We start from the raw sequence: 55,377 nt of genomic DNA on the forward strand, positions 1-55,377 counted from the left end.
CTTCTCGCGGTCGCGCATCACGATGATGCGGTGGCTCAGGCGCAGCACCTCTTCCAGCTCGGCGCTGATGTAGACGACGCTCATGCCGTTCTCGGCGAGGCTCACGACGAGCTTTTGGATCTCGGCCTTCGCGCCGATGTCGATGCCGCGGGTGGGCTCGTCCAGGATCAGCAGGCGCGGGGCGACGGCCAGCCACCTGGCCAGCAGCACCTTCTGCTGGTTGCCGCCGGAGAGGTTGCGCACGATGGCATCCGCGTCCGGGGTGCGGATGTTCAAGGCCTGGATGTAGCTGTCGGCCAGTTCCTGCTGGCGTTTCTTCGGGATCGGTCGGAACCAGCCGCGGTCGGCCTGCAGCGCGAGGATGATGTTGTCGCGCACCGTCAGTTCGTCCACGATCCCTTCGCTGCGGCGGTTCTCGCTGGAGTACGCGATGCGCGCGGACAGCGCCTGACGCGGCGTGCGCAGCCGCCGCGCGTCGCCGCGCACCGTGAGCTCCCCGGTGTCGGCACGGTCGACGCCGCCGAGGAGCCGCGCGATCTCGGTGCGCCCGGAGCCGAGCAGGCCGGCGAAGCCGACGACCTCGCCCTCGTGGATCTCCAGGTCCAGCGGTGCGACGGCGCCCTTGCGGCCGAGACCCCGCGCGCGCAGGAACACCGTCGCGTCGCCCGGTCCGGCATCCTCCCTCACCCGCTGCTCCAGGTCTTCCAGGGTCGCGATCTCCTTGCCGATCATCTTCTGCACGAGATCGATGCGCAGCAGGTCGGGCGTCAAGTACTCGCCGACGAGACGTCCGTTGCGCAGCACCGTGAGCCGGTCGGCGATCTCGTAGACCTGGTCGAGGAAGTGCGAGACGAACAGGATCGCCACACCGCTTTCCTTCAGGGAGCGGATGATGCGGAACAGCTCCGCGACCTCGTCGGCGTCCAGGCTCGAGGTGGGTTCGTCGAGCACGAGCACCCGGGCGTCGACGTTGATGGCACGGGCGATGGCGATGAGCTGCTGGATGGCCAGCGAATGCGAGCCGAGCAGCGACCCGGCATCGATGGCCAGGCCCAGGCCCTCGAGCACCTCGGCGGCCTGCGCTTTCATGCGCCGGACGTCGATCGACCCGAATCGGCGCGGTTCGCGGCCGAGCATGATGTTCTCCGCGACCGACAGGTTCGGCAGCAGATTGACCTCCTGGTACACCGTGGAGATGCCGGCATCCTGCGCCTGCGCGGTGGTGCGGAACAGCACCTCGTCGCCGGCGAGCCGGATCGAGCCGGAGTCGATCTGGTAGACGCCGGTCAGCGCCTTGATGAGGGTCGATTTGCCGGCGCCGTTCTCGCCCATGAGCGAATGGACTTCGCCCGGGAACATGCGGAAGGAGACACCGTCCAGCGCGCGGACTCCCGGGAAGGAGATCGTGATGTCGGTCATCTCCACGATCGGGTCGGGGTGGCCGGCCGGTGGAGCGGGGCGGGTGGGCTCGGTCATGTGCGTGTTCTCCGTCGAACGTGCCGGCGTCGGTCAGGGCGTGGGGCGAGGGGCGGGTGCCCGGCGGCATCCGCCCCTCGTCCTTCCGATCAGTACTGGCGGTCGGGCAGCGCCTCGATCGCCTGCTCCTGGGTGAAGGTCGTCTCCTCCGTGATGATGCGCTTCTCGACCTCGCCGCCCTCGTTGAGGGTGGTGATGATGTCGACGAGCTGCTGGCCCAGCAGCGGCGAGCATTCCACGATGAAGTTGATCTTGCCGTCGGCGAGCGCCTGCATGCCGTCCTTGACGGCATCCACCGTGACGATCTTGATGTCCTCGCCGGGCACCATGCCCGCCGCCTCGATCGCCTCGATCGCGCCCAGACCCATGTCGTCGTTGTGCGCATAGACGAGGTCGATGTCGGGGTTGGACTTGAGCATCGCCTCCATCACCTGCTTGCCGCCGGCGCGGGTGAAGTCGCCGGTCTGGCTGGCGATGACGGTGAGGTTCGGGTTCTCCGAGATCACCTCGGCGAACCCTTCGGCACGGTCCAGCGCCGGTGCGGCACCGGTCGTGCCCTCCAGCTGCACGATGTTGACCGGCTCGGTGGTGTCGGCGTACTCCTCCAGCACCCACTGCCCCGCCTTCTCACCCTCGACGATGAAGTCGGATCCGAGGAACGACACGTACAGCGACTCGTCCTGCGAGTCGACGGCGCGGTCGGTGAGCACGACGGGGATGCCGGCGGCCTTGGCCTCGTTGAGCACCGCGTCCCAGCCGGTCTCGACGACGGGCGAGAAGGCGATGTAGTCGACGCCCTGCTGGATGTAGGAGCGGATCGCCTTGATCTGGTTCTCCTGCTTCTGCTGCGCGTCGGAGAACTTCAGCTCGATGCCGGCCTCCTCGAACGCGGACTGGATGTCTTTCGTGTTGGCCGTGCGCCACCCGGATTCGGCACCGACCTGGGCGAAGCCGACGACGAGATCCTCGACGGCCTTGGGGCCTTCGGTTTCGCCGCCTCCGGCTCCGCCGCCGCCGCTGGCACAGCCCGCGAGACCGAGCAGCAGCCCCGCTGCCGCCGCGATCGAGATGAGCTTCTTCTTCATTGAACAAACCTCCCTGTTCCCCCCTCGGCGCGGCTGTGCGCCTTGGTGCATGGGCGACCCGGCTGGGATCGTGGCCATGATGTTAGCGCTCACTGTTAGCGCTCACAAGAGGTTTGGTGAGGAGTTCTGGGCGGCCGGGATCTGCCCCGGCCACCCGATCGCGGCGGCTATGCGATCGCGGTGCGGCGGGTGAGATCCGGATGCCGCGGCGGCACGAGCCACGACACGATCGCGATCGCCAGCGGCAGACCGACGGCCAGCAGCGTGAGCCAGCCCCACGGCAGGTCGGTGAGCTGCGGAGGGTTGTAGTTGTTCTGGCTGGCGAGCACGACGCCCCACACCGGCAGGATGCCGGCGATCGCACCCGTCACGGTGCCCAGCCCGGTGATCACCAGCGCCTGCCACAGCGCGATGCCGCGGCGCAGACGCCTGCTGCCACCCACGGCGGCGAGGGTCGCGTCGTCAGGACGGCGCTCGACCCGCGCGAGGCCGAGAGCGACCGCACTCGCGGCGACCACGAGCGTGCTCGTGGCGCCGAGGATGAGCCACAGCCAGCTGGCGGGTGCGGGCGGGCCGCTCTCCAAGTGGGGCCACAGATAGACGTCGCCGTCTGTCCGCGACGCGGCCTCGGTGCCGGCGCGCAGCCGGTCCATCGCGGTCACGGACAGCGGCTCGTCGTACGCGGCAACGAGGGTGAAACCGCCGTACCCGACGCCGAGGCGCTCGGCCGTCTGCGGCGCGATGACCACGCCCCACGGCAACGCCACGGGCGCACGCAGATCGACGACCTCGAGCGAGCGGCCCTCGCGCGACTCCCCTATGGTGGCATCCCAGGCACCGTCGATCTGCTTCACGGTCACCGTGCCCACCTCGACACGGCCGTCGTCGGTGAGGAACCGGGGGTCGGTGACGATGGCCGCGCCGGCGCGGAAGGCCGCGCGGGCGGAGCTTGGCACGGCAAGCCCGAGCGCTGCCTCGAGGTCGGCGTCGTCGACCACGGCCAGGGCGTGGTGGTGTTGAAGGGCCGCAGCACCGGCCGGGAGGCAGTCCATGTTTCCCGGCGCAGCATCCGCGCAGTCGACGTAGTCCTGCAGCGCCGGGGCGACCACCGTGGCTTCGGGATTCTGCAACCGGCCGGACTCGTCGTACACGCCGGGCCAGCCCTGGGTGCGCACGAGCGCGACCGCTGCCGGGTCGGTGCGGGCGAGTAACGATCGCGCTCGCTCCTCGCCGACGGTGAGCAGCGCATCCCGGTCGTCCCCGTCCCCGTTCCCGAGCGACGCGACGAGGGCGACGCCGCCGACTGGTGCCTGGTAGAACCAGCCACGCTCCGCGGCACCGAAGCCCACCGCGACCCCACCGAGCGCAGCCGACGACAGGAACGCAACGGCGGCGATGGCGGCGAAGGCCGGAACGATGCGGCCCGGATTGGCCGCGGCGTCGCGGGCCGCAATGCGCGGGGCCAGGCCCAGCCGCGACAACACGAGGGCAAGCAATGTCAGCAGCCAGTGACCGGCGAGGATGACGCCCACCTGCAGCAGCAGCGGGCCGGCGATGATGCCGATGATGCCGACGACCCACAGCGGGTGCGGCGTGCCGTCGGCGACGACGGGATCGACCGTGGCGAGCACCGTCCCCGACACCGCAGTGACACCGACGCCCGCCGCGAGCAGGAGCGACCCCCACAGCGGACGATCCGTGCGCACGCGCACCGGGCGCCGCGCGCCGCGCAGCGCAGCGATGACCTCGCCGCGGGTGGCGGCGCGCGCCGGCATCAGCGCGGCGAGCGTGCCGACGATCGCGGCGAACACGACGACACCGACGAGCGCCGGCCACGGGACGTGCAGCCCCCAGAACGCGGCAGCCGAACCGTCGTCGAGCAGGTGCAGGAACAGGATGCCCAGCCCGATGCCGAGTCCGGAGCCGATGACGCCGCCGACCAGACCCAGCACAGTGCCCTGCAGCAGCACGATACGGAACACGTCTCCGCGACCGGCGCCGACGCTCGCGGCGACAGCGAGCGCGCGCTGCTGTCGCCGGGCGCTGACGGAGAACGCGGCACCCGCCAGCAGCACCACGAGGTAGCCGCTGAACGCTGCGGCAGCAGCCACGATCGCCACGATCGACCAGACCGAGGCTGCGGACGAGCCCGGCGCCGCACCGGCCCCCGGGTTGGCGTACAGCTGCCGGTCGAGCACGACGAGGCCTTCGCTGTTGAGCTCTGCCACGTCGTCGGCGGTGGGACTCCACTCCGGGAGGAACCAGCGCGTGGACGTCACGTCCACCTGCAGGGCCCGGAGTGACGCGGTCGCGGGGAGGAAGACGACCTCCGCGGCATCCGCGTCTTGGGCTTGCGTCATGACGCCGCTGATCGTGAAGGATGCCGCAGGCTCGGTGAGCACCAGGTCGTCGCCGACCCGAGCGCCGAGGCGCTCGAGTGCGCCGGGCGAGACCATCGCCTCGTCGGCGGCGCGGGGGGCCTGGCCCTCGCGGATCTCGAAACGTCCCTCGAGGACGGGGTCCCACGCGTCGCCGATGACGGCGGCGAGCGAGCCGGTGCCGCCCGCGGTCTCTGCGGTGACGGCGCCGAAGCCGATCTCGATCGGGTCGAGCCCGGCCGGCAACAGCGGCGCGGCGCTCTCGGGCATCGGCTGCTCCGGCTTCACCGGGATGCCGGTCATGTCCTCACGGTCGAGTTCCCACCATGTGGGCTCGTCGAGGTACTGGCGCAGTGACGGATCGGGGCCGTTCACGATCGCGACCCAGCTATCGGCCTGGCCTAGCTCCGCCGTGAGTGTCTCCTCGGTCGTGGGCACGTGGCTCATGCCGAACACGATGCCGCCGGAAACGAGCGTCATGGGCAGGGCGATGAGGGCCACCACGAGCAGGCTCGAGGCCCACCCGCGGCGCACCTGCCGCGAGGCGAGGCGCAGGTCGGCGCGCAGGCGTGGCCATGGCGAGCGGCGCTCGGTGGGCGATCGCTCGGCGGGTTCGGCGGAGGGCGGCCCCGCGAGGTCGGGTGCCGGGGCGGTGACGGTCATCGGGCGTCGCTCAGCAGCGAGTCGGCGCCGGCGCGGCGGGATTCGTCGACGACCCGGCCATCGCGCAGGAACACGATGCGATCGGCCCACGCCGCGTGGCGCGGCTCGTGAGTCACGAGGATGCCGGCGGCACCGGCATCCACTCGCGAGCGCAGCATCTTCATCACGGCCTCTCCCGTCACCGAGTCGAGGGCACCGGTGGGTTCGTCCGCGAGGATCAACCGGCGGCCGCCGACGACGGCACGGGCGATCGCGACGCGCTGCTGCTGTCCGCCGGAGAGGTCGTCGGGGTAGGCGTCGAGCTTGTCCTCGAGACCGACTGCGGCGAGCGCGTCCTTGCCGGCCCGGCGCGCCACCCGGGCCCGGAAGCCGTCGAGCTCCAGCGGCAGCGTGACGTTCTCCATGGCCGTGAGGGTGGGGATGAGGTTGAAGTCCTGGAAGACGAAGCCCAGCGACTGGCGCCGCAATCGGGCGAGGTCGCGTGGGGATGCCGTGGAGAGGTAGGTGCCCTCGACGATGACCTCGCCGGTGGTCGGCTGCTGCAGGCCGCCGGCGATCGACAGCAGCGTCGACTTGCCCGAACCGGAGGCGCCCATCACGGCAACCAGCTCGCCGCGGGCCACGTCGAGATCGACGCCGGCCAGCGCGCTAACCGCGGTCTCCCCCACGCCGTACTGCTGCGTGACGCCGACCAGGCGCAGCACGGGTTCGGTCATCGGACGACCTCGTGCTTCGTGTCTGCCTCGGTCTCGGCCTGTGCTTTGGCGGGGCGTCCCCGCTTGGGCTTGTCGGTGGACAGCTCCAGCGCCATCGCGTGACGCGGATGCATCGCCAGTCGCTGCTCGGTGTGATCGAGCCAGCGCACCTCGGCCTCGGCGGTGAAGATCATCGAGTCCACCACGAGCGACCAGGCCAGCTCCTCCGGCCCGTTCGGGTCGGCGCCGGCATACTTCGCGCGCTGCAGCTCCTGCAGCTGCATGAGCGATGCCCGGCGCTGGGTCTGGATCACGTCGGCGACATCGACGCCGGGGAGCGTTGCGGCGACGGCGAGCTTGATGGCGAGCTCGTCACGAGTGCCCTGGCCGCGCTCCACCGGCATCCCGAGCCAGGTGCGCACCTCGGCGCGGCCGGCATCCGTGATCTGCCAGTACACGTGCCCCTGCTCGTCGATGTCGCCCTTTTCCACCAGCCCATCGCGCTCGAGGCGGTCGAGGGTGTTGTAGATCTGACCCACGTTCAGCGGCCAGACCGACCCGGTGCGCCGGTCGAACTCCGCGCGCAGCTGGTAGCCGTAGCACGGCCCCTGATCGAGGATCGCCAGCAGGCTCTGTCGTACCGACATCGTGTCTCCCATCAATACATACCGCGTATGTGATTTCTGAGTATATACATACGCAGTATTGGGATGTCTAGCCGGGATCGCGTTACCGTGGAGGAGCGGGAGGTGGCAGATGACGGACGATCCCCGGGTGCAGGCGGCGCGCTATCGCGTGGACAAGCTGCAGCGTGAGTTGGACGGCGAACCGGAGCCGGAGCCGGATGCCGCACCCGAGGCGGACCGCGTGCGCTCCAGTCCCGGCAGCTCGACCGCGACCGACCGTGCCGCATACGTCGAGACCGCCATCCAGCAGGCCATTCGTCGTGGCGAGTTCGACGATCTGCCGGGCGCAGGCAAGCCGCTCGAGGGGCTCGGCGAGCAACACGACCCGAATTGGTGGATCCGCCGAAAGATCCAGACCGAGAAGCTCACCGGGCTCGGGCCGCCGTCGCTGATGCTGCGTACCGAGCACGCGGAGTTCGCCGAGCGGGCCGACGCACTCCACCGCGAACAGGATGTGCGCGAGTACGTCGAGGACTTCAACCGCCGCGTGATCGAAGCCCGCCGGCAGTTGCAGGGCGGGCCACCGGTCGTGACGCCGCTGCGCGACGTGGACGAAGAGGTGGCCGCGTGGCACGAGCGCCGCGTGCGGCGGCACGCCGCGGCATCCGTCGCCGACGCCGACGCTGCGGCGCGCTCCCGACGCCGCTGGTGGCGGCGCGGCTGACGCACCCTCCGCACTGGGTCGTCACGAACGTACCTGCCTCGCCCCCACACGGGGCATTTTTCGACGACCGAGCGCACCGGCATCCACTTCGGTCGTCACGAAGGGCCCTCGCGCGCCCCGGGACGGAACGTTCGTGACGACCGAACCGCGGCGGCGGGGATCCGCCGGTCGGGGGTCATCACTGGGGAAGGTAGCCTTGCGGCCGTGACTTCCCCGGAATCCCCCTACATCGTGGCCACCGACGGCGCCTGCAAAGGCAACCCCGGGCCGACCGGCTGGGCATGGGTCGCCGCCGACGGAAACTGGGCGGCAGGGGCCATCCCGCAGGGTACGAACAACATCGGCGAGCTGATGGGGCTGCTCAAGGCCATCACCGACCACCCCGACGAGCCGAACCTGCACATCCAGGCCGACTCGAAGTACGCCATCGACACCTACGAGTCGTGGATGGACGGCCACCGCCGCCGCGGCTGGAAGACCTCCACCGGCGCCGCCACCAAGAACCGCGAGCTGCTCGAGCAGCTCATCGTCGCCCGCGACGCGCGCCGGGCTGCGGGCCTGCCCGACGTGGTGCTCGAACACGTCCGGGGCCACCGCGGCCACGTGCTCAACGAGTGGGCGGACGAGCGAGCCGTGCGCGCGGCCGAGCACGCCGCGAAGGGCGTGGCCAGCGCTTGGTCCTCGCTCGGCGGGCACGACAAGCTTGACGTCACCGACGCTCCCAAGAAGAAGCGCTGACCGGGCAGGTGCCACCCGCCGCACCTCACCAGGTCGAGACGTACGGCGACACTTCCTGCGCGGCGGCCTTGCGGATGAGCGGCAGTTCGCCGTCAACGGCCTGATCGATGCGGGCGTGCACCGCCGGCGAGCGCAGCGCGTAGCCGTCGAAGTCCGCCGCGCTGGCGTAGACGCCCACCGGCAGTGTCAGCGCCTGGAAGAACCCGACCAGCGGGCGTAGCTGATGCTCGAGCATGAGCGCGTGCCGGTCGCCGCCGCCGGTGGCCGCCACCAGCACCGGAGTGCCGACCAGGGCGTACTGCTCGACGAAGTCGAACAGGTGCTTGAACAGTCCCGTGAACGAACGCCCGGTACACGGTGGTCTTGGTCGGCGCGTGCAGCGATCCGGAGACGCCCACGACGCGCAGCGGCCCCGCGCCGGACGTCATCGGCGCGACCGCTCGGCTGCCCCACCGACGAGTTCGAACCCGAATTCCACCGGCAGCGGCAGCTCCCCCGGGCCGCCCCGGCGCTGCGCCAACACACCCAGCGCCCGGGCGACCGCGGCGTTCAACGGCGCCGCGACTCCGGCCGACCGGGCCGCGAGCGCCACTTCGCCGCTGAGGTAGTCGACCTCGCTCGAGGCACCGCGCGCGAAACTCTGCCACGTCGACCCGCGGCCGGGCTCGTGGCCGGGAACGTCGCCCACCTGCAGCCGTGCGCCGTCCCGCGGCGGCGGCGCGACCGCCAGCCCTGCCGCGGAGAATACGGCGCGCGCCTCGTCGGCCAGCGCCGCCTCGGCATCCTCGGCCTCTTCCCGCGTCGCGTCGAACACGTCGATCACGGTGCGCAGGTTCGCGATGAGCTTGCGGCGCTTGGCCGCAGCGACGTCGGGCTCGACGGATGCCGCGAATCCTGCGGCCGCCAGGGCGAGGCGGTGCCGTTCCTCCTCGGCCGGCAGCGACCGCGGATACCCGCCCAGCCACGCCGCGCCCACGATGGGGTGCGCGGCCGACACGATCACGCCCGGTTCCAGGTGACTGGCGGGGACGCCGACGGACACCCCGATGACGGTGTCGAACCGGCGCAGCGCGATGCGCTCGGCGGCGAGGCCGTTCTGCACCGTGAGGATCGGCAGGTCCGCGACCACCCCGCGGCCGTCGGACAGCGGCACCCAGGCGATCGCGGCGACGGTGCGCTCGGCATCCTGCGCCTTCACCGCCAGCACGATCGTGTCGGCCCCGGTCGGGCGCGCGTCGGTGATCGAGCCGGTCACCTCCAGCGGCACGACCTCTTCACCGTGCGGCCGGCGCACGCGCAGCCCGTCGCGGACGATCGCGGTGTGTGCCGGCTCCCGCGCGACGAGCACGACGGGAACCTGGGCGAGCGTCCACTGCGCGGCCAGCAGCCCCCCGACTGCCCCCGCACCCACGACGATGTAGCGACTCACGGACGCCCGCCCGGCTCGGACCCGAGCGCCACGGGGCGGTCGGGATGGTTGGACCACTGACTCCAGGAGCCCGGGTACAGCTGCGGCGCGAATCCGGCGAGCGTCAGCGCGAGCGCGGTGTGCGCGGCGGTGATGCCGGAGCCGCAGTACACCCCCACCGGCCGGTCGTCGCTGACGCCGAACTGTTCGAAGCGCTCCCGCAGTGCCTCGGGCTCGAGGAAGCGTCCGTCGGCGTCGACGTTGCCGGTCGTGGGCGCGTTGACCGCACCCGGCACGTGACCTGCCCGCGGGTCGAGCGGTTCCGAGTCCCCGCGGTAGCGCTCCGCGGCACGCACGTCCAGCAGTACCCCGCTGTCGGGCAGCCGAGCGGCGTCATCGATGGAAAGACGGGGCAGGAACCCCCTGCCGAGGGTCACGGCGCCGGGCTCCGGCACGACGGTGCCCTCTTCCAGCGGGCGGCCGGAGGCGACCCAGCCGGCGAGAGCGCCATCGAGGATGCGCACGTCGGGGAGGCCCGCGTCGGCGAGCACCCACCACGCCCGCGACGCGGCGAAGGAAGTGAAGTCGTCGTAGATGACCACGGTGTCACCGTCGTTGATGCCCCAGCGCCGCGCAGCCTGGCCGAGCTGCGTCGCCGACGGCAGCGGGTGGCGCCCGTCGGTCGGTTCGCCGTGGGCGGCCAGCTCGCGGCCGAGGTCGACGTACACGGCGCCGGGGATGTGACCCGCGAGATACTCCGGGCGCCCATCGGGGCGGTCCAGCCGCCAGCGCACGTCGAGGATGCGCACCGGGGCGGAACCTGCGATCAGGTCGGCGAGGGCGTCGGGGGTGATGAGGAGGGACATGGTTCTCCCGAGGGGTCGGTCGCCGGCGTCACGAGCAGGCAGGGGCGGTGCCTTCAGGCTAGGAACTTCGCGGCGCCGCGTCACCCCCGTGCGCGGTGTGTGACAACGCCTTTCGTCGTATGACGCCCCGTGTCGGAGTGTCGTCGGATGCCGCGCGGGAAGCAAACGCGCCCCCGGCACGTTGCGTCGGGTGTGGACTACGGACATGACCTGCTCTTCGGCACCTTTCTGACCCCGGCGGCGGCCAACCCGCAGCAGGTCGTGCAGCTGGCTCAGCTGAGCGAGCAGCTGGGTTACGACCTGGCGACCTTCCAGGACCACCCCTACCAGCCGCGGTTCCTCGACACCTGGACGCTGATGTCGTACGTCGCCGCGTCCACCACGACGATCCAGATCGCCCCCAACGTCACGAGCCTGCCGATGCGACCGGCGCCGGTGCTCGCGCGCGCCGCGGCATCCCTCGACCTGCTCTCGGGCGGGCGCCTGAACCTCGGCCTCGGTGCGGGGGCGTTCTGGGACGCGATCGAGGCGATGGGGGTCCCCCGGCTCACCGCCGGTGAATCGGTCGAAGCGCTGGAGGAGGCGATCGACCTCATCCGGGAGCTGTGGGCCGCCGGCGAGCGCGGAGCAGTGCACGGCGGCGAGCACTATCCGGTGCACGGCGCGAAGCGGGGGCCCGCCCCCGCGCACGACGTGCCCATCTGGCTCGGCGCCTACAAGCCGCGGATGCTGCGCCTGACGGGACGTAAGGCCGACGGCTGGCTCCCTTCGCTGGGGTATATGAAGCCGGGCGACATCGCCGCCGGCAACGCCCGCATCGACGACGCGGCATCCGGCGTCGGCCGCCACCCGGGCGAAGTGCGCCGGCTGCTCAACATCTCCGGCGGCGAGAGCGCCGACCAGCTCGTCGAGCTCGCCCTGCAGGACGGCATGTCGGCGTTCATCGTGAGCAGCGACGACCCCGCCCTGCTGCAGCGTTTCGCCGCCGAGACGATCCCCGCCGTGCGCGAGGCCGTCGCCGCCGAACGCGCGCGCGTCGGCGTGGCCGCGCCCGGGCGCAGCGCCGCGGCCATCTCCCGCCGGCGCGAGGGCATCGCCTACGACGACGTGCCCGAGTCGCTCCGCGAGAACGCCGTCGAGCCCGGCGACTTCGGCTACCGTACGGTGCGCTCCACGTACCTGCGCGGCGGGTCCCCGGGCATCGTGCTGCGACCGCGGAATGTCGCGGAAGTGGCGGATGCCGTCGCGTTCGCCCGCCGGCATCGGCACCTCCCCTTCGGCATCCGCAGCGGCGGGCACGGCGTCAGCGGCCGCAGCACCAACGACGGCGGCATCGTCGTGGACCTCGGGGCGCTGTCGCAGATCGAGGTGCTCGACCCCGAGACCCGCCGGGTGCGGATCGGCCCGGGTGTGCGGTGGATGCAGGTCGCCCGCGCGCTCGAACCGCACGGGTGGGCCATCTCCAGCGGCGACTACGGCGGCGTCGGCGTCGGCGGACTCGCCACGGCCGGCGGCATCGGCTTCCTCGCCCGCGAGCACGGGCTGACGATCGACCGGATGGTCGCCGCAGACGTGCTGCTGGCCGACGGCACGGTGGTCCGCACCAGCGCTACCGAGAACCCCGACCTGTTCTGGGCGGTGCGCGGCGCGGGGGCCAACGTCGGCATCGTGGTGGCGTTCGAATTCGAGGCGTCGCCCGTCGGCGACCTCGGCTGGGTGCAGCTCGCCTTCGATGCGAGCGACCTGGCGGGCTTCGTCCGCGGCTTCGGCGCCACGATGCAGGCGGCGCCTCGCGACGTGACGCTGTTCGCGATCCTCACACCGGGACGTGACGGCCAACCGCCGATCGCGCAGGTGTACGGCGTGGTCGACAACCCCGACCCCGACACGATCATCCAGCGGCTGCAGCCGTTCGCGCAGCTGGGGCCCCTGGTGGGGCAGTCGGTGCAGCTGTCGACGTACGCCACGGTGATGGCCAACGCCGCAGATGCCGTGCACGACGGGCAGGGCGAACCCCGCTTCCGCTCCGGATTGCTGCGCGACCTCGACGCCGCCGCCGACGCGATCGCTGCGCTGGTGGCCTCCGGTGCGAGCCCGTGGTTCCAGATCCGCTCGGTGGGCGGGGCGGTGGCCGACGTGCCGGCGGATGCCACGGCGTACGCGCACCGCGATGCCGCGTTCTCGGTCACCGCGATCGGACGCGGCACGACGTTCGATCACCTGTGGGATGCCGTGGCCGCCCACTTCGACGGGCTGTACCTCAGCTTCGAGTCGCGCACCGACCCGGCCCTCATCGAGCAGGCGTTCCCGCCCACCACCCTCGCGCGGTTGCGCGAGGTGAAGCGCCGCTATGACCCCGAGGTGCTGTTCCGCGACAACTTCAGCGTCGCCTGACCCCGCGCCGCGCGGGTCAGGCCGGCGCGACCGGGTCGCCGAGCGACAGCATGAGCCGGTTGGCCCAGTTGAAGAACGCCGCCCCGTGGACGACGTCGGCGATCGCGAGGTCGTCCAGCCCCGCCGCGCGCAGCCGCCGCACGTGATCGGGTGAGAACTGCGACGGGGTGCGGGTGAGCGCGACGGCCGCCGCGACGATGGCGTTCCACCGCTCGTCCAGGTCCGCAGTGACGCCGGTGTCCAGCAGCCGCTGCACGTCGTCATGACGCTTGGAGTGGTGCGCGGCGAACCGGGAGTGCACCGACGCGCAGAACACGCACCCGTTCAGCCGCGACGCGGCGGTCGCGGCGAGCTCGCGCTCGGCCCGCGGCAGGCCGCCGTCGGTGTTGTAGAAGATGTCCTTGTCCACGCGGGTGCGCGCGCCCAGGATCTCCGGGTCGCGCACCAGCAGCCGGAAGTAGTCGCTCGACGCCCGGCCGCGGTCCACGAGCCCGTCGTAGTCCCGCTCGTCGAGGTCGTCGACCGCCTTCGGCTCCAGGTGCGGCGTCCAGCCGACCTGGTCCTGCGTGAAACGCTCCGGCACGGTCGTGGTCGGTGTCGTGGTGCTCATGCTGCGGCCTCCTCGGCGATGGTCTGCAGGCCAGCGACGACCCGCTGCTGGAGCGACAGGAACGCCACCAGCTGAGACAGCGTCACGATGCCGTCCACGGACCACCCCGCCTCGGTCAGGGCAGCGAGTGCGGCGGCATCCGCCTCGCGGGGGCGCAGCACCAGCAGGTGCGCGTGTTCGAGCGCAGTGGCAAGGCGCTCGCCGAGCTCGGCGCGGACGGCGTCGTCCGCCCGATAGCGCAGCCCCTCGGTGTTCTCGTGCTGTAGGCCCGGCTCGGCGTAGCGGCCGAAGGGTCCGGATGCTGCGGCGGCGGATGCCTCGGCGGCCACGATCCCGGCACGGTCGGGGTCGATCGCCGCGGCCCGGTCGCGGTAGAACGCGGCGGTGTCGTCGTCGCCGGTGACACGCGTGACGAACGCCGCCACCAGGGCCCGCTCGGCGAGGGTCACCTCGTCGGCGCTGCGCGGCGCGAACAGGGCGTCGAAGCTCGTCTGGGTCTCGGTGCGCGTGACCGGCCGGCGCCGGCGCAGCGCGTCGAGGGTGGACCCGGGTTCGATGCCGACGATCGCGTCGACGACGTCCGGTGGGGGGGCGGTGCTCATGCGTGGCTCCATTCGAGGGCGGGGGTGGATGCCGCGGCCTGCCAGCCCAGGGCCGGCGCGACGACGGTGGCGAACAGTTCGATCGAGCGCAGCACCAGTTCGTGCGGCGCGTCGACGGAGTGCACCTGGAAGGCGATCTCGTCGGCGCGGGCGAGCACGGGATCGGCGGCGAGCGAGGCGGCAACCTCGTCGGGTGTGCCGATGTGGGTGTCGGTGGCGCGGATGAGCTCGTCCAGGTCGCCATCGGGGATCACCTGGCCCGTGCGGCGCAGCCCCTCGGCGGCCCGGCGCAGGCCCGCCTCGGCGTACCGGCGGGCCTCGTCGCGGTCGTCGGCGACGAACACGGTGCGCGAGGCGGTGACGCGCGGCGTCGCGCCGGCGGGAAGCGCCTGAAGGTACGCGTCGATGATCGGGTCCTGGATCTCGGCGAGGGTCGCGTCGGGCGCATCGGCCGGGCGCGGCTGGGTGCGCGAGAGCAGCAGCCCGTCGCCGCTCACGCCCGCCCGGGTGCCGCCGCCGGCCGAGAACGTGGCCTGCCAGACGCGCTGGGCCAGCGACCCGGCGGCCGGATACAGGGTCGCGCCGCCACCGATGTCGCCACCGGACAGCGCCGCCTGCAGCACCGCCAGCTTGCGCTCGTACTGCAGCGTCTTCTCGTGCGGCTCGATGCCGAACGGCACGAAGGTCGCGGGAGATCCGCCGCTGCCCAGCCCCAGGTCGATGCGCCCACCGGAGAGCAGGTCGACCACGACGGCATCCTCGGCGACGCGCACCGGGTCCTCGAGGGTGAGGGTCACCACGCCGGTGCCGAGCCGGATGGACTCGGTGTGCGCGGCGACATGCGCGAGGAACACGAAGGGTGACGGCAGCCCGCCCTCGGCGGCGCGGAAGTGGTGCTGCGCGACCCAGGCGCGGCCGATCCCGAACCGCTCGGCGTGCTGGATCTGCTGCGTGGCGAGACGGAACCGCTCCGCCGGCGCGGCGTCGTCCAGCAGGCGGGTGAACAGTGCCAGGCGCTTGGTCATGCCGGTACTCCTTCGGTGGGCACGGCTGCCGTTTGCGGCGCGGATCGCCGCGCGCCGCCGGGGATGGCGGCGAGCAGTCGTGCGGTGTCGTCGTGTTGCGGGTCGGTGAAGATCCGCTCGGTGGTGCCCGATTCCACGACCCGTCCCTGCCGCAGCACCGAGACGGTGTCGCTGATGCGGCGGACGACGGCCAGGTCGTGCGAGATGAACAGGTAGGTCACGCCCAGGTCCCGCTGCAGGTCTTCCAGCAGCCGCAGGATCTGCGCCTGCACCGTGACATCCAGCGCCGACACGGCCTCGTCGAGCACGACGACGCGGGGGTTCAGCACGAGTGCGCGGGCGATCGCCACGCGCTGCCGCTGGCCGCCGGAGAGTTCGCGGGGATGCCGCTGCAGCACGGTGGATGCCAGCGCCACCCGGTCGACGATGTCGGCGACCCTCGTGCGGCGCTCGTCGGCCGTACCCAGCCGGTAGTTCACGAGCGGTTCGGCGATGATCGCCGCGACCTGCTGCCGCGGGTCGAGCGAGGCGAACGGGTTCTGGTAGACCATCTGCACGTCGCGCCGGAACGCCGCGGCGCTGGCCCGGTCCCGCCGCGCCACGTCGTGCCCGCCGGCGACGACGGAGCCGGCGGTGGGCCGCTGGAACCCCATCACGATGCGGGCGATGGTGGTCTTGCCGGACCCGGACTCGCCGACGATCGCGTGGGTCGTGCCCGGCGCGACCTGGAACGACACGTCGTCGACGGCGCGGAGGGGTGCGCGCTTGCGGCCGCGCGGGAACTCCTGGGTGAGGGCGGACACGACGATGGCGGGCTCCGCGGATGCCGCTGCATCCGTCCCCGCTGCCGGCACCGACTGCGGCGCGCGCACCGCGATGTCGAACGAGGGCGCGTCGGCGATCAGCTGGCGCGTGTAGGCGCTCTGCGGGTCCTCCAGCACCCGCGTGGTGTCCCCCGCCTCCTGCACCCGGCCGTCCTGCAGCACCACGATGCGGTGGGAGCGGTCGGCGGCGACGGCCAGGTCGTGGGTGACCATGAGCACGGCGGTGCCGTGTTCGCGGCGCAGGTCGTCGATGAGGTCGAGGATCGTCTTCTGCACCGTCACGTCCAGCGCGCTGGTCGCCTCGTCCGCGATGAGCAGGGCCGGCTGCAGCGCGATCGCCGCTGCGATGAGCACGCGCTGCTTCATGCCGCCGGACAGCTCATGCGGGTACTGGCGGGCGCGTACGTCGGGCTCGGGGATGCCGACGCGGTCGAGCAGTTCCAGCACCCGGCGCTTGCGTGCGTCATTGTCCTGCCAGCGGTGCACGCGCAGCACCTCTGCGACGGAGTCGCCGATGCGGGCCACCGGGTTGAGGGAGGAATGCGGGTCCTGCGGGATCCACCCGATGCGGGTGCCCCGCACCGAGCGGAACTGCCGGTCGGTCCAGCCGGTGACATCGAGGTCGCCCAGCAGCACCCGGCCGCCGGTGATGCTGCCGTTGGAAGCCAGCAGGCCGGTCGCGGCCTGCGCCGTGGTGGTCTTGCCCGACCCCGACTCGCCCACCAGCGCCAGCACTTCGCCGGGGGCGATCGTGAAGTCAACGCCGCGGACGGCGTGGGCCCGGGCACGGCCCACTTCGTAGGCGACCTCGAGGCCGGCGACGGTCAGTACGTCCTGCGACATCAGCGACGTCCCTTCTCGGCGGCGACGGCGCTCAGCCGGTTGGCGCTGAGCACGACGATGACCACCACAACGCCCGGGAGGGTCGTGAGCCACCACGCGGTGGCGATGTAGTTGCGGCCCTCCGCGATCATCAGCCCCCACTCCGGGATGGGCGGCGGGGCGCCGTAGCCGAGGAACCCGAGCGCCGAGATCGCCAGGATCGCAGCGCCGAAGTTGAGGGCGGCGAGCGCGAGCACCGGGGTGAGCGAATTGGGCAGGATGTGGCGGCGCAGCACCGCCCAGAACCGGCCGCCGCTGGCATAGGCGGCCTCGACGTAGTCCGTGCCCCGCACCCACAGCACCTCGGAGCGGGTGAGGCGGGCGAAGCTCGCGATCGCCCCGATGCCCACGGCGATCGCGGCCTGCACCGTGCCGAAGCCCAGGATGATGATGAGGCTCAGCGCCAGCAGCAGCCCCGGGATGGCCAGCAGCACGTCGACGATCCGCATGATGACGTCGTCGACGATCCCGCCGACGGTGCCCGCGACGACCCCGAGGAACGTGCCTGCCACCAGTCCCACCGTGACGGCGACGAGGGCGCCGGAGAGCGACTGCACCGCGCCGTGGACGACGCGGGCGTACATGTCGCGCCCGGTGGCATCCGTGCCGAACGGATGCAGCGCGCTGGGCGCCTGCAGCGCGGCGGCGGCATCCCCTGCGAACGGGTCCAGCGGCGTGAACAGCCAGGGCACGATCGCCCAGGCGACGACGACGATCAGCACGAGCCACGACCCGATCTCGGTCGGGCGCACGCGCCGCACCCGCGCGCGCCACCCGGCGCGGCGGGGTGCGGCGGCGGTGGGCGGGTCGAGGCGGGCGGCGGCCTGCTCATCGACGATCTCGGTGCCGATCCCCACGAGGGTCTGCGCGCTCATGCGGTGGCTCCTTCCTTCACGCGGCTGGCCAGCCGCGGATCCAGCAGCGGGTACAGCAGGTCGACGATGAGGTTCACGACGACGAACGCGGCCGCCGCGAGCACGACGATCGCCAGCAGCACCGGGGTGTCCTGGTTTGTGACCGACTGCTCGGTGATGCGGCCGATGCCGGGCCGGGCGAAGACGGTCTCGGTGAGCACCGCGCCGCCGATCAGGTCGCCCAGCAGCAGCCCCGCCATCGTGAGCGTGGGCAGGATCGCGTTCTTGGCGACGTTGCGCCGGAGGATCCACGACGGCGACGCGCCGCGCGCCCGCACGACGGTCACGAACGGCTGCGCGGCGACGTCGTCGATGCTGCGCACCAGGATCTGCGCCAGCGGGGCGGACAGCGGCACCGCCAGGGTGATGACGGGGAGGATCAGTCCTTCGATGGGGCCCGGCGCAATGACCGACACCCAGCCCAGCTGGAAGCTCACGACCTGCACGAGCATGATGCCGAACCAGAACGTGGGGATGGAGACCATGAGCGGCGGCAGCGACCGCAGCGCGTCGCGGATCCAGCCGAACCGCGGCACGCTGGACAGGAACGCGATGCCCGCCGCGATCAGCACGGCCACGACCAGGGCGATGCCGCCGAGGATCAGCGTGTGCGGGACCGCCTCGCCCAGCAGTTGCCGCACCGGGGTGCCGGTCTGCAGCGAGTAGCCGAAGTCGCCGGCGACAAAGCCGAGCAGGGTGTGCACGTACTGCGCGTACAGCGGGGTATCCACGCCGAAGCGCTCCCGCACGTCGGCGATCTGCTGCGGAGAGAGCCCCAACTCGGGGTTTTCGTACTTGATCATGAGCGCGTCACCGGGGAGCGCCTGCAGCAGCAGGAACGCCCCGGTGAACGCGACCAGCAAGACGACGACCGCCTGCCCGGCCCTGCGGACGAGGTACCTCATCAGTCGCTGAGCCAGACTTCGTAGAAGCTCGGGCGGGCGACGGATTCGAAGGTGACGCCCTGCACATTCGTGGCGGTGCCGTACACCTGCGGCTCCTCGAACAGCGGGATGACGTAGGCCTGCTCGGCGAGGTACTGCTGCACCGCCTGGCTGTCGGCGATGCGCGCGTCGGCATCCGGCTCGGATGCCACCGCCTGCAGCAGCTCCTCGAGCTTCGGGTCGCCGATGCTCTGGTCGTCGTAGTCCAGGTTCAGCAGCGCGTTGCGGTTCTGCGAGAAGAACTGGCTCTTGATGACATCGAGATCCGCGCGGGCGACCATCGAGTGGTTGATCTGCACCTGGTCCGCATCGCGGATCGCCTCGGCGGCGGTCCCGGCATCCGCCTTGAGGATCTGCAGATCCACGCCGAGCTTCTTCAGCTGCTGGCTGATGAGGGTGAGCGCCTCGAACGAGCGCGGCTGCGGTCCTGCTTCGTTGACCACGAGGGTGAGCTGTTCGCCGTCCTTCTCGCGGATCCCGTCGGACCCGACGGTCCAGCCGGCTTCGTCGAGCAGTTGCTCGGCTTTGTCGGGGTCGTAGGCGAACGCCTCGGCGGTGTCGACGTAGCCGAGCGCGCCCTGACTGAGCACCGACGTGGCCAGCGGGTACTTCTCGGAGTAGATCGTGTCGACCACCTCCTGGCGGTCGACGCCGGCGGTCAGGGCCTGGCGCACCCGGATGTCGGCGAGGATGCCGTCGCGGAACCGCAGGCTCAGCGCGTTGTTTACACCGTTGGTCTGCGGCGCGTAGATCGTGAACCCGGCCCCCTCCACCTGGGCCTCGTCCTGCGCCTCGACGTAGCGGACGTAGTCGGCCTGGCCTGATAGCAGGGCGCCGATGCGCACGCTGTCTTCGGGGGTGACGTTGATCTGCACGGCGTCGAGGTACGCGCGGCCCTGGTGTGCGCGGTCCGGCGGCGCCCAGTCGTAGTCGTCGCGGGCGGTGAGGGTGAGGGTCGCGCCGATCTCCTCCGCGGTGATCGTGAACGGACCCGACCCGATCACCTCGGCGGAGTTGCCGGGGGCGAACTGCTCGAGGGTGAAGTCGAGGGTGGATTCCGACAGCAGGCCGGAGTTGTTCGTCGACGTCGCCTGCAGGAAGCCGGGGGCGGGGGCGCTGAAGTGGAAGGTGACGGTGTCATCGTCGACCACTTCGCTGCGCTCGTAGTTGTTGATGGCCTCCGAGACGGTGAGGCCGCGTTCGGCGTCGCCCAGGCCGTACAGGTCGAAGTTCTTCGCGACCACCTCGGCGTTCAGGTCGCTGCCGTCGGAGAAGGTCACCCCGTCGCGCAGGTTGAAGGTGTACTCGGTGGCATCGGCGTTCACCTCCCAGTCGGTGGCGATCCAGGGCTTGAGCTCGAGCGTCTCGGGGTCTTGCCACACGAGCCGGTCGAACACGTTGTTGACGATGCCGCCGTTGGGATAGAACCCCGCCGACGGCGGGTAGAGCGTCGTGTGCGGCTGGTGCTCGAGGTACACCAGGGTGCCGCCCTCGACGGGGTCGCCCGCGGCGGCGTTCGTACTGGGGCCGCCGGCCGGGGCGGCGCAGGCGGTGAGCGCGAGCAGAGCCAGTGCCGCGGTGGCCGCGGCGGCGGAACGGTGCGGGAAGGAACGGGACATGGCGGTGCTTTCTCTTCGGTGCGCGCGGCCGATCAGGCGGTGGCCTGCGCGAGGTCGGCGATTTCAGTGGCGGCCGGCGGCAGCCCGAGCCGCTGGCGCGACAAGCGCGAGATCGGCCAGCTCGGCGGCCAGCGCACGGGACCGGGACGACGTGCCGGCATGCACGATCGGCAGGTGGCCCTGCGGCGGCCGGGCGGTGTTGAGGGGACCGGTCACCCGGATGTGCGTGCCGTGGGCGTCGGTGGCGTGCAGCCCGGCGGGGTCGATCAGCCGCGCGGCGTCGCGGCCGGGTTCGGCGTGTGCGCCCGGGTGCCGCCAGCCGGAGGGGTAGGCGCCCAGCGTGCGCACCATGGCCCCGAGGGTGAGGCGGCGGGAGGTGCGGGGCATTGTGTCTCCTGAGGTCGCGGACGGCGGTGCAGCCGACTGGTGGCGGCGTGCGGTCAGCGTAAGGAGGATGCGCCGGCCCCCGAAGGGGCGATCGGGGAATGTGTCGGCCTGTGTCGAGCGGGCAGGCGACGCCGGGTGGAGCGGGGGGCGCCGCGGCCCGTTGTATGGCGAAGTGTGACGCGCTGCCGCGTCAGCGCGGTGGTGTCGCGACCGCGCCGTGGCCGGGGCGGTGGAGGAACCCGGATGCCGCACCGAGTGCACCGCCGACGAGGGTGTCGACGATGCGCTCACCGACGAAGGCGGTGCCCAGCTCCCCCGTCGCCGCGCCCGTCAGCAGCAGCACGAGCGGCGTGATGAACACCAGAGCCAGCCCGTAACTGCGCACCACGAGCAGCTCGACCACGAACTGCAGCAGGGCCAGGACCGCCGCGAGCCACAGGCCTTCGACACCCCACGGCGCGATGAGCAGGAACACTCCGGCGCCGGCGACGGTGCCCAGCATCCGGTGCAGGCCGCGGGCCACGGCGACCCGGCGACCGACCGCCACCCCCACCACGCCGAGCGCCGCACCGACGACCCAGTACGTCCGCTGCGGGTCGACGGCCGCCCCGATGGCGGTGCCCACGATCGTCACGACCGCGGCGCGCAGGAACATCGTGCCGGCGACGCCGGTGAGCACCGGGCGGGGAAGCAGGTGCCGCAGTGGCCGCGCCGAGACGCGGCGCACGCTCGGCCACAGCAGCGGGGTCAGCGCGAGCAGGTAGGCGAAGCCGATGCCGAGCGCCAGGGTGCCCAGGTAGGTCAGCGATTGGGCGGCATCCATCGCGGAGGCGATCTGGCCACTGAGCCCGTAGATCAGCACGAAGAACAGCGGCCCCGGTGCGCCGAGGGCCAAGCCGTACATCGTGGCCGCCGCCAGCAGGGCCACGATGACCAGACCGGCGAGCGAAAGGGCGGGGACGTGTGCGCACGCGACGCCCAGCGCGGCGGCGGCGAGCAGCCCCGCTCCGATGAACGGGAGCACTCGCGCGCGTTCGGCCGGCGGCAGGGCGCTGGCGTGGATGATCACGAAGGCACCGGCGGCTGCGCGGTAGCCCAGTTCCGGTGCGCCCAGCACGGTGAACACCGCGATCGGGGCGACCATGGCGACGGCGGCCTGCAGGGCGAGCGGCCAGCGCGGCGCCGGAGCAGGGGTCAGCCGGAAGAGTCCGGCGACGATGTCGGTCAGCGCGGCGCGCGCACGCGACATGGGTCCTCCGGAGGTGGGCGTGAGCCTTCCACGGTAGTGCGCGGTGATCCGGGCATGCTGAGTGTCGACGTGCGGTGGTAGCGTCCCGGCCATGACCGAGGATGTCCGCACGACGTGGTTGCTCGATTCCGATCCGGCGCTGCGCTGGCAGGTGGAGCGCGACGTGATTCACGACCCGCCCGAGGTGTGGCAGGCCACCCGCGCCCGGGTCCCCCGCGAGGGGTTCGGCGCGCGGCTGCTGGCGCTGCAGGATCCGGATGGGCAGTGGGCGGGTGGATCCTTCTTCCCGCACGATGCCACCGAGGACGAAGACGGGCAGCCGTGGACGGCGACCACCTGGTCCCTCAACGCGCTGCGGGAGTGGGGTGTGGATGCCGCAGCTCTCGGTGATACGGCAGCGCGCCTCGACGCGAACTGCCGGTGGGATTACGACGACCTGCCGTATTGGGGTGGCGAGGTGGACTGCTGCATCAACGCGTACACACTGTCCAACGGCGCGTGGCTGGGAGCCGACGTCCGCGGCGTCGGCCAGTGGTTCCTCGATCATCAGCTCGCCGACGGCGGCTGGAACTGCGAGTGGATCGAGGGGTCGACCAGATCGTCGTTCCACTCGACACTGAACACGCTCAAGGGGCTGCTCTGGTACGAACGCGTCGTCGGCGGCGACGACGAACTGCGCGCGGCGCGGCATGTCGGGCAGGAGTATCTGCTCGAGCGGCGGCTGCTGCGACGGCTGTCGGACGGGGAGCCGGTTGCGCCGTGGGCGACGAAGCTCACCTATCCGTTCCGGTGGCGATTCAACGCCCTCAACGCGCTGGACCACTTCCGCGAGGCCGCGCGGTTCGACGAGGTACCGCCGGACCCGAGGCTGGCCGATGCGGTCGAGGTGGTGCGGGCGGCGCGGCGGGCGGACGGCACGTGGTTGCAAGAGGGGCGGGAGCCCGGCCGGGTGTGGTTCCACGTGGATGTGGAGCCCGGCGAGCCGTCGAAGTGGCTGACGCTCATCGGCACGCGGGTGCTCGACTGGTGGGACGCCGCCGCGCCGCGCTGAGCGCGCGGGCGCGGGCGCGGGCTACCGGGCGCGGGGCGCTTCCTCCCCAGGCGGGGATGTGGTGAGTTATCCACAACCCCTGGTCAGGCGTTGTTTCAGCGCCCTTCAATGTCGGAGGGGGTCGGCAGGATTGGGGTATGAACACCTCCCCGACCACCACCGCCGCACGGACGGCCGTGCTGTCGCATGAGCAGGTGATCTCCGGGCTGGAGGGGGTGCGGCGGCGTCGGGCGGAGGCGGATGCCGACGAGGTGTGGTTCCTCTCACAGGCGGAGGCTGTTGCCCAGGCGCAGACCGCCCGCATCCCGTCCAGTGAGGGTCGGGAGCGGGAGATGCCGTTGCGATCGATGGCCGCGGAAGTCGGCGCGGTGCTGCGCCGCTCCGATCACGGCATGCGCGACCGGATGCACGACGCCACCGTGCTGGTGGACGAGTTCGCTGCCACGTTCACTGCGCTTCGGGAGGATCGCATCGACCGGGTCCACGTCCGGATCATCCAGGATGCCGGCGCCCGCATCACCGACCCGCAGGTGCGGGCCCGGTTCGAACAGGCGGCGCTCGTCGTGGCGGAGCAGGACACCCCGGGACGGGCGAAGCCGACGATCCTGATGCTGGCGCAGCGACTCAACCCGGTGCCGCTGGAAGAGCGGCACAAGGAGGCCGCGGCCGGCCGGCGAGTGTGGGTGCGGGACCTGGACGACGGGATGGCCGAACTCGCGGCGCTGCTGCCGGCGGAGCTGGTCTACGCGATGCGGGACCGGCTGAACCAGCACGCCCGCCAGATCGCGGACGCCCACCGCGCCGCAGTCAAAGCCGCAGCGGAGGCCGAAGCCGAAGTGATCGCCGCGGATGTGATCGCGACCGATACGCGCACCATGGACCAGATCCGCGCCGACGTGCTCACCGACCTGGTCCTCACCGGACACGCCACCGCACCCGCCGCCACCGGGGCGATCCCGGAGGGCACGGCGATCGTCGCGCAGGTCCAGGTCGTGATCCCCGCCCACACGCTCATCGGCATCGGCGACGAACCCGCCGAGCTCGTCGGATACGGACCGATCACCCCCGACACCGCGCGACGGCTCGCCGCGACCGCCGACGTGTGGGAACGACTGTTCACCTCACCCACCACGGGCGCGGTGCAGCAGGTGCTCACTTATCGGCCGACCCGGGAGATGCGCAGACACCTCGACGCCCGCGACGAGCACTGCCGGTTCCTGGGGTGTCGAAGACCGGCCCGCCAGTGCGACCTCGACCACACCCATGACGCCGCGCTGGGTGGGCCGACCTGCCTCACCAATCTCGCGAACCTGTGCCCGGGTCGACATCACCCGGTCAAGCACGGCACCGCGTGGAGCGTGGTGCAGAAAGCCGACGGCATCCTGGAATGGACCAGCCCCACTGGCCGGGTCTACACCGACATCCCCCGACGGGTGCTGGAGTTCATGGCCCTCGCCGCCATCGAAGAACCCGCACCCTTCTGATCAGGCGCCCGGACCGGCAGGCCGACCCCTGTTACCGGTACCATCACCGCATGACACGCACCGTCGTCCCCACCCCGCTGTCCGCCGCCATCGAAGACGCGATCGCGCGGGTGCGTGCCGAGGTCGCGGCGTTGCACGCCGAGTTGGTGCGGTATGGCCTGGTGGTGTGGACGGGTGGGAATGTGTCGGGGCGGGTGCCGGGGGCGGATCTGTTCGTGATCAAGCCGTCGGGGGTGTCGTATGACGAGCTGGGTCCGGAGAACATGATCCTGTGCGACCTGGACGGCACCGTGGTGGCGGGCACGCCGGGCAGTGACCGGTCACCGTCATCGGATACCGCGGCGCATGCGTTCGTGTACCGGAACATGCCGGCGGTGGGTGGGGTGGTGCACACGCATTCGCCGTATGCCACGGCGTGGGCCGCGCGCGGTGAGGCGATTCCGTGTGTCATCACCGCGATGGCGGATGAGTTCGGTGGGGAGGTGCCGGTGGGTCCGTTCGCGATCATCGGGGACGACTCGATCGGCCGGGGCATCGTGGAGACCCTCACCGGGCACCGGTCGCGGGCGGTGTTGATGCAGGGTCACGGGCCGTTCACGATCGGGGCGACGGCGCGGGATGCGGTCAAGGCCGCGGTGATGGTGGAAGACGTCGCCCGCACCGTGCATCTGGCCCGGCAGGGTGGGCAACTTTCCCCGATCCCGCAGGATGCGATCGACCGGCTCTACGACCGGTACCAGAACGTGTACGGCCAGACCACCGACGACCGACGGTAGCCCCACCTGTTTCGGTGTTGACGGCCAGCACTTGGCGTACGACGCTGGAAGCACAGTTCGTCGACTGGACCGCACCCCCGGCGGTGAGTCGAAGTGCTAATCGCCGGGTGGAGCACTGTCAATCCCCTCTCCAGCGAGGGGAACGCCAGTCACGCTCGGAGTGGAGGCACACCCCCTATGGATCCCGCACCGCATCCGCACAGTTCCAATCCGCCGACCGGCCGGATCCGCATCGACCCCCTGGGCCGCGGCGCCTGGCGCCTCTCAGACACCACCGTGGAGGATGCCGGCCTCGCGCTCTTCGCCTACGTCGAGTTCACCGCGGACGGTTTCTACGAGGCGGTCTGGGTTGCCACGCACGCCAAGACCAGCCGGCATTCGACCCTCGAGGACGTCACTCGCATCGCACTGGACATGATGACGGATCAGGTCGAATCGCGGCGGACCAAACCCATCCCGATCGCCCACCGCACGCCGTTCACCACGAACTGACCTGCCGCCACGTGTGAGGCAGCCTCACCAGATCGGTTACCCGCGCCCGACGGGTAACCTTCAAACGTGGGCAAACTCGTTTATGGCAATGGCAGCAGATCCTTCGAGATCGAGGATCGCACTCTTGCGCACCTGCGGGTCGTCTTCATGAACAAGCTGCGCCGCGGGGAGTCGTTCATGTTCCACCACACCGAGCCGCACCTGACCTGCAGCGTTTGGATGGACCCGTCGGTGCCGTTCATCCTCCAATTCCACGGCAGCCGCCAGCCGACGGTGAACCGGGACTGGGTCGAAGCACTCATGCAGGAGGCGAGCAGCGCGAACGGCCTGCGGGTGGTCCCCGAGCCGGCGCCAGGCACCGCGCTCCTCGCCGACGCTGTCGGCTGATCAGGCACGACCAATAGTCCAGCCGCAACCAGTTGTAAAGCCCGAGGCGAGAACCGGCCGCGGTGCCTAGCGTGTGAACCATGGCTGCAGATGACATGACCGACGAGGAGAAGCGCCGCGACCAGCTGCTGGCCGCGCCAGACGCCGTGGAGTCCGACGCCGACCCGCGCATCGACGTCACTCACCGGGACGGCGTCACCAGGATCGACATCCGTGACGACGCGCCGGTGCGCCCCGGCGGGCCGGTGCTGGACGAGATCCCCGACGAGGAATGAGCGGCCGCATTATCGTGCTACAGTTGATAGTCCCCGGTTCGGGGAAGATCCATCGCGTCGACACACTCCAGTGCCGGAGAGCACTACCGATCGGATCCGCCGCATCTGCGGCCCATCGACACGTGCTCCCGCCCGCCTCACTGGCGCGCGACGCCGCTTATGAAAGTTTCTCTACCTTGTCTTCTGTTTCCTGCTGCGACACCGTCGCGCAGCGCCCGCTCGATTGGCGCCAAGCTGATCCCGATGTGTACGTCGCCACCGTAAATGGCGAGTACGCTGGGTTTACCGCACGTGCTGAATCGGGCTTCACCGCCCACGGCCCGCTCGGTCAAGCACTCGGCTTGCACATCACGCTCGAGAGCGCACAGCGCGTCGTCACGGATCTCCGCGACGACGTCAACAACACAAAAACTTCCGCGGCACACCCGCGGCTCACCCGTCCGCGCCGCATTCGTCGGCTCGGCACCATCGGTCGCACTAGCGGCCCGAAAAGTAGAAGGAAAGACACGATGGCCACTGGCACCGTGAAATGGTTCAACTCCGAGAAGGGCTACGGCTTCATCGCACCTGACGATGGGTCCGCCGACCTGTTCGCGCACTACAGCGCGATCGCCGGCAACGGCTTCAAGGAACTGCGCGAGACGCAGAAGGTGGAATACGACGCCGAGCAGGGCCCCAAGGGCATGCAGGCTGCGAACATCCGCGCACTCTGAGTTTCCCCAAAGGCCGGCACGCTTAGGCGTGCCGGCCTTTGTCGTTCATTCCGAAGTCGACGGTGCATTCCCTCCCGCGTATAGACTCCCGCGTAATGTAGGCCTCTAAGCGATCGGCAGCCGCCGTTGGCTCAATGACGGCCCACCCGGTCCCCGATCGAAGAGGTGCAGCTATTTCCGCCACCACAATCGAGTCCACCCTCGGTCCGATCCGCCAGACGTACGCAGGCACCAAGGACTTCCCGCCCATCACCCGGGCCTACACGGATGTGTCCCGCCTGGTGAAGGAACGCGGTCTGCTCGAGCGGACCCGGGGTTTCTACGCCCTCGTGGGGGCGGCCATCCTGGTCGGCTTCGCCGCCTGCATCACGGGATTCTTCCTCCTCGGCGACAGCTGGTTCCAGCTCTTCATCGCGGCTGCCCTCGGCATCCTCTTCACGCAGGTGGCATTCCTTTCGCACGAAGGTGCGCACCGGCAGATCCTCGCATCGGGGCGCGCGAACGACCGCCTCTCCCGGCTCCTCGGCAACGGCGTCGTCGGCATGAGCTACTCCTGGTGGGACACGAAGCACAGTCGCCACCACGCCAACCCCAACCGGGTCGGCAAGGACCCCGACATCGAGATCGACACGATCTCCTTCCTCGATGAGGACGCCGCCTCCGCGCGCGGCATCCGACGCCTGATCACCAAGCGCCAGGGATGGCTGTTCTTCCCGTTGCTGATGTTCGAAGGCCTGAACCTGCACTTCCTTGCCTTCCGCCACGTGTTCGGCCGTCAGCCCGTCAAGGATCGCTGGTTCGAGATCACGCTGCTGCTGGTGCGTCACGCCGTCGTCTACACGCCGCTGTTCATCTTCCTGCCGGTCGGCATGGCACTGGCCTTCATGGGCGTTCAGCTGGCCGTCTTCGGCGTCTACATGGGTGCCTCATTCGCCCCGAACCACAAGGGCATGCCGGTCATCGACAAGGACGCGAAGCTGGACTTCTTCACCAAGCAGGTGCGCACCTCCCGCAACATCCGCGGTGGCTGGTGGGCGACCTGGCTCATGGGCGGTCTGAACTACCAGATCGAGCACCACCTGTTCCCCAACATGCCCCGACCGCACCTCGCCCAAGCCCGCAAGATCGTCATCGAGGCCTGCAAGACGCTCGACGTCCCGTACACCGAGACCAGCCTGCTGCGCTCGTACGCGATCGTCATCGACTACCTCAACCGTGTCGGCCTCGCCGCGCGTGACCCGTTCGACTGCCCAATGGCTTCCACCTACCGTCGGGTGTGACCCGAGCGGCTTGACCGCGGCACCCCCTTGTTCGCAAGGGGGTGCCGCGTTCGTTCGTGCCGGGCGTAGCTTCGCGGCATGAGCGACGTCACCATCTTCGCCCCCTCGCCCATCCTCACTGTCACGGTTGAGGATCACCCCACCGGCAGCGAGATCCACGTGCACGCCGGCGGGCAGGGCGTGTGGCAGGCGCGCATGCTCCTGCGGCTGGGGGCGAGCGTGACGATGTGCTGCGCGCTCACCGGCGAGACCGGCCGCGCAATGCGGCACCTGCTGCAAGACGAGGGCATCACTGTCGTCGCCGTGCTGCGCGAGGGGCGCGGCTCCGCGTACGTACACGACCGCCGCGGCGGTCAGCGCGTGGTGATCACCGCCGAGGAGGGTGATCCGATCGGGCGCCACGAACTCGACGAGCTCTACGGCGCCACGCTCGCGGCAGGCCTGGCGTCGAAGCTGGTGATCCTCAGCGGACCGGCCGGCGACAGCGCGCTGCCTCCCGACACCTACCGGCGCCTGGCCTCCGACCTGCGCGCGGGCGGCTCGGCGGTGCTGATCGACCTTGCCGGGAAGCGTCTGGACGCCGCCGTGACGGGCGGTGTGGACGTCCTGAAGGTGAGCGACGAGGAATTGCTCGCCGACGGGCTCATCAGTGACCGCTCGGTGTCGTCGGTGCGGGCGGCGATGCGGGGGCTCCACGAACGGGGGGCACGGACGGTCATCGTCTCGCGCGCGGCCGAGCCGCTGCTGCTGCTCGACGAACGCGGCGTCGTCGAGGTGAGCACGCCGCACCTGCAGGTCGCGGACACGCGCGGTGCCGGCGACTCGCTCACGGCCGGGGTGGCTGCCGGCATGGCCGCCGGCGAGACCGCGCGCCAGGCGATCACGCTGGGTGCCGCCGCGGGCGCGCTCAACGTCACACGTCATGGCCTCGGCACGGGCGACGCACGCGCCATCGCGACGATCCGTCCGTCCGTCAGGGTGCGCGACGCCACCTACAGCGACGAGGCGCTTCCGGAGCAACCGGTGACGGGAAGGGTCAGCCCCATCGGGTTGGCCGCCCTCGCCGAGCCCGAGGAGCGGCCGTGACACGCGCCCTCCTCACCAACGACGACGGCATCTCAGCGCCCGGACTGCACGCGCTCGCCCGCGCGGCCCGCGCGTCGGGGCTGGACATTGTGATCGCCGCTCCCGCCGTGCAGTCCAGCGGTGCCAGCGCATCGATCATGGCCGAAGACCACGACGGCCGGATCGCGGTGGAACGGCGCACCCTGGTGGGGCTCGAGGATGTCCCGGCGTTCGCCGTGAAAGGCGGGCCCGGCCTCATCGCGCTCATCGCCGCGCACGGCGCCTTCGGCCCCCCGCCCGAGATCGTGCTGTCCGGCGTGAACCACGGCGCCAACGTCGGACGCGCCATCCTGCACTCCGGAACGGTCGGCGCTGCGCTCACCGGTGGCCTCAACGGCGCCCGTGCCGTGGCGGTCTCCCTCGATGTGGGGATGCGACCAAGCGAATTCCACTGGGATGCCGCAGCGGATGCCGCACTCGGGCTGCTGCCCGACCTGCTCCAGCGCCCGCCCGGCACGGTGATCAACGTCAATGCGCCCAACACCGCGAGCAACCGCGGCATCCGGGAGTCCGCCCTCGCGCCGTTCGGAATCGTGCAGACGACGCTCAGCGAGCGCGATGAGCACCACATCCGGCTTGCCGTGGAAGACCTGCCCCACACGCCCGAACCAGGCACCGACGCTGCTCATCTGGCAGACGGCTGGGTCACCGTGACCGGGCTGGACTCCGTGTCACACGTCCCCCTGGGCCTGCGCTGACGCGATCAGTGCAGGAATTCACCCTTCGCACGCTCGAACTGGTCGAGCCGATCGAGCCGTTCGGCGAGCTTGCTGACGAACGCGGCGGTCGTGGCGGCCTGCTCGGGCGTCAGTTCGTCGATCACCTCGACGACGGCGGTGTGATGTGCGGCGTGGGCCTGGTCGACCACGCGCAGGGCATCCGGCGTGGGAACGAGGTAGACCGCGCGGCGATCATGAGGATGCTGCACCCGCTCCACCAGGCCGCGTGTGACCAGTCGCTCCACGACGTTGGTCACGGTGGCGCTGGAGGTCGTGAGCATCACCAGCAGATCTTTCGGGCTGACGTCGCGTTCGTCGCGGTACGCCTGCACGAGATAGCGCAGCGCCGTGAGGTCCAGGCTGGACAGCCCGGCACGCTCCTGCGCCCGGTCGGCCTGGACGTGTTCGGCCCGGCGCAGTCGCAGGATCGCCTCACTCAGTTCGCGGCCCGCCGAAGACTGCGGCGGATCGGCATAGAGGTGCTCAGCTTCGTGACGCACGATGTTCTGGGGCATGATCGCAGTGCCCACCCTTCTACGAGCTCTCGGATGCCACGGCGCCACGTGCCTCGGCGAGGGATGCGAAGACCCCCACCTCGGCGCCGGTGTCGTTGCGGGCACTGTACCCACCCGAGCGCAGCAGCTCCACCGCTCCGAGGTAGCGGCCGCCGGTGTTGGCAACCCAGAACCCCGGCTCAACCCGGAACCAGGCAGCGCCCCCACGGATATCGGCGGAGCGGACTTCGTCGATGATCACGGACATGGCGTCTCCCTCAGTGTAGATCATGACGGCGACCCGTCCAATCGATTAAACACCCGGTGTATTACATACTTAGTTAGATTGACATCCGATGAGTTTTGTCGGTATGAATGACTCACACACATTCGGCGAGCGCTAGGAGCGCCGCCGGCGAACGAAAGGGTCCAGCCATGGGACGTCTTTACTACGGAGCCGACACCACCCCGGCCCAGATCCCCGACCGCCTGCTGGCGCACGTCAAGGTCGTCACGGCCACCAAGCTCCGCCGCAACGAGAGCTTCACCATCTCGTGGCGGCACGCGCAGGGCGAGACCGTCGGCCGGACGACGCTGTGGATGCAGCCCTCGATCCCGCTGCGCTTCGTTTTCGAGACCCCCGAGCCGGAGACGCTGGACCCGGTGCTGCTCAAGGAGCTCGCCGCATCAGCGAACGGCGCCGGCGGCATGATGCTGGTCTGGGAGGACGAGACTGTCGCCGAGCCGGCCCCGTACGCGCCCGTCTCCGCCCAGCGGCACCTCGTCGCGGCGTAGCAAAAACCCTCAGACTCCCGCCACCCGCTCCCCCGCCCGCCACACGGCGGCGGTCAGCGGGACCCCCGGCCGATAGGCCAGGTGGGCGGCCGAGGGCGCGTCGAGCACCTGCAGGTCCGCCCGCCCACCCACGGCGATCAATCCGATCGCGTCGGCGTCATCGGCGACGCCCAGCGCGACGGCGCCGCCCCGCGTCGCCGACCACACCGCCTCCTCGACGGTGAGTCCCATCTGCAGCACGGCGGTCGCAACGCAGAAAGCCATCGAGGTCGTGTACGACGTGCCGGGGTTGCAGTTGGTGGCGATCGCGACCGTGGCACCGGCATCCACCAGGGCCCGCGCCGGGGCCAGCGGCTGCCGCGTCGACAGGTCACACGCCGGTAGCACCGTCGCGACCGTGCTGGATCCCGCGAGCGCCGCGACGTCGGCTGCGGTCAGAGCGTTGCAATGATCGACGCTCACGGCCCCCACCTCCACGGCAAGCCGGACACCGCCGCTGTGACCGAGCTGATTGCCGTGCACCCGCAGCCCGAGCCCGGCGCGCGCGCCGGCCTGCAGCACTTCGCGTGACTGCTCCACGTCGAACGCGCCCTGTTCGCAGAAGACGTCGATGAACTGCACCCACGGCAGCACTGCGTCCAGCATCGGGCCCGTGACCAGGTCGAGGTAGGCCCGCGCGTCCATCCCGTGGGGAACGACGTGCGCCCCCAGGAACGTCACGATGTCCGCCTCGGTCGCGGCGATGCGCGCGGCGAGTGCTTCGGATGCCACCTCGAGCCCGTATCCGGTCTTGGTCTCCAGGTAGGTGGTCCCCTGTCTCAGTGCCTCGGTGCGGAGCCGACGCAGGTTGGCGGTGAGGTCTGCCTCGCTCGCCTCCCTCGTGTCCCTCACGGTGCGTGCGATGCCGCCCGCGACATATGCCTCCCCCGCCATACGGGCTTCGAACTCAGCTGATCGGTCGCCGGCGAAGACGAGGTGGGTATGCGAATCGACCCATCCCGGCAGCACCGCGCGCCCGCCGACTGAGGTGATGGTGTCCACGGCCGGGGCTGCCGCGGCCGCACCCACCCACGCGATGCGGCCGGCGTCGATGACCAGGGCGGCGTCGGTGCGCCGCGGCTCGCCGGCGATGTTGGTCGTCAGCTCGCCGATGTCGGTCACCAGTTCAGCGACCATCTGGTTCCTCCCGAGGGTCGTCGAACGGGGCAAGCGCCGCGGCAAGGAGATCCGCGGGGCCCACGTGTCCACCGGACGGCCTGCACAGCGTACCGGCGCGCGCTCGCACCTGTCCGCCCACGATCACCCGCTGCACATCCGTCGCCGTCGCCGCCAGCACGACCTGCGACGGGTCGGCGCCGACCGTGCGCGCCGAGGTGGCGTCGATCTCGACGAGGTCGCAGTCGGCGCCGACGCGGATGCCGCCGGTGCGGCCGAGTGCGCGGTAGCCGTGCTCGGTGAGCGCGGTGGTCAGCTCGCCGGGGGTGAAGCGGCCGCGGCGCCCAGAGGCGAGTCGCTCCCCCGCCTCGAGGGCGCGTGCCTCCAGGAACGGATCCACGACGGCGTTCTGGTCCGACCCGAGGGCGATGCGCGCACCGGTATCGGCCAGACGCCGCGCTGGGCCGATGCCGTCACCCAGGTCGGCCTCGGTCGTCGGGCACATCACGACCGTGACCTCGGCGCCGCCCAGCATCCCGATGTCGTCCTCGGTCAGATGCGTCGCGTGCACGACGCTCAGCCGCGGCGACAGCGCCCCGGCATCCGCCAGCAGCCTCGTGGGCGTCACCCCGTAGGCGGCGAGGCAGTCGGCGTTCTCCTGCGACTGCTCCGACAGGTGCACGTGCAGCGGCACGTCCGACGGGAGCCCCGCCACGACGGCCGCGATCTCGTCGGGAGGCACGGCGCGCACCGAATGCAGCGCCGCACCCACGACCACCGCGGGGTCGAGCGCATCCCGGAGCGCGTGCCACCGCTCCAGCCACGCCGCCGCGGTGGCGTCGCCGAACCGGCGCTGCACGCCTTCGAGCGGCGTCGCGATGCCACCGGTGAGATAGCAGGTGTCGAGCAGCGTGAGCCGGATGCCGGTGTCGGCGGCGGCATCCGCGAGCGCGCGTTCCATCGCGTGCACCGGCACGTACGGCGTGCCGTCCGGCCGGTGGTGCACGTAGTGGAATTCCGCCACGGCGGTGTAGCCGGCAGCGAGCATCTCGCCGAACACGCCGTGGGCGAGGACGAAGTAGGTGTCGGGTTCGAGGCGGGCGGCGGCGGCGTACATGCGCTCCCGCCAGCGCCAGAAGTCGCCGCCGTCATCGTGGGTGCGCCCGCGCAGCACCCGATGGAACGCGTGCGAATGGGCGTTCCCGGCCCCGGGCATCACCAGCTCCAGCCGCACATCGCCGTCCTGCGGGGGCGTGTCGACCTCGATCCGGGCGATGCGCCCGGCCGGGTCGGCATGAATGCGCACCGATCGCACCGGGGAGCCGCCGATGAGCGCGGTGTCGCAGTGGAAGGTCACAGCAGCCCTCGCAGCGCGTCGCGCAGGGCCTCGACGCCGGCAGAGCAGTCGTCGAGGGTCGCATGCTCGTCCGGGGAGTGCGAGATGCCGCTGGGATTGCGCACGAACAGTATTGCGGTGGGAACGTGCCCGGCCAGGGTCCCCGCATCGTGGCCGGCACCGGTGGCGAGAGCGGGGATGCCGCCGAGACTCGCGGCCAGCCGGTCGCGCAGCGCCGGGTCGAACCGCACCTCACCGCTCCACGACTCCTCGGTGACGGTGGCCGTGCAGCCCTCGGCGATCGCGGCATCCTGCACGTGCACGGTGATCTCGGCTACCAGGTCACGGGCGTCGCCGTCGTCGGCGCTGCGGGCATCGAGCCACACCGTCACGCGGGAGGGGATCACGTTCGTGCCACCGGGGACGGCGTGGAGGCGACCGATCGTCGCTCGGTCGTCGCGGCGTGCGGCGGCATCCCGCACCGCCAGGATGCCGCGGGCGGCGGCGACCATCGGGTCGCGGCGGTCGCTCATCGCGGTGGTCCCGGCGTGGTTGCCCTCCCCCGTCACGTCGATGCGCCAGCGGCCGTGGGCGAGAATGCTCGAGGCGACGGCGAGTGGGGACCCCAGGTCGATCAGCCCGCGTCCCTGCTCGACGTGCAGTTCGATGAAGACGCCGATCCGGGCGAGCGTTTCGTCGTCGCGACCGAGGTGGCGGGCCGGGGTGCCGTGAGCCTCGGCCGCCTCGGCGAACGTGACGCCGTCGGCGTCGACCAGCGCCCGCGCCCGGTCAGCAGCGATCGCACCGGTCATGAGGCGGGAGCCCAGACACGCGACGCCGAAGCGGGAGCCCTCCTCCTCGGCGAACACCACCACCGCACAGGGGCGGGACGGCGCGAAGCCGGAGGCCTGCAGCAGCGCGATCGCATCCAGCGCGCTGACCACCCCCAGCGGCCCGTCGAATTCACCGCCGCCGGGCACGGAGTCCAGGTGGCTGCCGACGACGACCGCGTCGTGGCCGGGGCCTCCCCACCATGCCCAGAGGTTGCCGTTGCGGTCGGATTCGACGGTCAGCCCCAACCGCGCGGCACGCTCGGCGAACCAGGCGCGCAGCTCGAGGTCGGCCGGTTCCCACACATGCCGGGAGTAGCCGCCGCGCCGGGGGTCACGGCCGACGTCGGCGATCTCGTGCAGGCCCGTGAGCCGGCCCGCCGTCACCGCGACTGTCACAGTTCCGCCATCGGCACGCGCAGCCCCCGGTCGCGTGCGACCTCGATGGCCCGGTCGTAGCCGGCATCCACGTGGCGCATGACCCCGGTGCCGGGGTCGTTGATCAGCACCCGTTCGATCTTCTGCGCCGCCAGCGCCGTGCCGTCGGCGACGACCACTTGACCTGCATGGATCGACCGGCCGATGCCGACGCCGCCACCGTGGTGCAGCGACACCCAGGTGGCCCCCGACGCGGTGTTGAGCAGCGCGTTCAGCAGCGGCCAGTCCGCGATGGCATCCGACCCGTCCTTCATCGCCTCGGTCTCCCGGTAGGGCGAGGCGACCGAACCGGAGTCGAGGTGATCACGGCCGATGACGATGGGCGCGCGCAGCTCACCCGAGGCGACCATCTCATTGAACTTCAGGCCCGCGAGGTGGCGTTCTTTATACCCGAGCCAGCAGATGCGGGCGGGGAGGCCTTCGAAGTGCACCTTCTCGGCAGCGCGGGTGATCCAGCGGCGGAGCTTGTCGTCGCGCGGGAACAGTTCCAGGATCGCGCGGTCGGTCGCGGCGATGTCGGCCGGGTCACCTGAGAGCGCCGCCCAGCGGAACGGGCCCTTGCCCTCGGCGAAGAGCGGCCGGATGTAGGCGGGGACGAACCCCGGAAAGTCGAAGGCACGGTCGTACCCACCCAGCTGCGCCTCGGCGCGGATGGAGTTGCCGTAGTCGAACACCTCGGCGCCGGCGTCCTGGAAGGCCACCATCGCCTGCACCTGCGTCGCCATCGAAGCGCGGGATGCCGTGGTGAAGCCCTCCGGATCGGCCGCTGCCCGCTCGTGCCACTGCTCCAGCGCCACCCCCTCGGGCAGATAGCTCAGCGGGTCGTGTGCCGAGGTCTGGTCGGTGACGATGTCCACCGGCACCCCGCGGCGGGCGATCTCGGGAAAGACCGTCGCAGCGTTGCCGACAAGCCCGACCGACAGCGCGCGGCGCTCGGCCTTGGCCGCCAGCACCCGCTGCAGCGCCTCGTCGAGGTCGCCTGTCACCTCGTCGAGGTAGCCGTGGTCCACGCGGCGCTGCAGCCGGGCGGGGTCGACGTCGACGATGAGCACTACGCCGTCGTTCATCGTGACGGCCAGCGGCTGCGCGCCGCCCATGCCGCCGGCGCCGCCGGTGAGGGTGAGCGTTCCGGCGAGAGTACCGCCGAAGCGCTTGTCGGCGACGGCGGCGAACGTCTCATACGTGCCCTGCAGAATGCCCTGCGTGCCGATGTAGATCCAGGAACCGGCCGTCATCTGGCCGTACATCGTGAGACCCTCGGCCTCGAGCCGGCGGAACTCCGGCCACGTCGCCCAGTCACCGACGAGGTTCGAATTGGCGATGAGCACGCGCGGCGCCCACTCGTGGGTGCGGAAGACACCGACGGGTTTACCCGACTGCACCAGCAGCGTCTCGTCGAGTTCCAGGTGGGTCAGCGCCTGCACGATCGCGTCGAACGCCGCCCAGCTGCGCGCGGCCCGCCCGGTGCCGCCGTAGACGACCAGGTCGTCGGGGCGCTCGGCCACGTCGGGGTCGAGGTTGTTCATGAGCATGCGCAGCGGCGCTTCGGTCTGCCAGCCCTTCGCGGTGAGGGAGGTGCCGCGGGCGGCGCGAACGGGACGGGGCAGGTGCTCGGTCACGGGGTTCCTTCCTGGGACGGCTCGCGGGTCACTGCAGGTCGGTCACGACGGCGCCGGCAGCGGCGCGCAGCGCGCCGGTGCGCACAGCATCGACGACGTGCTCGATCTCGGGTGAGAGGTGCCGGTCGCTGCCGGGACCGGCGACGGATTCGCGGATGCGGGCGAGCACGGCGGCGGTGGCCGCAGCGGGCCGCAGCGGAGCGCGCAGATCCAGCGCCCGCGCGGCGGTCATCGCCTCGATCGCCAGCACCCGCGTGAGCCCGTCGATCCCGGTGCGGAGCTTGCGCGCGGCGGCCCACCCCATCGAGACGTGGTCCTCCTGCATCGCCGATGACGGGATGGAATCAACGGATGCCGGGACGGCGAGGCGCCCCAGCTCCGACACGATCCCGGCGGCGGTGTACTGGGCGATCATGAGCCCCGAATCCACCCCCGCGTCGTGGGCGAGGAATGCCGGCAGGCCGTTGCTTCGTGCCGGATCCAGCATGCGGTCGGTTCGGCGCTCGGACATGCTCGCGACGTCGGCGACGACGATCGCGAGGAAGTCCAGCACGTAGCCCACGGGCGCGCCGTGGAAGTTGCCGTTGGACTCCACCCTGCCGTCGACGGTGACGACGGGGTTGTCCACGGCGGCGGCGAGCTCTCGCTCGGCGACGACGCTCGCGTGGTCGAGGGTGTCGCGGGCTGCGCCGTGCACCTGCGGCGCGCAGCGCAGCGAATAGGCATCCTGCACCCGGGTGCACTCCGGCCCCCGGTGGCTGGCGACGATGGCCGACCCCTCCAGCAGAGCGCGCAGGTTCGCCGCCGCGGCACGCTGCCCTTGTTGCGGGCGGAGGGCGGCGAGGTCGTCGGCGAAGGCGGCATCCGTCCCCAGCAGCGCCTCCACGCTCATCGCGGCGGTGATGTCGGCGGTCGTCAGCAGCAGCCGCAGGTCGTCGATCGCCAGCGCCAGCATGCCGAGCATGCCGTCGGTGCCGTTGATGAGGGCAAGGCCCTCCTTCTCGGCCAGCAGCACCGGGGCGATGCCGGCGGCGGCGAGCGCGTCGGCGGCGGGCAGGAGTTCGCCGGCGGCATCGTGGACGGTCCCCTCCCCCATCAGCGTCAGTGCGCAGTGCGCCAGCGGGGCGAGGTCACCCGAGCAGCCGAGCGAGCCGTACTCGCGCACGACGGGGGTGATGCCGGCGTTGAGGATCGCGGCATACGTCTCGGCGGTCTCCAGCCGCACGCCGGTGCGGCCGGTGAGCAGCGTCGACAGGCGCAGCAGCATGAGCGCGCGGATGACCTCCCGCTCGACCTCAGGACCGGACCCGGCGGCGTGGGAGCGCACCAGGCACTGCTGCAGCTGCGTGCGGCGGTCGGCGGCGATGTACGTCGTCGCGAGCGCCCCGAACCCGGTCGAGATGCCGTAGTGCGGCGTCGGGTCGCCGGCGAGCGCGTCGATCGTGCGTCGGCTCGCGGCGACGGCGGCGCGGGCGTCGTCGCCGATCGCGACAGCGGCATCCCGACGCGCCACGGCCACGACATCGGCCAGCGCGACCGCGCCGGTGCCGACGACGACGGGAGCGGAGGTGGCGGATCGCATGGTCTCATCACACGGCATCCGGATGCCGCCGGCACCCGTCCCCGCTGAATATTCGTCCCACCCGTGAGACAGTTGCCGCATGGAAGACCCGGCGGGCCCGGCACCGGCGGCGCGGCACACCCTAGAGATGCTGCGGCACCTGTCCGCGCAACGCGGGCCGGTGACGGCGGCCAGCATCGCTACCGCCCTGTCGCTGCCCCGGTCGACGGTGTACCGGCTGCTCGGTGTCATGGCCGAGTACGGCTTCGTGCTGCACTTTCCGGAGGAGCGGCGCTACGGCATCGGGCTGGCGGCATTCGAGATCAGCTCCGGGTTCTCCCGGCAGGAGCCGCTGACGCGATTGGGCGGGCCCATCCTGGCGGCGCTCGTGGACCGCGTGGGAGAAAGCGGCCATCTCGCCGTGCTGCACGGGCGCGATGTGATCTACCTCATCGAGGAGCGCGCGCCGCGGCGGCCGTCACTGGTGACCGAGGTGGGCGTGCGCCTGCCCAGCCACCTCACCGCGAGCGGCCGGGCACTGCTGGCCACGCTGCCGAAATCGCAGCTGCGCGCCCTGTTCCCCGACCCCAGCGCGTTCACGCAGCGCACCGATCAGCAGATCTCCGGCTACGCCGCGCTGGGCCGGCTGATGGCCCAGGTGCGGGCGCACGGGTACGCCACCGAGCACGGTGACATCACGCCGGGACTCGCATCGATCGCCGTGGCGGTGCGCGATCACACCGGGTGGCCGGCCGCGAGCATCGCCGTGACGTTCGACGCCGCGCTGCCCGAGGAGACGGTTGCGGCGATCCGGCAACAGGTGACCGCCAGCGCCGCCGACCTGTCCCGGCGCATCCACGGGCGCCCGATCAGCGCGACGCGGTCGCGTCCGGCTCAGGCGTCCGCGACGATCACTTCGTAGCCGCGGTCGGCCAGTCTCGCCCGCTGATCGGCGGTGATGCCGGCGTCGGTGATGACGGTGTGGAACAGCCGCTCCGGGCCGATCACGGCGAAGACGCGCTTGTCGAGCTTTCCGGAGTCCACCACCAGCACCGCCCGTGCGGCGCGGCGGGCCATGGCGGCGTTGACGGCGGCCTCGCGCTCGTCGTGGGTCGTGGCGCCGTGGTCGGGATGCAGCGCATTGGCGCCGATGAACGCGATGTCCAGGTTGATGCGGCTGAGGGTCTCCTCGGCGTGGGGACCGACCAGCTCGTAGGAGCGGGGGTGCAGCACCCCGCCGACGACGACGGTCTTGATCTGCGGGCGCACCGCGAGCTGCATGACGATGTTGACGGCGTTGGTGACGACGGTTAGTCCCGGGTCGTCGGCCTGCTCCGAGACGTCGCCGCGGGCCATCAGTTCGTCGGCGATCGCGGTTGCCGTCGTGCCGCCGGACAGCCCCACGATCGCCCCGCGCGGCACGAGCGCGCTCGCAGCACGTGCGATGGCGCGCTTGGCCTCGCGGTGCTGCTGGTTCTTGTACCGCACCGGCAGGTCGTAGGCGACCGAGTGCGACACGGCCCCGCCGCGCGTACGGGCCAGCAGCTGCTGCTCGGCGAGGGCATCAAGGTCGCGTCGCACGGTGGCCGGCGACACGCCGAGCCGGTCGACGACGTCCTCGACCTGCAGTCGGCCGGTCTCGGCGAGGAGGTCCAGGACGGCGCTGAGCCGTTCGGCTCGGTTCATCCGGCGCTCCGGGGTGTTGCGAACAGCTGCAGCAGGCGTGCCGCCTCTTCCACCACGGCAGACCTCCCCGCGTCGATGTACTTTCGGGAGTCTACGACCGTGGGGTGGTCGTCCAGGTGCGCGCGGACGGCACGCGTGAAGAACGCGTTCAGGTGCGTCGACACGTTGATCTTCACCAGCCCCGAGCCGATGCCCGCCACGATCGTGGCATCCGGCACTCCGGACGATCCGTGCAGCACGAGCGGCACCGCCACAGCGTCGCGCAGCCGCGCGATCAGGTCGAGGTCCAGCACGGCGGTGCGCTCGGCCATCGCATGGGAGGAGCCGACCGCCACCGCGAGCGCCCCGACGCCGGTCTGCGCGACGAACACCGCCGCCTCGGCGGGGTCGGTGCGCACGCCCGGCGCGTGCGCGCCGTCCTTGCCGCCGATCTCGCCCAGTTCTGCCTCGACGAGCACTCCTGCCGCGTCGCCGGCGGCGACGACCCGGCGCGTGGTGGCGACGTTGTCGGCGAAGTCCAGCTTGGCGCCGTCGTACATGACCGAGGTGAACCCGAGGTCGATCGCACGCAGGGCCAACTCGGCATCCTCGGCGTGGTCCAGGTGCACGGCCACCGCGGCATCCGATCCCTCGGCCAGCGCGAGGGTCGCCAGAGCCAGCGGTTCGAGCGCCCCGTGATAGCGCAGGCAGTTCTCCGACAGCTGCAGGATGACCGGCAGGCCGGTCTGCTCCGCCGCCCGCACCAGCGCCTCGGCGGTCTCGAGGTGGATCACGTTGAACGCGCCCGTCGCCGTGCCGGCGGCACGCGCCCGGTCGAGGATCGCGTGGGTGGCGGTCAGTGGCATGTCAGCTCCGTGAGGTCGGTGTCGAAGATCACATCGGCGGCGAGCCGCTCGCGCTCGGGCGACACCTCGCCCGCCTGCGGCATGAGGACAGCGGATGCCGACCACGCGACGGCATCGCGTGCCAGCCCGGCCAGCTCGTCGTCGGTCAGGTCGGCGGCGCTGCCGCGCTGGACGAGCGCGGCAGCGACCGCGGCGACGGCGGCGTCGCCGGCGCCGGTCGGGTTGCCGTGCAGCGTCCGGCGCAGTCGCGCCCGCAGCGGCCGGTCGGGGGCGGTGCGGCCCACCAGCAGCATGCCGTCCGCGCCGAGCGAGACGATCACCAGCCCCGCGCCGCGCTCGAGCAGCATCCGCGCCCCCGTCAGCACGTCGGCGCACCCGGTGGTCTCGTGCAGTTCGGCCGCGTTTGGTTTGACGACGTGGGCGCCGGCCTCGGCGGCCGCCATCAGCGCGGGGCCGGTCACATCGGCGATCACGATCGTTCCGGTGGCGACGAGGTCGGCGGCGAGCAGGCCGACGTCCTCGGAACGGATGCCGGCGGGCAGGCTGCCCGACAGCACGACCGCCGCGGCACCCGCGGCGAGGGTGCGCGCCGTGTGCAGCAGCGCCGTGACCTCGTCGGGCGACAGCGCGGCGCCGCGTTCGTTCAGCAGTGTTGCCTCGCCCCGCCCGTCATCGACGACGGCGATGCTGCGACGGGTGGATGCCGCGACCGGGACGAGCCGGTGCGCGAGTCCCGCCGCGCGCAGGTCGAGGGCGAGCGCGTCACCGGTCGCCCCGCCCGCGGTGGCCAGGGCGAGGGTGTCGGTTCCGGTGGCGTGCAGCACCCGGGCGACGTTGATGCCCTTGCCGCCGGCGCGCTCCGCCCCGGCGCCGACCCGGTGGGAGTCGCCGGGGGTCAGGGCGGCGACGTGCCAGGTGCAGTCCAGCGCCGGGTTCGGGGTGACGGTGAGGATCACGTGGTCACGCTCAGCAGGCGGGCGCGCAGGGCCGTGCCGATCAGGCCGGCGTCCTCGCCGAGCGTGGCCGGGACGATCGGCGGGACGCGCTGGAAGCTGAGGATCCCGGCGATCCGCTCGCGCAGCGGGACGAACAGATCGTCGCCGGCCTCGGCGAGCCCGCCGCCGACGACGACGATCCCCGGCGCGAGCACCGTGACGACGCGGGCGATCTCGTGGGCGAGCGCCTCGACCGCTCCCGTCCACACGCGCGTCGCGTCTTCGTCGCCGCGGTGCGCGGCCTGGAGCACGCCGCGGGCGCCGTCGACGTCGTGGCCGGTGGCCCGGCGGTAGCGGCGCGCGATGGCGCCGGCGGAGGCGACGGTCTCGAGGCATCCGACTCCGCCGCACGGGCAGGCCTCACCGTCGACCTCGGACACGACGTGGCCGATCTCGCCCGCGTAGCCGCCGCCCACGAGCGGCACCCCGTCGACGATGATCGTCGAGGCGATCCCGGTGCCGATCACGATGATCATCGCGTCGCGATGCCCGCGGGCCGCGCCCCAGCGGTACTCGGCGAGACCGGCCGCGCGCACGTCGTGCCCGAACGCGACCGGCACCTCCACCGCGGCCTGCGCGAGGTCGCGCAGCGGCGCGTTTCGCCACCCCAGGTTGCTGGAGAAGATGCCGATGCCGGCATCCTCGTCCACGAGTCCCGGCACGCTCAGCCCGGCCGCGACCGGGACCAGCTGCGGGTGGGCGGTGCGGTATGCCGCCGCCAGCACCGCCAGGTGCGCTGCGATCGCACCGGCGGGGTCGGCCGCAGACAGCGGGGTCGGCGTACGGCGCAGGTCGGTCATCTGACCCCCGGCGTCGATGAGCGCGGACTTGGTCGCGGTGCCGCCGACGTCGAAGGAGAGGACGACGGGGCCGTCGCCGAGGGCCGGCGCGGTCATGCGTCGAGGATGACCGCGCGCGTGAGGTTGCGGGGCAGGTCGGGGTTCAGTCCGCGCGCGACGGCCCGGGCCAGAGCCACCCGCTGCGCCCGCACCAGGTCCGCCATCGGGTCCAGTCCGCTCTGCTCGAAACGGGCGCCGGTGCGGGCGACCTCCTCGGCCAGCCCCGCCGGCGCCTCGCCGAACGACCAGGTCACGCGGCCGGGCGCGGCGATCGCGATCGGCCCATGGCGGTAGTCCATGGCCGGGTACGACTCGGTCCACGACTGCGAGGCTTCGCGCATCTTCAGCGCCGCTTCGTGCGTCAGGCCGATCGACCAGCCGGTGCCGATGAACGTGTACTGCTCGGCGTTGACCAGCTCGGCGTCGAGCTCTTCGGCGATCGCGCGCTCCCCATCGGCGATCACAGGCGTGAGGTCCTCGCCCAGCGAGGCGCGGAACAGGGCCAGCGCCGTCGTGGCGAAGCGCGTCTGCACGACGGAGCGCTCGTCGGCGAACGGCATCGTGATCGCGGCATCCACCATGCCCGGCAGGGGCGAGGTGTCGTCGCCGACGACACCGATCAGCTTCGTGCGGCCCTTCATGCGCTCGACGAGCTGGAGCACCTCGGTCGTGGTGCCCGAGCGGGTCAGGGCCACGATCGCGTCATAGTCGCGGTCGGGCATCTCGGATGCCGAGAACGCGTCGGTGATCCCGGCGCCGCTGCGCTCACGCAGGGTGGCGTACGCCTGGGCGATGAACCACGACGTGCCGCAGCCGACCACCGCGACGCGCGCGCCTCGCTCGGGCAGCACGGACTGGCTCGCAGCCAGGTCGGCGGCGCGCGCCCACGTCTGCGGCTGCGTCCGCAGCTCGGTCTCCATGTACGTCAGTTCGCCACTCATCGCCGGCCTGCTTCCCCCGCAGCGCCCTGATCAGAGATTGATCGATTGTGATTGCGCGTGCGGTGTTTCAGTCAGTCTAGTGATCATTCAGAGGCAGAGCATCCGCGACCACATGGCGCGGTGAATCAGTCCGCGGTACGCGGCGGCGCCGCGGAGGCGCGCACGATCAGCTCGGGAGCGACCGGTGTGGTGGTGAGCGGTTCGCGCTCCTCGATCAGTGCGATCACCCGCTCCGCGGCGGTGCGGCCGACCTGCTCGAAGGGCTGGCGCACCGTCGTGAGCGCCGGCGTCGCGAAGGCCGCGAGCGCGATGTCGTCGACACTCACGACCGAGACGTCGCCGGGGACGGAGCGTCCCGCCTCGTGCAGCGCCCGCACCATGCCGAAGGCCATCTCGTCGCTGGAGACGAACACCGCCGTCACGCCGGGGATCACCGCGATCGTGCGGCCGGCGCGGTAGCCCGACTCCGGCGACCAGTCGCCCGGAATCACCGGCGGGGGCGTGATGCCGCGCTCGCGCAGCACCTGCTCCCACTCCTCCCGGCGGGCAACGGACTCTTGCCAGAACTCATCGCCCGACACGTGCCACACCGTCTCATGCCCGAGATCGAGCAGGTGCTCGGTCGCCGCGCGGGCGATCGCACGCTGGTTGATGAGCGCATCGACCCCCTGCCCATCGGCTTGACGGTGACCCACGGTGGGGGTGCGATCGGTGCGACTGCCCAGCGCGTCGGGGAGGAAGCCCACGGGTGCGAGCAGGACGATGCCCTCGGCACCCTGACGCTCGAGCCGGTCGAACGCCTCGACGAACGCCGATGGCGGGGAGTGCTGCGGGACGCTCGCGGAGGTGACGGCGTATCCCTCCTGGGCGGCGACGGCCTCGACGCCGAGCAGGATCGCGCTGGTGGAGTAGCGCGCGGTCGACACCGAGATCACCCCGAGCATGCGGGTGCGCCCCGACGCCAGCGAGGCTGCGGCGGCGTGCAGGCGGTAGCCGGTGGCCTCCACGGCCGCCATCACCCGGTGCGCCGTCTCCGGGCGCACATTGGCCTGCCCCGCGATGACGCGGGAAACGGTCTGGGTGGAGACGCCCGCGACACGCGCGACATCGACCTGGCTGGGGGCTCGATCCCCCGAGGTGCGGCGCGGCATGGACTCATCGTAGTGAGCGCACCACCAGAACATTCCATCGCACCCCGAAATAGGGCAGAATGTCATGAGATGTGAACGCAAACATCGCACCATTCGGACCGAGGGTCCCGTAATCGAAAGGGAGCCCACGGATGGATACGCCCGCAGCGGTCGACCAGCACTCCTCAGTAGCAGCGCTCACATATGTCGACGGCACCCTGCTGCGGCACGGGCGCCCCCATCGCATGCTGGCCGGTGCCGTGCACTACTTCCGCGTGCACCCCGACCAGTGGGAGGACCGGCTGCGTCGGCTCGCAGCCATGGGCGCGAACACGGTGGACACCTACATCCCGTGGAACTTCCACGAACAGGTCGAGGGCGCACGCCGCTTCGACGGCTGGCAGGACATCGAGCGCTACATCCGGCTCGCCGCCGAGGTGGGGCTGGATGTCTACGTGCGACCGAGCCCGTACATCTGCGCGGAGTGGACCAACGGCGGCATCCCGGCCTGGCTGACCGCCCGCACGCGTCACGTGCGCAGCAGCGACCCCGCCTTCCTCGGCCCGATCGAGGCCTGGTACGCCGAGCTGCTCCCCCGCCTCGCACCGCTGCAGGCCGTCAACGGCGGCCCGATCGTGGCGGTGCAGGTCGAGAACGAGTACGGCTCGTTCGGCTCTGACCGCGTCTACATGGAGCACCAGCGCGATCTGCTGCGCGCACACGGCATCGTGGAACTGCTCACCACCGCCGACGGCATCACCCCCGATATGCAGCGGCACGGTTCGGTCGACGGCGCCATGCCGAGCTTCACGTTCGGCACCGGGGTCGACACGGCACAGACGCTCCTGCCGGATGCCACGCCGCTGCTGTGCAGTGAACTGTGGGGCGGCTGGTTCGACCACTGGGGAGAACGCCATCACGTCCGCAGTGCCGCCAGCATGATCGGCACCGTCGACGCACTGCTGGCAGCCGGCGGCTCGGTGAGCCTGTACATGGCCCACGGCGGCACCAACTTCGGCCTGTGGGCCGGAGCCAACTGGGACGGCGTGCTGCAGCCGACCGTCACCAGCTACGACTCCGATGCCCCCATCGCCGAGGATGGCCGCGTGGGCGCCAAGTTCCAGGCCCTGCGCGCCGCCTTCGCCCCGTTCCACGACGAGCCGCTGCCTCCCGTGCCGGCCGAACCGTGGTTCCAGGAGCCGCAGTCGGTGCCGCTGGTGCGCGAGGGATCGCTGGGCGAGACGCTTCGCGCCCTGCCCGCGGGGGAACGCCGCGCCCGGCCCGCGACGTTCGAGGAGCTCGGCGTCGCGGACGGCGTCGTCGTGTACGAGACGCGCGTGCACATCGGGACGGAGACGAGCCTCACGATCAACGGGCTGCACGATCGTGCGATCGTGCTCCTCGACGGTGAGCCGGTCGCTCGGCTCGAGCGGGACGGCCAGACCAGTGTGGTCCTCGACGGCGCGGGAGACCACGACCTGACGCTGATCGTGGAGAGCCTCGGCCGGATCAATTACGGCGCCCACATCGGCGAGCACAAGGGCATCCTCGGCGGCGTGCTGCTCGGCCGGCGCTACCTGCACGGCTGGACGCACCGGATCGTCCCGCTCGACGGCTCGCTCACCGGCATCGGCGACACCACCGCGGCAGCCGGCCTGGCCACCGCGACCGTCCAGCTCGACGAAGCCGCCGACGCGTGGCTCGCCCTCCCCGGCGGCAGCATGGGCCTGGTCTGGCTCAACGGCTTCCTCCTCGGCCGCTACTGGAGCGTCGGCCCGCAGGAGACCCTCTACGCGCCGGCGCCGCTGTGGCGTGCCGGGACCAACGAGGTGCGGGTGCTGGACCTGGAGCAGCTGCCGGTGGAGCTCGAGATCCGCGACGTCGCAACGCTGGGTGAGGCCGAGGAGTTCATCGGCTCCTGAGCGCCGTCCACCTGCACGAAAAGAACCCCCGGCGCCCGCGGCGCCGGGGGTTCTTCGTGGTCCGGGTGTCAGCCCTTGACGGCGCCGGCGGCCAGACCCGAGCGCAGGTACCGCTGCAGCGTGAAGAACAGGATGATCAGCGGCAGCACGCCCAGCAGCGCGCCGAGCATGACGGCACCCTTGTTCGGCGAGAAGTAGCTCATCATGCCGAACAAGCCGAGCGTGACGGGTTTGAGTTCCTGCGAGGACACCATCAGCAGCGGCAGCAGGAAGTTGTTCCAGGTCGCGACGAAGATGAACAGGAAGATCGTCACCATCGCCGGCGCGAGCAGGCGCATGACGATCGTGAAGAAGATCCGCAGCTCCCCCGCCCCGTCGATGCGTGCCGCCTCGAGCAGCTCTGTCGGCACCGATTGGGCGTAGACCATCCCCAGGAACACGCCGAACGGCGAGACGGCGGAGGGGATGATGATCGCCCACGCGGTGTCCACCAGACCGAGGGCGTGGAACTCCAAGTACAGCGGCACGGTCAGCAGCGCCACCGGCATCAGCAGTCCCGCCATGATGACGCCGACGGCGATCTTCTTGCCGGGGAAGGTGAACTTCGCGATGGCGTAGCCGGCCATGACGGCGAAGAGCGTGCCCACGACGCCGGCGGTCACCGAGTAGAAGATCGAGTTGCCCACCCAGCGCCAGAACATCCCCTGGGTCCAGGACATGAGGCTCTCGTAGTTGGCGCCGAGGTTCCACTCCGCGAACCAGAAGCCGAACGACGAGGTGAGGTCGCGGTTGTTCTTCGTCGCCGCGATGACGAGCCAGTACACCGGGCCGAGGAAGTACACCGCGGCCGCGACCAGCGCGATGAGCCCGGCGATCTTGCCCCGCAGCGTCGGCAGCGCGTTCTTCGGGGGCAGGTCGAAGTCGACCTCGCGGGCGCGCCGCTTTCCGATGCGAGTCGCGGTGGTCATGAGTTGTCTCCCTTGCGGCGCTGGAGCAGCGCGTAGATGATCGCCAAGACGCCGGCGATCATGGCCATCAGCAGCGAGTAGGCCGAGGCCATCCCCGTGCCGGAGGGCGAGATCGCACCGAGCAGCGAGTTGTAGGTGAGCATCATCGGCGTGTAGCCCTTGCCCATCCACGGGTTCTGGCTCTCCATGACCGTGGGTTCGTTGAACAGCTGGATCGTGCCGATGATCGACAGCAGCACCGACAGCAGGGCGGCGCCGCGCACCAGCGGAACCTTGATCTTGATCGCGATCTGCCAGCCCGTCGCCCCGTCGATGCGGGCCGCCTCGTAGAGATCGCGCGGGGCCGCCTGGAGCGCGGCGAGGAAGATGAGCATGTTGTACCCGGTGTAGGTCCAGGTCGTCATGTTCGCCATCGACAGCAGGATCGTGCCCGGCGCCATGAAGTCCGTCCCCTCGGGGAGGTACTGCATGAACGGCGACACCTCGGGGGTGTACAGGTACAGCCACATCATCGCGGCGATGACACCGGGGATGGCGTACGGGAGGAAGAATGAAAGGCGGAAGAACGCGGGACGGCGCACGATGAACGCGTCCAGCAGGAGCGCGAGACCGAGGGCGGCGATCGTCATGACCGGAATCTGCACGAGCGCGTAGAGCAGCACGCGCCCCATGCCTGCCCAGAACGTCTCGTTGGCGATCGCGATGGCGAAGTTGTCGAAGCCGACGAACTTCTCCACCAGCTCGCCGCCGCCGTACAGGCCCTCACCGGAGGGAACCTCCCCGAACATCGACGCGCGGATCGAGACGCCGATGGGGATGACGAACACGACGACGAACAGCACCGCGAACGGGGCCAGGAACAGCCAGCCGGTCACCGCCTCCCGCCGTGCGCCGCCGCGTCGGGCTCGGTCCTTTCGCTTCGGCGAGGTCGCGCGCGTCTTGGCAGCTGCGGCGACCACTGTGGGCGGGCTGGTCAGTGTCATGTCATCGTCTTTCAAGTGCAGGAGCCGGCGGAGCGCATGGGTGATCCCTGCGCTCCGCCGGCTCAGCGGGTGTCGGCGGAGCGCGTCAGTCCGCGACCGGCAGGCCCAGGTCCTTCAGCGCCGCGACGGCGTCGTTCTGCCCGGTCGTGAAGACGTCCGCGACCGTGGCCCCACCCGTGGCGACACCGGAGGCGGTCTCGTTCATCGTGGTGAGCGAGGCGAATCCGGGAGCGTAGACGAACTCCGGGTTCATCGCAGCGGATGCCGTGGCCAGCTCTGCCAGCACGTCCTGACCGCCGAACTGACGCAGCATCTTCTCGCTGGTCTCCGGCGTGCCGTTGGCCGCCACGACGAGGCCCTGCGACGCGAGGTCATCGATCTGGGTGTTGAACCAGCCGTTGAACTCCATCGCCTCGGCGGGGTTCTCGCAGCCGGCCATGACAGCCACGCCGGAGCCGCCGTCGGGGCCCGAGATCGCGCCGGCGCCGAAGTCGGGCAGCTGCGCGACGCGCCACTGGCCCTCGGCCGCAGTGCCGTCGAGCGAGTCGAGCATGAAGCCCGCCTCCCACGCTGCGCCGATGTGGCCGATCAGAGCCGTGTCGTTGATGGCCTGCGTGAAGCCTTCGCCCCAGCGCTCGGTCATCAGGGCGTCCTGCCCGTCGACCAGACCCTGCCAGAACGCGGCGACCTTCTGGCTGCCGGGGCCTTCGACTTCGACCGACCAGGAGTCGCCCGAGGTGTCGAACCAGGCGTCACCGGCGGCGGCGGACTGCGCCGCGAGCCAGTTGAGTGCCTCGTCCGGGGTGAACGCGGCGAGGTACTTGCCCGAGTCGGCGGCGATCGCCGCGCTGGCGGAGAGCTCCTCGATCGTGGTCGGCACCTGCAGGCCGAGCGCTTCGAACTCCGCCTCGTTGTAGTAGTAGACCAGGGGGCCGGTGTCCTGCGGCAGGCCGACGACGGCGTCGCCGACGGTCATCATCGCGTATGCGCCGGCGCCGAAATCGCCCTCGTACTTGCCCGCCTCGGCGGCGACGTCCTCGAGCAGACCCTTGACGAACAGCTGCGGCACTTCGGAGTAGCCCAGCTGCGCCAGGCACGGTCCATTGCCGGCCTTGACGTCGGTCTCGAGCTTGAGGATCAGGTCGCTGGCCGCGCCGTCGAACTTCGTGGCGGTGACCTGGATGCCAGGGTTGTCCTGGTTCCAGCGGTCGACGATGTCGGCGACGGCGGTCATGCCCTCGCCGTCGGGCAGGCGGTGGATGTAGGTGATCTCGACCGCGTCGCCCGAGGATTCCTCCGGGCTCGTGCCTGCGCTGCCGCCGCTGCATGCGGCCAGGGCGACCGCGGAGACGGCTGCCAGAGCCGTGACTGCAGCGGTACGACCGCCGCGGAACTTCGTTGTCATGTGTCGCTCTCCTTCGAGGAGGACGCGCCCCCAGGCGCGACCGGTGTGCATCGGCGGTTGATGCGAGATCGTGCGTTCGCCATCTTCGTCGATGAGATGGATGTTTGCGTTCACAATACCGTTTCGCCGCGCCTGAGCAAGTCTCGAACTCATCACGTTGGCGGAATTGCTTACCGCGAACACTACGAACCTCGGCAGAGCCGCGCGCAGCGATCGGCCGGGAGAAACCGCCGGCGCGTGGGGTACTTCAGGCGCCGCGAAGCGACACCGGGCGACAGGCGATCAGCCGCGGACGCCGCCGCGCGGCATGCGGGTCACCGCTCGGGCAGCAACTCCGCGATGAGCACCTCGACCCGGCGGCGGATCTCGTCACGGATCGGGCGGACGGCCTCGATCCCCTGCCCGGCGGGGTCATCGAGCACCCAGTCCTCGTAGCGCTTGCCGGGGAAGATCGGGCAGGCATCCCCGCACCCCATCGTGATCACGACATCGGACTGCTTCACCGCGTCGACGGTGAGCACCTTCGGGGTGTTCCCCGCGATGTCGATCCCCTCCTCGCTCATCGCCGCGACGGCGACCGGATTGATCTGGTCTTTCGGGGCGGAACCGGCCGACAGCACCTCGATGTCGTCTCCGGCGAGTGCGCGCAGGTAGCCGGCGGCCATCTGCGAGCGGCCGGCGTTGTGCACGCAGACGAACAGGACGGCGGGCTTGTCGGGCATGGGGGCTCTCCTCGTAGACCTTCGGTGTCGCAGTACCAGTCAATCGCACCCGGCGCGGGTGCTCCGCCGCTCGATGAGGACGGTGTCCCGCCAGCTGCCGGCGTGCGGCCCGACCGCGGCACGCGCGATCCGCTCGCGACGCCCGACGACACGGAAACCCGCCGCCTCGTGCAGCCGCAGACTGGCGGTGTTCTCGGGGAAGATGCTCGACTGGATGGTCCAGAGCCCGGCGGCGTCGGCGGCATCGACGAACGCGGCCAGCAGCAGCCGGCCGATGCCCTGGCCCCGCGCGCCACGGTCCACGTAGACCGAGTGCTCGATGACGCCGCGGTATGCCTCGCGCGATGAGACCGGGGATGCCGCCGCCCAGCCCAGCACCCGCTCGTCGTCGCCGGTGGACACCAGACGCGGGGAGGTCAGCTTGCCGGCGTCGAACTCGGGCCACGTCGGGGTGCGGGTCTCGAAGGTCGCCTCGCCGTCCTCGATCCCCTGGCGGTAGATCTCCGCCACGGCGGGCCAGTCGGTAGCCGTCATCTCCCGCAAGGTCATCAGCAGCATCCGCCCGCCTGGTCAGTGGAGCACACACCCGTCGCCGGGAGCACGAGCTGCAGCGTCGACGCGGCGGCGGTGTCACCGGCGAGCCAGGAGGTCACCGACCGCACCTGCTCGTAGCCGGTGGCCAGCAGGAAGGTGGGAGCGCGGCCGTAGGACTTCATCCCCACGATGAAGAACCCGGGCTCGGGGTGGGCGAGCTCGCGGAAGCCGTGCGGTGCGACGGTGCCGCAGGAGTGCTCGTTCGGGTCGATCAGCGGCGCCAGGCGCGCGGGCGCCTCGACGACATCGTCGAGGTCGAGCCGGATCTCCCGCAGCATGTCCAGGTCGGGGCGGAAGCCGGTCGCGTTCACCACGACGTCGGTGACGTGGGTGACCAGCTCACCACCCCGGTTGCCGACGAGCACCGCGGCATCGCCGTCGATGCTGCCGCGGACGATCTCGAACCGGTCCACGACGGTGATCTCGCCGCGCGCGACGGCGGCATCGACACGGCCGCCGAGGTGCGCGCGGCCGGGGAGTTCGTCGTCGGGCGAGGACGACACCCGCGCGGCGCTGTCGTTGCGGATGAGCCACGTCACAGCCGTCCCGGGTTCGTCACGGGCCAGCTCGACGAGGCCGAGCAGAGTGTTCGCTGCGGAGTGCCCCGCCCCGACCACGGTGACCCGGCGACCGGCGAACCGGGCACGGTCCCGCCCGAGCACGTCGGGCAGCGCCGCGGTCACGCGGTCGGCGATGGCGCCCATGCCCAGCAGTTCGAGCCCGTCGGAGGACAGCGGATTGGGCGAGGTGTAGGTGCCGGAGGCATCGATCACGGCGCGCGCAGTCAGGTCGGACACGTCGCCCGCCGCGTCGCGGACGCGCAGCACGAACGGCGTCGCGGCGCGCCCGCGGGTGCGAGTGCGGTCCATGCCCTGCCGCGAAACGGCGAGCACCGTCGCACCGGTGCGGAGGCGGGAGGCGATCGGCTCCAGCCGCGCGAGCGGTGCGACGTACTGTTCCACGAGCTCAGCACCGGTCGGCGCTCGGTCCGGTGAGGGCAGCACCCACCCCTGCCGCTCCAGCAGCCGGTGTGCGGCGGGGTCGACCAGGTGCCGCCACGGCGAGAACAGCCGGGTGTGCCCCCACTCCTGCACGCTGGCCGCAATGGTGTCGCCCGCCTCGTAGACGACGAAGTCGATGTCACGTTCGACCAGATGCGCAGCGGCGGCCAGGCCCACCGGCCCAGCACCGATGATCGCGACGGGCAGCGACGCGAGCGCGCCGTCGACCGAGGGACGAGGTGTGAGATCCAGCAGTGTCATCGTGGGCTCCTCAGATATCGATGATCGTCGATATTCAGTTCTATCCTCGATATCGACGGCTGTCAATATCGACTAGTATCGATACATGGCCATCACGCTCGAAGTCACGGATGTCAGCGCCACCGTCTGCTGCACCCCGCTCGTGCGGGAGCCGTTGTCGGCTGCCGAAGCCGAGAAGCTCGCGAAGACGATGAAGGCGCTGGCCGATCCCACCCGGCTGCGGCTGCTGTCGATCGTCGCGGCATCCGAGAACGCCGAAGCGTGCGTGTGCGACCTGATCGAGCCCGTGGGGCTGAGCCAGCCGACGGTGTCGCACCACCTCAAAGTCCTGACCGAGGCGGGGTTCCTCACCCGCAGCCAGCGCGGCACGTGGGCGTACTTCGCGCTCGTCCCCGGCGCGCTGGACCGCGTCTCGCAACTGTTCACCACGACGCCCGCGCCGACTGCGTGACGCGGACGTGACCTCCGACATCGCCCCGGCACGCCTGGGAGTACTCGACCGCCTGCTGCCGGTGTGGATCCTGCTGGCGATGGCCGCCGGGCTGGGGCTGGCGGTGTTCGCTCCCGGGTTCGGGGAGCTGCTGCACGCGGCATCCATCGGCAACGTCAGCGTGCCGATCGCGATCGGCCTGCTCGTGATGATGTACCCGGTATTGGCGAAAGTGCGCTATTCGGATGCCGCCGTGATCGGCCGCGACAAGCGCCTGCTCGTCTCGTCGCTCGCGCTCAACTGGCTGGTCGGCCCGGCGTTGATGTTCGCGCTGGCGTGGCTGCTGCTGCCAGACCTGCCCGAGTACCGCACCGGACTGATCATCGTCGGCCTCGCCCGCTGCATCGCCATGGTGCTCATCTGGAACGATCTGGCGTGCGGCGACCGGGAGGCTGCGGCATTCCTGGTCGCTCTCAACTCCGTCTTCCAGGTGATCGCGTTCGCGGGGCTCGGCTGGTTCTACCTGCAGGTGCTGCCGACGTGGCTCGGCTTGCCCACCACGAGCGCCGACTTCTCCCTGTGGGCGATCGCCCTGAGCGTCCTGGTCTTCCTCGGCGTTCCGCTCATCGCCGGGTACCTGTCCCGCCTCATCGGCGAGCGCCGCCGCGGCCGGGACTGGTACGAGTCGGTGTTCCTGCCCAAGGTCGGTCCATTGGCGCTCGGCGGCCTGCTGTTCACCATCGTCATGCTGTTCGCACTGCAGGGCCGGCAGGTCGTGGATCATCCCCTCGATGTCGCCCGCATCGCGCTTCCGCTGCTGGCATACTTCGCGGGCATGTTCTTCCTCGGCTTCGCCACCGGCAGGGCGATCGGGTTGAGCTACGAGCGCACCACGACGCTGGCCTTCACCGCGGCGGGCAACAACTTCGAGCTCGCCATCGCCGTGGCCATCGGCACCTTCGGAGCCACGAGCGGCCAGGCCCTCGCCGGCATCGTCGGTCCCCTCATCGAAGTGCCCGTCCTGGTGGGACTGGTCTACGTCGCGTTGTGGCTGCGGCCGCGGTTCGACGTCACGACCCGACAGCTTCCTCGTCCCCCGGAATCGGTGTCAGCGCAAGCTCGGTCGTCGGGGTGATGAGCAGGAACGTCGGTCGCGGCTGCCCCTCGCCATGGTTCACCTCGAGCCAGAAGGCGGGCGCTTCACTGCCGATGCGGGTGAGGATTTCCTCGCGGAGGTCCGCGATGTCGCGACCGCTGATCGAGTAGGAGTGGCCGCCGTAGGCGATGTCAATGCGCTTCATCGAACTTGGGAGTCTCTGTGTCGGGGGCGGGCTCGGGCACGACGTACAGCCCGTGCGGAGAGTTGGCGGTGTAGGCCAGGGCGCCCAGCCACGCCGGGTTCAGCGGCACCCGGCGACTGCCGTAGTACTTGTAGACCAGCACGCTTCGCGGGTGCACCCAGATGGTGGTCCGACCGTCGCCGATGCTCGCGTCGTCCTTCCAGCTGAAGTAGAACGACTCCCCGCGGCGCAGCTTGCTGCCGATGACCACCTGCAGGTGGGCGAGCAGCCTGTCTTCGAAGTCGGCCTTGAGCTGACCTTCGAAAATGAACTTGCCCATCGTGGTGATCCCCTCTGCCCCGCTCGCGGAAGCGGCACCCCTGCCGGCCTCTTCTTATCCCAAGTCCGCGGGGAAGGGAAGGCGGTGCGCGAGGAGGGCTTTGCCGGGATAGATACGGAACATGGACAGACTTCATTACGCGGGCAGTTCGATCCTGACCGGCACCGCCATCGCCCATGCGCTGCTCGATTACGCCCAGGCGCTGGCCGGCGCCGGCGACTCGGCGACGGTCGAGGTGCCGACGCTCAATGAAGACGGATCGCGGGGACGCTCAGAAGTACTCATCGGCCCGGCGAGTCAACTGATTTCGGACTCGGAACCGTCGCCGTACGACGAGATCGTCGACGAGGATCTCGTCGCACACCTGCGCGATGTATCCGCTCGGGTGCGCAACGA

General features: G+C 71.0%; 57 protein-coding genes (2 of these 57 cut by a window edge). 19 read left to right on the forward strand and 38 right to left on the reverse strand.

Features of this window, described 5'->3' with window-relative positions:
* The 5 genes from QNO11_RS13480 to QNO11_RS13500 all read right to left on the reverse strand — a co-directional run.
* On the reverse strand, positions 1-1,476 hold the 5' portion of the coding sequence (locus QNO11_RS13480) for a sugar ABC transporter ATP-binding protein (protein ID WP_257507779.1). The gene continues 114 nt to the left of window position 1, outside the view; the window shows 1,476 of its 1,590 coding nt (coding positions 1-1,476); it begins with the start codon at positions 1,474-1,476; its stop codon lies off the left edge, out of view.
* An 89-nt stretch (positions 1,477-1,565) separates the two neighbouring features.
* Complete coding sequence (locus QNO11_RS13485; protein WP_257507778.1) at positions 1,566-2,561, reverse strand: ABC transporter substrate-binding protein; 996 nt, start codon at positions 2,559-2,561, stop codon at positions 1,566-1,568.
* Between the two features lie 167 nt (positions 2,562-2,728).
* The gene (locus tag QNO11_RS13490; protein WP_257507777.1) at positions 2,729-5,602 is read right to left on the reverse strand and encodes an FtsX-like permease family protein; all 2,874 of its coding nucleotides are present in this window, start codon (positions 5,600-5,602) and stop codon (positions 2,729-2,731) included.
* On the reverse strand, positions 5,599-6,318 hold the full coding sequence (locus QNO11_RS13495; protein ID WP_257507776.1) for an ABC transporter ATP-binding protein: 720 nt from the start codon (positions 6,316-6,318) through the stop codon (positions 5,599-5,601). Before QNO11_RS13495 ends, QNO11_RS13490 begins: the two co-directional genes overlap by 4 nt.
* Complete coding sequence (locus tag QNO11_RS13500; protein WP_257507775.1) at positions 6,315-6,944, reverse strand: PadR family transcriptional regulator; 630 nt, start codon at positions 6,942-6,944, stop codon at positions 6,315-6,317. The genes QNO11_RS13495 and QNO11_RS13500 overlap by 4 nt, the downstream gene beginning before the upstream one ends.
* Positions 6,945-7,053: 109 nt before the next feature.
* On the opposite strand from QNO11_RS13500, the gene QNO11_RS13505 reads away from it, so the two are divergent.
* Positions 7,054-7,647 (forward strand): DnaJ family domain-containing protein, encoded by a 594-nt coding sequence (locus tag QNO11_RS13505; RefSeq protein WP_257507774.1) that lies wholly within the window; start codon positions 7,054-7,056, stop codon positions 7,645-7,647.
* Between the two features lie 204 nt (positions 7,648-7,851).
* On the forward strand, positions 7,852-8,385 hold the full coding sequence (locus QNO11_RS13510) for a ribonuclease H family protein (protein WP_257507773.1): 534 nt from the start codon (positions 7,852-7,854) through the stop codon (positions 8,383-8,385).
* Between the two features lie 25 nt (positions 8,386-8,410).
* Here the strand turns inward: QNO11_RS13510 and QNO11_RS13515 are convergent, their stop codons facing one another.
* The 3 genes from QNO11_RS13515 to QNO11_RS13525 form a co-directional block, all read right to left on the reverse strand.
* Positions 8,411-8,716, reverse strand: a complete 306-nt coding sequence (locus QNO11_RS13515) for an NAD(P)H-dependent oxidoreductase (RefSeq protein ID WP_502883239.1) — start codon at positions 8,714-8,716, stop codon at positions 8,411-8,413.
* Between the two features lie 93 nt (positions 8,717-8,809).
* A complete protein-coding gene (locus QNO11_RS13520) occupies positions 8,810-9,814 on the reverse strand; it encodes a ketopantoate reductase family protein (RefSeq protein ID WP_257507772.1) in 1,005 nt (334 codons plus the stop codon).
* On the reverse strand, positions 9,811-10,659 hold the full coding sequence (locus tag QNO11_RS13525) for a sulfurtransferase (RefSeq protein ID WP_257507771.1): 849 nt from the start codon (positions 10,657-10,659) through the stop codon (positions 9,811-9,813). The genes QNO11_RS13520 and QNO11_RS13525 overlap by 4 nt, the downstream gene beginning before the upstream one ends.
* 192 nt (positions 10,660-10,851) lie before the next feature.
* On the opposite strand from QNO11_RS13525, the gene QNO11_RS13530 reads away from it, so the two are divergent.
* Positions 10,852-13,053 carry an LLM class flavin-dependent oxidoreductase gene (locus tag QNO11_RS13530; protein ID WP_257507770.1) on the forward strand — a complete coding sequence of 734 codons (2,202 nt, stop codon included), beginning with the start codon at positions 10,852-10,854 and terminating at the stop codon, positions 13,051-13,053.
* Positions 13,054-13,069: 16 nt separating this feature from the next.
* On the opposite strand, the gene QNO11_RS13535 is transcribed toward QNO11_RS13530, so the two are convergent.
* The 9 genes from QNO11_RS13535 to QNO11_RS13575 all read right to left on the reverse strand — a co-directional run bounded on the left by QNO11_RS13535 (position 13,070) and on the right by QNO11_RS13575 (position 22,109).
* A complete protein-coding gene (locus QNO11_RS13535; protein WP_257507769.1) occupies positions 13,070-13,663 on the reverse strand; it encodes an alkylhydroperoxidase domain protein in 594 nt (197 codons plus the stop codon).
* Positions 13,660-14,265, reverse strand: a complete 606-nt coding sequence (locus QNO11_RS13540; protein ID WP_257507768.1) for a CMD domain protein — start codon at positions 14,263-14,265, stop codon at positions 13,660-13,662. Before QNO11_RS13540 ends, QNO11_RS13535 begins: the two co-directional genes overlap by 4 nt.
* Entirely contained in the window at positions 14,262-15,290 is a 1,029-nt protein-coding gene (locus QNO11_RS13545; RefSeq protein ID WP_257507767.1) for a putative FMN-dependent luciferase-like monooxygenase, read from the reverse strand. Before QNO11_RS13545 ends, QNO11_RS13540 begins: the two co-directional genes overlap by 4 nt.
* Complete coding sequence (locus QNO11_RS13550; protein ID WP_257507766.1) at positions 15,287-16,957, reverse strand: dipeptide ABC transporter ATP-binding protein; 1,671 nt, start codon at positions 16,955-16,957, stop codon at positions 15,287-15,289. The genes QNO11_RS13545 and QNO11_RS13550 overlap by 4 nt, the downstream gene beginning before the upstream one ends.
* Entirely contained in the window at positions 16,957-17,871 is a 915-nt protein-coding gene (locus QNO11_RS13555; RefSeq protein WP_257507765.1) for an ABC transporter permease, read from the reverse strand. The genes QNO11_RS13550 and QNO11_RS13555 overlap by 1 nt, the downstream gene beginning before the upstream one ends.
* Positions 17,868-18,815, reverse strand: a complete 948-nt coding sequence (locus QNO11_RS13560) for an ABC transporter permease (protein ID WP_257507764.1) — start codon at positions 18,813-18,815, stop codon at positions 17,868-17,870. The genes QNO11_RS13555 and QNO11_RS13560 overlap by 4 nt, the downstream gene beginning before the upstream one ends.
* Complete coding sequence (locus QNO11_RS13565; protein WP_257507763.1) at positions 18,815-20,473, reverse strand: TIGR04028 family ABC transporter substrate-binding protein; 1,659 nt, start codon at positions 20,471-20,473, stop codon at positions 18,815-18,817. Before QNO11_RS13565 ends, QNO11_RS13560 begins: the two co-directional genes overlap by 1 nt.
* A gap of 63 nt (positions 20,474-20,536) precedes the next feature.
* Positions 20,537-20,860, reverse strand: coding sequence for an LLM class flavin-dependent oxidoreductase (locus tag QNO11_RS13570; protein ID WP_257507762.1), 324 nt, complete (start codon positions 20,858-20,860; stop codon positions 20,537-20,539).
* A 190-nt stretch (positions 20,861-21,050) separates the two neighbouring features.
* Positions 21,051-22,109 carry an FUSC family protein gene (locus QNO11_RS13575; protein ID WP_257507761.1) on the reverse strand — a complete coding sequence of 353 codons (1,059 nt, stop codon included), beginning with the start codon at positions 22,107-22,109 and terminating at the stop codon, positions 21,051-21,053.
* Positions 22,110-22,200: 91 nt separating this feature from the next.
* Between QNO11_RS13575 and QNO11_RS13580 the strand changes: the two genes are divergently transcribed.
* The 10 genes from QNO11_RS13580 (at position 22,201) to surE (ending at position 30,390) form a co-directional block, all read left to right on the forward strand.
* Positions 22,201-23,160 carry a prenyltransferase/squalene oxidase repeat-containing protein gene (locus QNO11_RS13580; RefSeq protein ID WP_257507760.1) on the forward strand — a complete coding sequence of 320 codons (960 nt, stop codon included), beginning with the start codon at positions 22,201-22,203 and terminating at the stop codon, positions 23,158-23,160.
* A gap of 137 nt (positions 23,161-23,297) precedes the next feature.
* Positions 23,298-24,644, forward strand: a complete 1,347-nt coding sequence (locus tag QNO11_RS13585) for an HNH endonuclease signature motif containing protein (protein WP_257507759.1) — start codon at positions 23,298-23,300, stop codon at positions 24,642-24,644.
* A gap of 50 nt (positions 24,645-24,694) precedes the next feature.
* Positions 24,695-25,420, forward strand: coding sequence for an L-ribulose-5-phosphate 4-epimerase (locus QNO11_RS13590; RefSeq protein ID WP_257507758.1), 726 nt, complete (start codon positions 24,695-24,697; stop codon positions 25,418-25,420).
* A gap of 177 nt (positions 25,421-25,597) precedes the next feature.
* Positions 25,598-25,912 (forward strand): hypothetical protein, encoded by a 315-nt coding sequence (locus QNO11_RS13595; RefSeq protein WP_257507757.1) that lies wholly within the window; start codon positions 25,598-25,600, stop codon positions 25,910-25,912.
* A 66-nt stretch (positions 25,913-25,978) separates the two neighbouring features.
* A complete protein-coding gene (locus tag QNO11_RS13600; RefSeq protein ID WP_257507756.1) occupies positions 25,979-26,299 on the forward strand; it encodes a DUF7882 family protein in 321 nt (106 codons plus the stop codon).
* Between the two features lie 80 nt (positions 26,300-26,379).
* The gene (locus tag QNO11_RS13605) at positions 26,380-26,574 is read left to right on the forward strand and encodes a hypothetical protein (RefSeq protein ID WP_257507755.1); all 195 of its coding nucleotides are present in this window, start codon (positions 26,380-26,382) and stop codon (positions 26,572-26,574) included.
* 509 nt (positions 26,575-27,083) lie between these two features.
* A complete protein-coding gene (locus QNO11_RS13610; protein WP_191718937.1) occupies positions 27,084-27,287 on the forward strand; it encodes a cold-shock protein in 204 nt (67 codons plus the stop codon).
* Positions 27,288-27,421: 134 nt separating this feature from the next.
* Positions 27,422-28,567: a fatty acid desaturase family protein gene (locus QNO11_RS13615; RefSeq protein WP_257507754.1), complete on the forward strand. Its 1,146-nt coding sequence runs from the start codon at positions 27,422-27,424 to the stop codon at positions 28,565-28,567.
* Positions 28,568-28,645: 78 nt separating this feature from the next.
* Positions 28,646-29,653: a PfkB family carbohydrate kinase gene (locus QNO11_RS13620; RefSeq protein ID WP_257507753.1), complete on the forward strand. Its 1,008-nt coding sequence runs from the start codon at positions 28,646-28,648 to the stop codon at positions 29,651-29,653.
* On the forward strand, positions 29,650-30,390 hold the full coding sequence (surE, locus tag QNO11_RS13625; protein WP_257507752.1) for a 5'/3'-nucleotidase SurE: 741 nt from the start codon (positions 29,650-29,652) through the stop codon (positions 30,388-30,390). Before QNO11_RS13620 ends, surE begins: the two co-directional genes overlap by 4 nt.
* Positions 30,391-30,395: 5 nt before the next feature.
* On the opposite strand, the gene QNO11_RS13630 is transcribed toward surE, so the two are convergent.
* Positions 30,396-30,926, reverse strand: a complete 531-nt coding sequence (locus QNO11_RS13630; protein WP_257507751.1) for a MarR family winged helix-turn-helix transcriptional regulator — start codon at positions 30,924-30,926, stop codon at positions 30,396-30,398.
* 19 nt (positions 30,927-30,945) lie between these two features.
* A complete protein-coding gene (locus tag QNO11_RS13635) occupies positions 30,946-31,173 on the reverse strand; it encodes a hypothetical protein (protein ID WP_257507750.1) in 228 nt (75 codons plus the stop codon).
* Positions 31,174-31,340: 167 nt separating this feature from the next.
* Between QNO11_RS13635 and QNO11_RS13640 the strand changes: the two genes are divergently transcribed.
* Positions 31,341-31,700 (forward strand): DUF7882 family protein, encoded by a 360-nt coding sequence (locus tag QNO11_RS13640; protein WP_257507749.1) that lies wholly within the window; start codon positions 31,341-31,343, stop codon positions 31,698-31,700.
* Between the two features lie 9 nt (positions 31,701-31,709).
* Here the strand turns inward: QNO11_RS13640 and hutI are convergent, their stop codons facing one another.
* Genes hutI through hutH form a run of 5 tightly spaced genes read right to left on the reverse strand, consistent with a single transcriptional unit; the run spans position 31,710 to position 38,660 of the window.
* Positions 31,710-32,876 (reverse strand): imidazolonepropionase, encoded by a 1,167-nt coding sequence (hutI, locus tag QNO11_RS13645; RefSeq protein WP_257507748.1) that lies wholly within the window; start codon positions 32,874-32,876, stop codon positions 31,710-31,712.
* Positions 32,866-34,212, reverse strand: coding sequence for a formimidoylglutamate deiminase (locus QNO11_RS13650; RefSeq protein ID WP_257507747.1), 1,347 nt, complete (start codon positions 34,210-34,212; stop codon positions 32,866-32,868). The genes hutI and QNO11_RS13650 overlap by 11 nt, the downstream gene beginning before the upstream one ends.
* Positions 34,209-35,420, reverse strand: coding sequence for an allantoate amidohydrolase (locus QNO11_RS13655; RefSeq protein WP_257507746.1), 1,212 nt, complete (start codon positions 35,418-35,420; stop codon positions 34,209-34,211). The genes QNO11_RS13650 and QNO11_RS13655 overlap by 4 nt, the downstream gene beginning before the upstream one ends.
* Positions 35,417-37,078, reverse strand: coding sequence for a urocanate hydratase (gene hutU / locus QNO11_RS13660; RefSeq protein WP_257507745.1), 1,662 nt, complete (start codon positions 37,076-37,078; stop codon positions 35,417-35,419). Before hutU ends, QNO11_RS13655 begins: the two co-directional genes overlap by 4 nt.
* Before the next feature lie 28 nt (positions 37,079-37,106).
* Positions 37,107-38,660: a histidine ammonia-lyase gene (gene hutH / locus QNO11_RS13665; protein WP_257507744.1), complete on the reverse strand. Its 1,554-nt coding sequence runs from the start codon at positions 38,658-38,660 to the stop codon at positions 37,107-37,109.
* Positions 38,661-38,739: 79 nt separating this feature from the next.
* On the opposite strand from hutH, the gene QNO11_RS13670 reads away from it, so the two are divergent.
* The gene (locus QNO11_RS13670) at positions 38,740-39,561 is read left to right on the forward strand and encodes an IclR family transcriptional regulator (protein WP_257507743.1); all 822 of its coding nucleotides are present in this window, start codon (positions 38,740-38,742) and stop codon (positions 39,559-39,561) included.
* On the opposite strand, the gene QNO11_RS13675 is transcribed toward QNO11_RS13670, so the two are convergent.
* The 6 genes from QNO11_RS13675 to QNO11_RS13700 form a co-directional block, all read right to left on the reverse strand.
* On the reverse strand, positions 39,534-40,325 hold the full coding sequence (locus tag QNO11_RS13675) for a DeoR/GlpR family DNA-binding transcription regulator (protein ID WP_257507742.1): 792 nt from the start codon (positions 40,323-40,325) through the stop codon (positions 39,534-39,536). The genes QNO11_RS13670 and QNO11_RS13675 overlap by 28 nt on opposite strands.
* The gene (locus QNO11_RS13680) at positions 40,322-41,170 is read right to left on the reverse strand and encodes a class II fructose-bisphosphate aldolase (RefSeq protein WP_257507741.1); all 849 of its coding nucleotides are present in this window, start codon (positions 41,168-41,170) and stop codon (positions 40,322-40,324) included. Before QNO11_RS13680 ends, QNO11_RS13675 begins: the two co-directional genes overlap by 4 nt.
* Positions 41,161-42,126, reverse strand: a complete 966-nt coding sequence (locus QNO11_RS13685) for a 1-phosphofructokinase family hexose kinase (RefSeq protein WP_285169381.1) — start codon at positions 42,124-42,126, stop codon at positions 41,161-41,163. The genes QNO11_RS13680 and QNO11_RS13685 overlap by 10 nt, the downstream gene beginning before the upstream one ends.
* Positions 42,123-43,061: an ROK family protein gene (locus QNO11_RS13690; protein WP_257507710.1), complete on the reverse strand. Its 939-nt coding sequence runs from the start codon at positions 43,059-43,061 to the stop codon at positions 42,123-42,125. The genes QNO11_RS13685 and QNO11_RS13690 overlap by 4 nt, the downstream gene beginning before the upstream one ends.
* Positions 43,058-43,945 (reverse strand): SIS domain-containing protein, encoded by an 888-nt coding sequence (locus QNO11_RS13695; RefSeq protein ID WP_257507709.1) that lies wholly within the window; start codon positions 43,943-43,945, stop codon positions 43,058-43,060. The genes QNO11_RS13690 and QNO11_RS13695 overlap by 4 nt, the downstream gene beginning before the upstream one ends.
* A gap of 125 nt (positions 43,946-44,070) precedes the next feature.
* A complete protein-coding gene (locus QNO11_RS13700) occupies positions 44,071-45,096 on the reverse strand; it encodes a LacI family DNA-binding transcriptional regulator (RefSeq protein ID WP_257507708.1) in 1,026 nt (341 codons plus the stop codon).
* A gap of 131 nt (positions 45,097-45,227) precedes the next feature.
* Here QNO11_RS13700 and QNO11_RS13705 point away from each other — a divergent pair, with 131 nt between their 5' ends.
* Positions 45,228-46,997: a glycoside hydrolase family 35 protein gene (locus QNO11_RS13705; RefSeq protein ID WP_257507707.1), complete on the forward strand. Its 1,770-nt coding sequence runs from the start codon at positions 45,228-45,230 to the stop codon at positions 46,995-46,997.
* 68 nt (positions 46,998-47,065) lie between these two features.
* Here QNO11_RS13705 and QNO11_RS13710 read toward each other — a convergent pair whose 3' ends face one another.
* The 6 genes from QNO11_RS13710 to QNO11_RS13735 form a co-directional block, all read right to left on the reverse strand.
* Positions 47,066-47,965: a carbohydrate ABC transporter permease gene (locus QNO11_RS13710; protein ID WP_257507706.1), complete on the reverse strand. Its 900-nt coding sequence runs from the start codon at positions 47,963-47,965 to the stop codon at positions 47,066-47,068.
* The gene (locus QNO11_RS13715) at positions 47,962-48,948 is read right to left on the reverse strand and encodes a carbohydrate ABC transporter permease (protein WP_257507705.1); all 987 of its coding nucleotides are present in this window, start codon (positions 48,946-48,948) and stop codon (positions 47,962-47,964) included. Before QNO11_RS13715 ends, QNO11_RS13710 begins: the two co-directional genes overlap by 4 nt.
* Positions 48,949-49,033: 85 nt before the next feature.
* Positions 49,034-50,353 carry an ABC transporter substrate-binding protein gene (locus tag QNO11_RS13720; protein WP_257507704.1) on the reverse strand — a complete coding sequence of 440 codons (1,320 nt, stop codon included), beginning with the start codon at positions 50,351-50,353 and terminating at the stop codon, positions 49,034-49,036.
* Positions 50,354-50,667: 314 nt separating this feature from the next.
* A complete protein-coding gene (locus QNO11_RS13725) occupies positions 50,668-51,075 on the reverse strand; it encodes an arsenate reductase ArsC (RefSeq protein WP_257507703.1) in 408 nt (135 codons plus the stop codon).
* Between the two features lie 39 nt (positions 51,076-51,114).
* On the reverse strand, positions 51,115-51,633 hold the full coding sequence (locus QNO11_RS13730; RefSeq protein ID WP_257507702.1) for a GNAT family N-acetyltransferase: 519 nt from the start codon (positions 51,631-51,633) through the stop codon (positions 51,115-51,117).
* A complete protein-coding gene (locus tag QNO11_RS13735) occupies positions 51,624-52,931 on the reverse strand; it encodes an NAD(P)-binding domain-containing protein (RefSeq protein ID WP_257507701.1) in 1,308 nt (435 codons plus the stop codon). Before QNO11_RS13735 ends, QNO11_RS13730 begins: the two co-directional genes overlap by 10 nt.
* An 85-nt stretch (positions 52,932-53,016) precedes the next feature.
* Here QNO11_RS13735 and QNO11_RS13740 point away from each other — a divergent pair, with 85 nt between their 5' ends.
* Together QNO11_RS13740 and arsB are read left to right on the forward strand one after the other, a co-directional pair.
* Positions 53,017-53,382, forward strand: a complete 366-nt coding sequence (locus tag QNO11_RS13740; RefSeq protein ID WP_257507700.1) for an ArsR/SmtB family transcription factor — start codon at positions 53,017-53,019, stop codon at positions 53,380-53,382.
* Between the two features lie 79 nt (positions 53,383-53,461).
* On the forward strand, positions 53,462-54,496 hold the full coding sequence (arsB, locus tag QNO11_RS13745) for an ACR3 family arsenite efflux transporter (protein WP_374113787.1): 1,035 nt from the start codon (positions 53,462-53,464) through the stop codon (positions 54,494-54,496).
* On the opposite strand, the gene QNO11_RS13750 is transcribed toward arsB, so the two are convergent.
* Complete coding sequence (locus QNO11_RS13750; protein WP_257507698.1) at positions 54,432-54,662, reverse strand: hypothetical protein; 231 nt, start codon at positions 54,660-54,662, stop codon at positions 54,432-54,434. The two genes, arsB and QNO11_RS13750, sit on opposite strands and share 65 nt — an antisense overlap.
* Entirely contained in the window at positions 54,649-54,981 is a 333-nt protein-coding gene (locus QNO11_RS13755) for a DUF7882 family protein (protein WP_257507697.1), read from the reverse strand. The genes QNO11_RS13750 and QNO11_RS13755 overlap by 14 nt, the downstream gene beginning before the upstream one ends.
* 121 nt (positions 54,982-55,102) lie before the next feature.
* On the opposite strand from QNO11_RS13755, the gene QNO11_RS13760 reads away from it, so the two are divergent.
* Positions 55,103-55,377, forward strand: partial view of a hypothetical protein gene (locus QNO11_RS13760; RefSeq protein ID WP_257507696.1) — the 5' portion only. Its footprint extends 70 nt past the window's final position; the window shows 275 of its 345 coding nt (coding positions 1-275); the start codon lies at positions 55,103-55,105; its stop codon lies beyond the right edge, outside the window.

The sequence above is a fragment of the Microbacterium sp. zg-B96 genome (assembly GCF_030246865.1).
Classification (GTDB): Bacteria; Actinomycetota; Actinomycetes; order Actinomycetales; family Microbacteriaceae; genus Microbacterium.

Bases quoted from the DNA above. Each gene is read 5' to 3' on its own strand.
- QNO11_RS13485 (WP_257507778.1), bottom strand. From the start codon at position 2,561: ATGAAGAAGAAGCTCATCTCGATCGCGGCGGCAGCGGGGCTGCTGCTC.
- QNO11_RS13490 (WP_257507777.1), bottom strand. From the start codon at position 5,602: ATGACCGTCACCGCCCCGGCACCCGACCTCGCGGGGCCGCCCTCCGCC.
- QNO11_RS13495 (WP_257507776.1), bottom strand. From the start codon at position 6,318: ATGACCGAACCCGTGCTGCGCCTGGTCGGCGTCACGCAGCAGTACGGC.
- QNO11_RS13500 (WP_257507775.1), bottom strand. From the start codon at position 6,944: ATGTCGGTACGACAGAGCCTGCTGGCGATCCTCGATCAGGGGCCGTGC.
- QNO11_RS13505 (WP_257507774.1), top strand. From the start codon at position 7,054: ATGACGGACGATCCCCGGGTGCAGGCGGCGCGCTATCGCGTGGACAAG.
- QNO11_RS13525 (WP_257507771.1), bottom strand. From the start codon at position 10,659: ATGTCCCTCCTCATCACCCCCGACGCCCTCGCCGACCTGATCGCAGGT.
- QNO11_RS13535 (WP_257507769.1), bottom strand. From the start codon at position 13,663: ATGAGCACCACGACACCGACCACGACCGTGCCGGAGCGTTTCACGCAG.
- QNO11_RS13540 (WP_257507768.1), bottom strand. From the start codon at position 14,265: ATGAGCACCGCCCCCCCACCGGACGTCGTCGACGCGATCGTCGGCATC.
- QNO11_RS13545 (WP_257507767.1), bottom strand. From the start codon at position 15,290: ATGACCAAGCGCCTGGCACTGTTCACCCGCCTGCTGGACGACGCCGCG.
- QNO11_RS13550 (WP_257507766.1), bottom strand. From the start codon at position 16,957: ATGTCGCAGGACGTACTGACCGTCGCCGGCCTCGAGGTCGCCTACGAA.
- QNO11_RS13555 (WP_257507765.1), bottom strand. From the start codon at position 17,871: ATGAGCGCGCAGACCCTCGTGGGGATCGGCACCGAGATCGTCGATGAG.
- QNO11_RS13560 (WP_257507764.1), bottom strand. From the start codon at position 18,815: ATGAGGTACCTCGTCCGCAGGGCCGGGCAGGCGGTCGTCGTCTTGCTG.
- QNO11_RS13565 (WP_257507763.1), bottom strand. From the start codon at position 20,473: ATGTCCCGTTCCTTCCCGCACCGTTCCGCCGCCGCGGCCACCGCGGCA.
- QNO11_RS13570 (WP_257507762.1), bottom strand. From the start codon at position 20,860: ATGCCCCGCACCTCCCGCCGCCTCACCCTCGGGGCCATGGTGCGCACG.
- QNO11_RS13575 (WP_257507761.1), bottom strand. From the start codon at position 22,109: ATGTCGCGTGCGCGCGCCGCGCTGACCGACATCGTCGCCGGACTCTTC.
- QNO11_RS13580 (WP_257507760.1), top strand. From the start codon at position 22,201: ATGACCGAGGATGTCCGCACGACGTGGTTGCTCGATTCCGATCCGGCG.
- QNO11_RS13585 (WP_257507759.1), top strand. From the start codon at position 23,298: ATGAACACCTCCCCGACCACCACCGCCGCACGGACGGCCGTGCTGTCG.
- QNO11_RS13590 (WP_257507758.1), top strand. From the start codon at position 24,695: ATGACACGCACCGTCGTCCCCACCCCGCTGTCCGCCGCCATCGAAGAC.
- QNO11_RS13595 (WP_257507757.1), top strand. From the start codon at position 25,598: ATGGATCCCGCACCGCATCCGCACAGTTCCAATCCGCCGACCGGCCGG.
- QNO11_RS13605 (WP_257507755.1), top strand. From the start codon at position 26,380: ATGGCTGCAGATGACATGACCGACGAGGAGAAGCGCCGCGACCAGCTG.
- QNO11_RS13610 (WP_191718937.1), top strand. From the start codon at position 27,084: ATGGCCACTGGCACCGTGAAATGGTTCAACTCCGAGAAGGGCTACGGC.
- QNO11_RS13615 (WP_257507754.1), top strand. From the start codon at position 27,422: ATGACGGCCCACCCGGTCCCCGATCGAAGAGGTGCAGCTATTTCCGCC.
- QNO11_RS13620 (WP_257507753.1), top strand. From the start codon at position 28,646: ATGAGCGACGTCACCATCTTCGCCCCCTCGCCCATCCTCACTGTCACG.
- QNO11_RS13630 (WP_257507751.1), bottom strand. From the start codon at position 30,926: ATGCCCCAGAACATCGTGCGTCACGAAGCTGAGCACCTCTATGCCGAT.
- QNO11_RS13635 (WP_257507750.1), bottom strand. From the start codon at position 31,173: ATGTCCGTGATCATCGACGAAGTCCGCTCCGCCGATATCCGTGGGGGC.
- QNO11_RS13640 (WP_257507749.1), top strand. From the start codon at position 31,341: ATGGGACGTCTTTACTACGGAGCCGACACCACCCCGGCCCAGATCCCC.
- hutI (WP_257507748.1), bottom strand. From the start codon at position 32,876: ATGGTCGCTGAACTGGTGACCGACATCGGCGAGCTGACGACCAACATC.
- hutH (WP_257507744.1), bottom strand. From the start codon at position 38,660: ATGCGATCCGCCACCTCCGCTCCCGTCGTCGTCGGCACCGGCGCGGTC.
- QNO11_RS13670 (WP_257507743.1), top strand. From the start codon at position 38,740: ATGGAAGACCCGGCGGGCCCGGCACCGGCGGCGCGGCACACCCTAGAG.
- QNO11_RS13675 (WP_257507742.1), bottom strand. From the start codon at position 40,325: ATGAACCGAGCCGAACGGCTCAGCGCCGTCCTGGACCTCCTCGCCGAG.
- QNO11_RS13680 (WP_257507741.1), bottom strand. From the start codon at position 41,170: ATGCCACTGACCGCCACCCACGCGATCCTCGACCGGGCGCGTGCCGCC.
- QNO11_RS13690 (WP_257507710.1), bottom strand. From the start codon at position 43,061: ATGACCGCGCCGGCCCTCGGCGACGGCCCCGTCGTCCTCTCCTTCGAC.
- QNO11_RS13695 (WP_257507709.1), bottom strand. From the start codon at position 43,945: ATGAGTGGCGAACTGACGTACATGGAGACCGAGCTGCGGACGCAGCCG.
- QNO11_RS13700 (WP_257507708.1), bottom strand. From the start codon at position 45,096: ATGCCGCGCCGCACCTCGGGGGATCGAGCCCCCAGCCAGGTCGATGTC.
- QNO11_RS13705 (WP_257507707.1), top strand. From the start codon at position 45,228: ATGGATACGCCCGCAGCGGTCGACCAGCACTCCTCAGTAGCAGCGCTC.
- QNO11_RS13710 (WP_257507706.1), bottom strand. From the start codon at position 47,965: ATGACCACCGCGACTCGCATCGGAAAGCGGCGCGCCCGCGAGGTCGAC.
- QNO11_RS13715 (WP_257507705.1), bottom strand. From the start codon at position 48,948: ATGACACTGACCAGCCCGCCCACAGTGGTCGCCGCAGCTGCCAAGACG.
- QNO11_RS13720 (WP_257507704.1), bottom strand. From the start codon at position 50,353: ATGACAACGAAGTTCCGCGGCGGTCGTACCGCTGCAGTCACGGCTCTG.
- QNO11_RS13725 (WP_257507703.1), bottom strand. From the start codon at position 51,075: ATGCCCGACAAGCCCGCCGTCCTGTTCGTCTGCGTGCACAACGCCGGC.
- QNO11_RS13730 (WP_257507702.1), bottom strand. From the start codon at position 51,633: ATGCTGCTGATGACCTTGCGGGAGATGACGGCTACCGACTGGCCCGCC.
- QNO11_RS13735 (WP_257507701.1), bottom strand. From the start codon at position 52,931: ATGACACTGCTGGATCTCACACCTCGTCCCTCGGTCGACGGCGCGCTC.
- QNO11_RS13740 (WP_257507700.1), top strand. From the start codon at position 53,017: ATGGCCATCACGCTCGAAGTCACGGATGTCAGCGCCACCGTCTGCTGC.
- arsB (WP_374113787.1), top strand. From the start codon at position 53,462: ATGGCCGCCGGGCTGGGGCTGGCGGTGTTCGCTCCCGGGTTCGGGGAG.
- QNO11_RS13750 (WP_257507698.1), bottom strand. From the start codon at position 54,662: ATGAAGCGCATTGACATCGCCTACGGCGGCCACTCCTACTCGATCAGC.
- QNO11_RS13755 (WP_257507697.1), bottom strand. From the start codon at position 54,981: ATGGGCAAGTTCATTTTCGAAGGTCAGCTCAAGGCCGACTTCGAAGAC.